This window comes from Neisseria bergeri, assembly GCA_003044455.1.
Classification (GTDB): domain Bacteria; phylum Pseudomonadota; class Gammaproteobacteria; order Burkholderiales; family Neisseriaceae; genus Neisseria; species Neisseria bergeri.
The window spans coordinates 1-56,757 of sequence record POWY01000005.1 but is presented as its reverse complement, the minus strand read 5'-3'; the positions used below and the strand labels follow the sequence as shown (position 1 = coordinate 56,757).

Genomic DNA, 56,757 nt, shown 5'->3' with positions numbered 1-56,757 from the left:
GCCTGCGCGGGGATGACGATTCATCAGTTTCCCGAAATTCCGACATAACCGAAACCGAACGCCCTGGATTCCCGCCTGCGCGGAAATGACGATTCATCAGTTTCCCGAAATGCCGACATAACCGAAACCGAACGCCCTGGATTCCCGCCAGTGCGGGAATGACGGGATTTTAAGTTACGGTAAGTTATTAGAAAAACAGAAATTTCTCCGCCGTCATTCCCACGAAAGCGGGAATCTAGACACCCGAAACCGCAGGAATTTATCCGAAACAACAGCAACCTCCGCCGTTATTCCCGCGAAAGTGGGAATCTAGAACCTCTGAATTTTCAGACAACCTTTGGATATTGCTGTTGTTCTAAGGTCTGGATTCCCGCCTGCGCGGGAATGACGATTCATCAGTTTCCCGAAACGTCCGAAAAACCGAAATCCGACAGGCAGGATTTTTGCTTTCGTGGGGATGACGGGATTTTAGGTTTTTGTTTTTCTGTTTTTGCGGGAGGATGGGTTTTAGGTTGCGGTCATTTATCGGAAAAGCAGAAACCGCTCCGCCGTCATTCCCACGAAAGTGGGAATCTAGAACCTCTGAATTTTCAGACAACCTTTGAATATTGCCGCCGCCCCGCGTTCTGGATTCCCGCCTGCGCGGGAATGACGGGATTTTAGGGTGAAGATGGTGGGAGTTGGTGGGCTTCAGCCTGCCAATCGACAACCGAAAATGAAGAAAAACGGCGGGCTGAAGCCCGCCTTACGCTGCTGTAAACCAAGCAGGGTTTGCCTTTATTTAGGTTTTTTAGGTGGCTTGGTGTTTTCGCTTTCTATCGCCTTGCGGTACAGCTCGAACAGGAAGGCGGTGCGTTCGGCTTCGTCGTCGGTGTTTTTGCCTGTTTTGTAGCCGTAGGCTTTATCGACGGCTTTGTCGAGGGCGGCGTGGGCTTTGTCTAGGGCGGTATAGCCTGCGTCGGGCGCATAGAGTTCGGCGAGGGTCGGCTCGGGCAAACCGGCTTCCCGCGCTTCTCGGCAGTATTGTCCGCGCGCGTCGAGGACGGCTTGGGCGGCGGTTTCGACGGCGGCGCGGAGCGGGTCGGGGCGGTCGTTTTCAGACGGCATCCGGCAGCTTTCGGGGAAGGGGAAGTTGTTGTACACGACGGTATTGGAATAGCGGTAACGGCTTTCCAGACGGCCGGCAACGGTACGCATAAAGGCGTTGTGCATGGTGGAGCTGAGGATGCCGAAGTGGTAGAGGGTGGCGTTTGGAAGGATAAATGCCAGATTGCTGACAACTGTTTCAAACGACAGATAACCGATGGGGATGAAACGGCGGCTTTCGGATGAGACGCGTGGAATAATTAGATAATTGCCCTCTGAAGGTTGACGGATTTCGTCGAAGAGCCACGGGGTCGCTGCTTTTTTTTGCGTGGCGGCTTTGCTGCTGGCTTCGCGCATGGCTTTGACCGCCTGAATACGGGCTTGAACTTGGGGCATTTGTTTCAGGTCGTGGTTGCGTTTGACATCGGATACGCCGTGAAACCACAGGCACCAACGGGTTTTGCCGTTGATAAATTCCTCTGCGCCGACAAAGGGGCGGGTGTATTGTTCCGCCAAGGGTTCGGCGGCAATCAGGGCGTCTTTTTCGGCGGTTGAGAGGATAAGGTTGCCGCCGTCGGTTGGCTTATTACCATAAAGCATTTCAATTTCCCCGCTGATTTGGGTTCTGCGCTTGGCGATAATCAAATCGGGCGCGTCAATCAGATACGGATTGATGTTGGCCGCGGCGTGTTTTTGGGGTTCGCCTTTGATATCGGGATAGTCGTAGAGGGTTTTTTCAGACGGCATTTGCGGCTTTTGGCGGAAGCCGACGATGATGCAGTGGACGGCGGCTTTGCCTGCGGCTTGGCTCGTCCATTGGAAGGTGCGGTGGGCAAAGTGGATTTCGATGCCTTGCTTCAAAAGGCTGCCCCAAAGGATTTCGACCTGCTGGCCTTGGCAGATGGAATTGGTGGAAACAAATGCCGTCTGAACTTGGGGATGCTGCGCCATGATGCCGGCGGCTTTGACATACCAGTTGCAGACGTAATCCATCAGACCGTAGCCTTTGATATGGCCGCAGATGCTTTCGAGGTCGTTTTTCTGTTCTTTGGTTTGGTAGGTCGAGCCGATAAAGGGCGGATTGCCGAAGATGTAGTCCGCCGCCTGCCAAGGTGTGCGGAGGCTGTTGGCGTAGATGATTTCGGCGGCGTCTTCGAGCGGCAGCGTATGGCAGGCGACTTCGCCCTCGAAGCGGATTTGTGTGCGGATGTTGCATTGGTGGTTTTTGAGCCACATGGCGGTACGGGCGATGAGGACGGCAAATTCGTCTATTTCGATGCCGTGAAACTGTTTCAGACGGCATTGGACGGACGGGCTGTCGAACAGGCTGCCTGCTTTGTCTTTGAGGGCTTCGGCGATGATGTCGTCTTCAAGGGCGCGGATGCGGTCGTAGGCGACGATAAGGAAGTTGCCGCAGCCGCAGGCAGGGTCGAGGAATTGCAGGTTTTGGATTTTTTGGTAGAAGGCGGCGAGCTTTTTGGCTTTGTCGCGTTTGAGGGCTTTGACGGCTTCAAATTCGGCGCGCAGGTTTTCTAAAAAGAGGCCGTTGATGACTTTGTCGATGTTGGCGGCTTCGGTGTAGTGTGCGCCCGCTTCGCGCCGCTCTTGCGCGTCCATGACGGATTGGAAGAGCGTGCCGAAGATTTCGGGGCTGATGTTGCGCCAGTCGAAATTGCCGCAGTCGATTAAGGCGCGGTGCTGCTTGGCGGTGAAGTCGAAGGTGCGCAGGCGTTCTTTGAACAGGCCGCCGTTGACGTATTCGAAACCTTTAAATTTTTCGCTTTGGGTCTTGCTGCGCTTTTGGTCGGGTGTGTTGAGAAATTCAAAGAGTTGGTTGAGCTTGTCGCCTAGCGTATCGGCTTCTTTGCAGCTTTCTAAAAAGTCTTGAAAGAGATAGTTGCGCTGGAAAACGGCGCTGTCGTCGGCAAAAAAGAGGAAAAGCAGGCGCGTGATGAAGAGGCGCAGCTCGTGTTCTTCGTAAATGCCTTCTTCTTTGAGCGCGTCGTGCAGCCTGCCGATGGCCGCCGCCGCTTGAATGTTGGCTTCTTCTTGAATTTGGCGGACTTTGGCTTCGATGCCGAACATGAAGTCGAAAACGCCGCGCGTGATGTATTCGGGCAATTCTTCCAAAGGGAACTGCCATTGGTTTTCCGCGCCTTCTTCAGGTACGCGGCGGTAAAGGTGGAAATGGGCAAAATCGCTGACGGCGTAATATTCGGGCAGCGCGGAGGGCTTGGTGCGCCCGATTTCCTGCAAATAACGCTCCGCCTGCTCTTTGGCCTTGGTTAGGTTTTTGTTGGCGGATTTGTGTTCGGCAAGGAAGATGCCCTCCCAAAATATATCGACGAATTGGGTGTTGTCGGCAGGGTCTTTGACGGGGTATTCGAAGTGGGCGACGTTTTTGCGGTCGATGCCGAAAATGGCGAAAAATTCGTTCCAGAAGGTGTCTTTCTCGCGGCGTTCGTCGGTTTGGTCTTTGTAGTAGGCGGCGAAGTTTTGTGCGGCGGTTTGGAGTTGGAGCAGGGTTTTCATCGGCTTGGGTTTCTATAACGGGGACGGGTGAATTGTATAGTAAATTCAAAGAAAAAACCCCTATATCCTTATCTTTGCCCTATTTGCGCTGTTATAGTGGATTAAATTTAAACCAGTACGGCGTTGCCTTGCCTTGCCGTACTATTTGTACTGTCTGCGGCTTCGTCGCCTTGTCCTGATTTTTGTTAATCCACTATATTTGTGCGAAAGTGGGAATCTGAACGCGTCCGTAGGGAAACCTGCATCCCGCCATTCCCACGAAAGTGGGAATCTAGAAATTTAATGTTGCAGCACTAGCCAAAAAAACCGAACCGAACGCCCTAGATTCCCGCCTGCGCGGGAATGACGGGATTTTAAGTTACGGTAAGTTATCAGAAAAACAGAAATTTCTCCGCCGTCATTCCTGCGAAAGCGGGAATCTAGAACCTCTGAATTTTCAGACAACCTTTGAATATTGCCGCCGTCCCGCGTTCTGGATTCCCGCCTATGCGGGAATGACGGGATTTTAAGTTACGGTAAGTTATTAGAAAAACAGAAATTTCTCCGCCGTCATTCCCGCGAAAGCGGGAATCTAGAACCTCTTAATTTTCAGACGGTCTTTGAATATTGCCGCCGCCCCGCATCCTAGATTCCCGCCTGCGCGGGGATGACGATTCATCAGTTTCCCGAAATTCCGACATAACCGAAACCGAACGTCCTAGATTCCCGCCTGCGCGGGAATGACGGGATTTTAGGTTTTTGTTTTTCTGTTTTCGTGGGAAAGATGGGTTTTAGGTTGCGGTCATTTATCGGAAAAGCAGAAACTTCTCCGCCGTCATTCCCGCGAAAGCGGGAATCTAGAACCTCTGAATTTTCAGACAACCTTTGAATATTGCCACCGTCCCGCGTTCTGGATTCCCACCTGCGCGGGAATGACGATTTATAAGTTTCCCGAAACGTCCGAAAAAACCGAAATCCGACAGGCAGGATTTTTGCTTTCGTGGGAATGACGATTCATAGGGCGATGCTTTATGTGCCGTCTTGTGTGTTGAAACATATGTCGGTATGGCTGCGTGCGGAAAAATGCCGTCTGAAGGCTTGGGCGTTCAGACGGCATTTTGCTTGCGGCAGAGGGATTACGCGAGTTTGGCTTTTACCCATTCTTCCGCGCTTGCCAGCATTTCGGGCAATTTGTCGGCATCTGTACCGCCGGCTTGCGCCAAGTCGGGACGGCCGCCGCCTTTGCCGCCGACTTGTTCGGCTGCAAATTTAACCAGATCGCCTGCTTTGACTTTGCCGGTCAGGGCTTTGGATACGCCTGCGCACAGGGAAACTTTGCCGTCGTTTACTGCCGCTAAAAGAATCACGGCGTTGTCGGATTTGCCGGTCAGGTCGGTTACGATTTCGCGCAGGGCGGCTGCGTCGGCTTCGATTTGGGCGGCAACGAGTTTGGCTGCACCCAAGTCTTTTGCATCGTCCAAGAGTTTGGCGCCTGCGTGGATGGCGAGTTCGACTTTGGCGCGTGCCAATTCTTTTTCCAATGTTTTGGCGTGTGCCGCGCCTGCCTGGATTTTCGCCAGTACGTCTTTTTCGGTTTGGGCTTTGGTTTCGGCAATAATGTCTTTCACCAAACGCTCTTGCTCTTGCGCCCATTTGAGTGCGTTCAGGCCGGTGATGGCTTCGATACGGCGCACGCCTGCGGCAATACCGCCTTCGCTGATGATTTTGAAGAGGCCGATGTCGCCGGTGCGTGAAACGTGTGTGCCGCCGCACAATTCGGTAGAGAAACCGCCCATTTGCAGCACGCGCACTTCGTCGCCGTATTTTTCGCCGAAAAGCATCATCGCGCCGGTTTTTTGGGCATCTTCCATGCTCATAATGGCTGCGTTGACGGCAACGTTGGCCAAAACGGCTTCGTTGACGCGGCGTTCTACTTCGGCGATTTCTTCGGCAGTTACCGCTTGGGGATGGGAAATGTCGAAACGGGTGGATTCGGCGGTAACCAAAGAGCCTTTTTGTTCGACGTGTCCGCCCAATACATCGCGCAGGGCTTTGTGCATCAAGTGGGTCGCGCTGTGGTTGCGCATATTGGCATTGCGGATTTCGTCATCCACTTTGGCAGTAACGCTGTCGCCGACTTTCAGACGGCCTGAAGTTTGTACGCCGAATTGGCCGAATACGGCTGCTTTGATTTTTTGGGTATCGTGTACTTCAAAGCGGTTTTCGCCTGCGAAGATATAGCCGACATCGCCGACTTGACCGCCGGATTCTGCATAGAATGGGGTAAAGTCAATAACGATGGCACCTTCTTCGCCTTCGTTCAATTCATTGACTTGTTCGCCGTCTTTGTAGAGGGCGAGAACTTTGGATTCGGTTTGTCGTTCGCTATAACCTTTAAACTCGGTGTCTTGACCTTCGTAAGGCAGTTGGGCGTTGGCTTTGAAGCTTTGTGCGGCGCGTGCGCGTGCGCGTTGGGCTTCCATCTCGCGCTCGAAGCCTGCTTCGTCCAGTTCGATATTGCGTTCGCGGCAGATGTCGGCAGTCAAATCGTATGGGAAGCCGTAGGTGTCGTAGAGTTTGAAGATGATTTCGCCGTCGAGTTTTTTGCTGTCTTTGGCCAGCGCGTTTTCCAACAAAGCCATACCGGTTTCCAAAGTTTGGGCAAAACGGCTTTCTTCGTTTTTCAATGCTTCCTCGATTTGAGCTTGTTTTTCTTTCAATTCAGGGTAGGCATTGCCCATCTCTTTAACCAAATCGGCCACCAGTTTGTGGAAGAACGGTTTGCTTTGACCCAGTTTGTAACCGTGGCGCACGGCGCGGCGGATAATGCGGCGCAATACGTAGCCGCGACCTTCGTTGGAAGGCAATACACCGTCTGCGATCAGGAATGAGCAGGAGCGGATGTGGTCGGCGATGACTTTCAGGCTTGGTTCTTCCATGCTGAAAGCTGAGCCGGTTTCGCGGGCAACGGCTTTGAGCAGATCTTGGAACAAGTCAATTTCGTAGTTGCTGTGAACATGCTGCATGACGGCGGCCATACGTTCCAAGCCCATGCCGGTATCGACGGAAGGCTTAGGCAGCGGATTCATATTGCCTTGTTCGTCACGGTTGAACTGCATGAATACGCAGTTCCAAATTTCGATCCAGCGATCGCCGTCTTCTTCAGGGCTGCCGGGAATGCCGCCCCAGATTTCTTCGCCGTGGTCGTAGAAAATTTCGGAGCAGGGTCCGCAGGGTCCGGTGTCGCCCATTTGCCAGAAGTTGTCAGACGCGTATTTCGCGCCTTTGTTGTCGCCGATGCGGACGATGCGTTTAGACGGCATGCCGATTTCGTTTAACCAGATGTTGTAGGCTTCGTCGTCTTCGGCGTATACGGTCGCCAAGAGTTTGTCTTTGGGGATATTGAGCCATTCGGGGGAAGTGAGGAACTCCCAAGCGAAGTGGATCGCGTCGCGCTTGAAGTAGTCGCCGAAGGAGAAGTTGCCCATCATTTCAAAGAAGGTGTGGTGGCGGGCGGTGTAGCCGACGTTTTCCAAGTCGTTGTGCTTGCCGCCTGCGCGTACGCATTTTTGCGCGGTGGTGGCGCGGCTGTACGGGCGTTTGTCGAAACCTAAAAATACGTCTTTAAACTGGTTCATGCCCGCGTTGGTAAACAGCAGGGTCGGGTCGTCGTGCGGCACGAGGCTGGAAGAGCGGACGACGGTGTGGCCTTTGGTTTCAAAAAATTTTAGGAATTTTTGGCGCAGTTCGGAGGTTTTCATAATTTTTTCAATGTCTCTCAAATGTCTTGTCATGGTAAAAGCAGGGAAAACGAACGGCGGTATCTTACCGCAAATCCCTGTTTCTAGCTATGGAAGCGGCGGTTTTCGGAAGAGTGTGGCGGGATTTTGAATGCCGTCTGAAGCCCTGTTGCCAATATCGGCTATAATGGCCGCTTTCTCCAACCCGATATGCAAGGAATGATAATGACCAAACATCTGCCACTCGCCGTCCTGACTGCTTTGCTGCTTGCAGCGTGCGGCGGTTCGGACAAACCGCCTGCCGAAAAACCGGCACCGGCGGAAAACCAAAACGTATTGAAAATTTACAACTGGTCGGAATACGTCGATCCGGAAACCGTTGCCGATTTTGAAAAGAAAAACGGCATCAAGGTTACTTATGATGTGTACGACAGCGATGAAACGCTGGAAAGCAAGGTGCTGACCGGAAAATCCGGTTACGACATTGTTGCGCCGTCCAATGCGTTTGTGGGCAGGCAGATTAAGGCAGGTGCGTATCAGAAAATCGATAAGTCGCTGATTCCCAATTATAAACACCTCAACCCCGAAATGATGAGGCTGATGGACGGGGTCGATCCCGGCCACGAATACGCCGTGCCGTTTTATTGGGGGACAAATACCTTCGCCATCAATACCGAACGCGTGAAAAAGGCTTTGGGTACGGACAAGCTGCCGGACAACCAGTGGGATTTGGTGTTCGACCCCGAATACACGTCCAAACTCAAGCAATGCGGCATCAGCTATTTGGACAGCGCGGCGGAAATCTATCCTATGGTGTTGAACTATTTGGGTAAAAACCCGAACAGCAGCAATACGGAAGACATCAGGGAGGCAACCGCCCTACTCAAGAAAAACCGCCCCAATATCAAACGCTTTACTTCGTCCGGCTTTATCGATGATTTGGCGCGCGGCGATACCTGCGTAACAATCGGTTTCGGCGGCGATTTGAACATCGCCAAACGCCGTGCCGAAGAAGCGGGCGGCAAGGAAAAAATCCGCGTGATGATGCCGAAAGAAGGCGTAGGGATTTGGGTGGATTCTTTCGTGATTCCGAAAGATGCGAAAAATGTCGCCAACGCGCACAAATATATCAACGACTTCCTCGATCCGGAAGTGTCGGCGAAAAACGGCAATTTCGTTACTTATGCGCCTTCGAGCAAGCCGGCGCACGATTTGATGGAGGACGAATTTAAAAACGACAATACGATTTTCCCGAGTGGGGAAGATTTGAAAAACAGCTTTATTATGGTTCCCATCCGGCCGGCGGCATTGAAGTTTATGGTGCGCCAGTGGCAGGACGTGAAGGCGGGGAAATAAAGCCCGATATGCCGTCTGAAGGATGTTCGGACGGCATTTTTTATCTTTGGCGGAACAGGGATTGCAGCCGCTGTTTGAAGGCAATGGGGCGGATGCTGCTCAAAATGCCGCTGAGGATGATGATGCACATACCGAGTATTTCCTGCCAGAAAAGCTGTTCGCCCAGAAAAAATGCGGCAGACAGGGCGGAAAAGACGACGGTCATATAGGAGAGCGAGGCAACCGTGAATTTGTCGCCGACTTTGTAGGCGCGCGTCATCGACAGTTGGGCAATCAGCGCGGACACGCCGATGCCCGACAGATAAACCGCCGACTGCCAAGACAGCATATGCCAGCCGGTCAGCGTCGCCCAAACCGACGACATCGCCACACCTGTCGCGGAAAGGTAAAATACAATGCGCCAGCCGGGTTCTCCCGCCAGGGACAATTCGCGCACTTTTAGATACGCCCAGCCGGACATCGCGCCGCCTGCAAGACCGGCGAGTGCCGCCAGTTCCTGACCGCTGCGGAACGATGGATTAAGCAGCAATACCACGCCGGCAAAACCAAGGAGCAGCACCGCCTGCGTGTAAACGGAAATCCGTTCTTTCAAAATCAGGAAGGAAAATACCGCCAAAAAAATCGACGAGGTGTAACTCAGGGTAACGCCGGTTGCCAAAGGCAGGTGCGTTACCGCGTAAAACAGCAGCAGCATCGCCCCCGATCCGACCATACTGCGGTTCAGGTGGTTTTTCCAATGGGGCGTGCGGAAGGTGTCGCGCCGCAATACGGCGGCACAACCGAGCGCAACGGTTGAAAACAGCATACGCCAAAAGACCAATTCGCCGCTGCCGAGGGCAAATTTTGCCGATGCCCCTTTAATCAATACATTCATAATGGTGAAGCAGGCCGCCGCCACCAGCATCCAGCCGGAACCCAAAACGTCTTTTTTTGCGGTATCCATATAATATTTGTCGCGATAAAAAGGTCAAATTGTAAACCTTGCGGCAGGGTTTGCGGCGGCGGATTCGGGCGCGCGCAATCCCGACGAACCCGCGTTTTTTCGGAACAATTTGTTTTTTCAGGGCAAACCTGCTTATAATGGCGGGTATGAAAAAATATCTTGCCCTTATCCCCATCGCGGCCGCCCTGTCCGGCTGCGGAACTGTTTATGTGCCCACCCTGACCGAAATCCCCGTCAGACCGATTAATACCGTTCCGGCGGAAGCGTCTGCAAAAGGTTTCCGTCTCGCCCCTTCGCATTGGACGGACGTTTCCAAAATCCGCGACGAGGCGACGCGCCTGGGTTATCAGGTGAACATCGGCAAAATGACCAAGGTTCAGGCGGCGCAATATCTGAACAACTTTAGAAAACGTCTGGTCGGGCGCAATGCCGTCGATGACAGTATGTATGAAATCTACCTGCGTTCGGCGGTGGACAGCCAGCGCGGAGAAATCAATACCGAACAGTCCAAACTGTATATCCAAAATGCCCTGCGCGGCTGGCAGCAGCGTTGGAAAAATATGGATGCCAAACCCGATAATCCCGCATTTACCAACTTTTTGATGGAAGTGATGGAGATGCAGCCCTTGAAATGACGCGGTACGCAAATGCCGTCTGAAAGCCTTTTCAGACGGCATTTGCGTTTGAGTCCCCGATTTATTTTTGCCCGCCTTCTTTGCGGTATTGCCCCGGCGAAACAAGGTATTGCCGTTTGAACGCCTTGCCGAAATGCGTTTCCGACTGGAAACCCACCGACAGCGCGACCGACAAAACCGAATCCGGGGTTTTCTTCAGCAGCAATGCGCCTTTTTGCAGGCGGATATGGTTCACAAAGGCGTGCGGGCTGAGTCCGACCTGGCTTTTGAAACGGCGCATCAGTTGCGCACGCGACATATTGGCGGCCGCCACCATTTTGTCAATATTCCATTCGTCTTCCGGTTTGTCTATCACCTTTTGGATCAAATGTCCCAAACGTTTGTCCTGCCAACCTTTCAACACGCCCGAGAGTTCGACATCATTATCCTGTTCGAGATAGGCGCGCAGGATAAGTACCAGTAGGACGGACGACAATGCGTTGACCACGGAAACCGTCCCCGTCAAAGGTTTTTCGCTTTCCAGTTGCAGCATTGAAACCACATACTGCAAACTCGGATGGGCAATGTTCAGAAAAACGGTTTCCGGCAGCCCGTTCATCAAATCGGCGTGGGTGTCGTAGCGGAAACGGGCGCAAAACAGGCTCATATCCTGTCCGTTGCCGCACTGTTTGACCGTGAATGCGCCGTTTTGTCGTATATCCGGTTGTAAACTTTCTCCGTATTTTCCGTCGTGGCTCAACAGGTGTCCCAAGCCGCGCGGGAAAAATACAATATCGCCCGTGCCGACCGGATGCGGGGAAGTTTCGCCGTCTATGCAGATGTAGCCGCTGCCCGCCGTAACAATATGCACCAGTCCTTCGCGTTGCAAGGTTTCATGCCGTACCGACCATTGTCCGCCCAAAAGGCACTGCACATCCACACTGCCCGTCAATTGGGCGAGATCGACCAGTTTGTCCAGAATGTCCATAAATCTTTTTGAACCATAAAATGAGATGATTAAACGAGAAACACAACTGAATAATTGCAATAATACGCACATCAAAAACAGATACGCAAGCGCGTATCAGGGTTAAACGCAAGAGAAAGGAAAAGAAAATGTTTAAAGATTGGAAAGAACATACCGCACTGGTTAAAAAATCATTCGGCGAGCTGGGCAAATCCCATCCGAAAATGCTGCAAGCCTACGGCGCACTGGAACAGGCCGCCGCTGCCGAAGCACTCGATGCCAAAACGCGCGAGCTGATTGCCATCGCCGTTGCCATTACCACGCGTTGCGAAAGCTGCATCAGCGTTCATGCCGCCGCCGCCGCCAAAGCCGGTGCGACCGACAGCGAAATCGCAGGCGCATTGGCAACCGCCATCGCCCTGAATGCCGGTGCTGCCTACACTTACGCCCTGCGCGCACTGGAAGCGGTTGAAACGCAAAAATAATCCGAATCGGATTGAAATGCCGTCTGAAAATATTTCAGACGGCATTTTGTCTGATATGCTTCCCGATATTTTGCAGACAACATATGCAGCCGTTTTTTCAGACGGCATTTGAGAAACAGGGAACAAGTATGAAATATCACCGCTTGGCATTGTTTGCCGCCATAAGCTGCCTGCTGTTGTCTGCCGTTTTTATTGCACCTTACCGGACGGCATTTCACGAACAAGAAAAAATATTCGAATATGCGGATTTGACCGTTACCGCACCCAACCGCAGCGGACGGGCAATCAAACTGGAGGCGGACGGGCGGCAGTACCGGCTTTCCTGCTACGGGTTCGACAGTTTGTGCACAAGCGGCAATATCGGCAGAGCCATCAGGGCGCGGCAGGTTAAGATTGTTTTAAGCGACACCGTCGGAAAAGGTTTTTTAAACGGCGTTCTGTTGGAATACCGCAACAGTGGCAGTGTCTATAGCAATAAAGATTTTTCCCGCACGGAAGACCGCCTTGTCGAAGTGTTGGCGCAACCTGCCGTTTTCAGCCTGAAACTGGGTATTTTGCTTTTATTGCCCGCCATTTTCCTGCGTTTGAAAAGAATGTGAAAACAGATTGGCGGGGCGGGGGAATGACTATGCGGAAATTTTACGTTTTGGGTTATGAGGATAACCGTTATAATCATAATTTTACAGTCCGCACAGAGAAAACCGATGCCTTGGAACATCCCCATCTTCCTCACATGGTTGAGGGTCTTGCTTATTCCCGTCTTGATTTCCCTGTTCTACCTGCCTTTTTCATGGTTTGAAGAGGAAACGATCAATCTTGCCGCCGCCGTCATTTTTGCCGTTGCCGCCTTGACCGACTGGTTTGACGGATTTTTGGCAAGGTTGTGGAAACAGACTTCCGATTTCGGCGCATTCCTCGACCCCGTCGCCGACAAGCTGATGGTTGCCGTATCGCTGCTTTTGCTGGTCAAACTCGATCGGACCTATGTCTTGTTCGCGATGATCATTATCGGCAGGGAAATTACCATTTCCGCATTGCGCGAATGGATGGCGCAAATGGGAAAAAGGAGCAGCGTTGCCGTCGCCACCATCGGCAAGTTCAAAACCGCCGCGCAAATGCTGGCGATTTTCTTTTTGCTGCTGAATTTTCCCGATTTTTACGGATTTAATCTTGTTGTTATCGGCAACGTATTGATGTTTATCGCATCTTTGCTGACGGTTTGGTCGATGCTGTATTATCTGAAAATGGCATGGAAAGAAATTGCCTGAAAAAAACATAAAAATAGCTTGACGGTAAAAACAGAATCCATAATAATTGCGTCTTCTTCGATATCGGAGAGTGAAATCGGGCGGGAATAGCTCAGTTGGTAGAGCGCAACCTTGCCAAGGTTGAGGTCGCGAGTTCGAGACTCGTTTCCCGCTCCAAAAATTTCATTCTTCCGTAATCATTGCGGGAATAGCTCAGTTGGTAGAGCGCAACCTTGCCAAGGTTGAGGTCGCGAGTTCGAGACTCGTTTCCCGCTCCAAGTTTTATTTCAAACGTATCAACGCGGGAATAGCTCAGTTGGTAGAGCGCAACCTTGCCAAGGTTGAGGTCGCGAGTTCGAGACTCGTTTCCCGCTCCAAAAGCCGATATGTTTGAACGCGCGGGAATAGCTCAGTTGGTAGAGCGCAACCTTGCCAAGGTTGAGGTCGCGAGTTCGAGACTCGTTTCCCGCTCCAAGTTTTTAGATAAGCCAGTTTTAGGCGAGATAGCAAAGTGGTTATGCAGCGGATTGCAAATCCGTCTACGCCGGTTCGATTCCGACTCTCGCCTCCATATATATTACGGCGGGGTGGCAGAGTGTTTATGCTATGAGGAGTGCAATCTTCATACAGGCCGGTTAAAATCCGCGCCCCCGCCTCCACCTTTCACAAATGCCCGGGTGGTGAAATAGGTAGACACAACGGACTTAAAATCCGTCGGGACTAAACATCCCGTGCCGGTTCGATTCCGGCTCCGGGCACCAAGCTGAAAATAACAATACCGCTCCAAGCGGTTATTTTTTTATCTGTCGGACGGGGATGGACAATATTGATATGTTCATGCCTGAACAAGAGGAAATCCAATCAATGTGGAAAGAAATTTTACTGAATTACGGTATTTTCCTGCTCGAACTGCTTACCGTGTTCGGCGCAATTGCGCTGATTGTGTTGGCTATCGTACAGAGTAAGAAACAGTCGGAAAGCGGCAGTGTCGTACTGACGGATTTTTCGGAAAATTATAAAAAACAGCGGCAATCGTTTGAAGCATTCTTTTTAAGCGGGGAAGAGGCAAAACATCAGGAAAAAGAAGAAAAGAAAAAGGAAAAGGCGGAAGCCAAAGCAGAGAAAAAGCGTTTGAAGGAGGGTGGGGAGAAATCTGCCGAAACGCAAAAATCCCGCCTTTTTGTGTTGGATTTTGACGGCGATTTGTATGCACACGCCGTAGAATCCTTGCGTCATGAGATTACGGCGGTGCTTTCGATTGCCAAGCCTGAAGATGAGGTTCTGCTCAGATTGGAAAGTCCGGGCGGTGTCGTTCACGGTTACGGTTTGGCGGCTTCGCAGCTTAGGCGTTTGCGCGAACGCAATATTCCGCTGACCGTCGCCGTCGATAAGGTCGCGGCAAGCGGCGGCTATATGATGGCGTGTGTGGCGGATAAAATTGTTTCCGCTCCGTTTGCGATTGTCGGTTCGGTGGGTGTGGTAGCGGAAGTGCCGAATATCCACCGCCTGTTGAAAAAACATGATATCGATGTGGATGTGATGACGGCAGGTGAGTTTAAGCGTACGGTTACCTTTATGGGTGAAAATACGGAAAAGGGCAAACAGAAATTCCGGCAGGAACTGGAGGAAACGCATCAGTTGTTCAAGCAGTTTGTCAGCGAGAACCGCCCTCAAGTGGATATTGAGAAAGTGGCAACGGGCGAGCATTGGTTCGGTCGGCAGGCGTTGGAGCTGAATCTGGTTGACAGTATTTCGACTAGTGATGATTTGCTGTTGAAAGAGGTTGATAACAAGCAGATTATAGAAGTGAAATATCAGGAGAAGCAAAGCCTGATCCAGCGCATCGGTTTGCAGGCGGAAGCTTCTGTTGAAAAGTTGTTTGCCAAACTTGTCAACCGGCGGGCGGATGTGATGTAGTTTGCCGAACGGATGGAAATGCCGTCTGAAGCGTGTTCAGACGGCATTTTTCAAGTTCCGGCTTTGATGTTCCGTTCCGACCACTCTATCCGTTGTCCGATGTCTTTCAAATTGGAATATTGTTCGACCAATCGCGGCACGTCGTCCAAACTCATGGCAAACATCCACAGATAAGTGCCGACCGAATAAATATGCCCCGCGCTGCCGTAGCCTTTGAGCGTCATCATCACAAAAGCAAAGCTGAATAAAATACCCATCGCCGCGCCGACGCAGAGATAGCCGAAGGCTTCGCGGTTGGAAATCAGCACACGCAGGCGCGCAACCAGTCCGTAATGGCGGTACAGCTGCCGCTCGTCGCCTTTTCGGATAAAGTGGTTGTCGCGTTCCAAGCTGTTGTTCAGGCGGAAATACAGGTTTTCGCTAATGGTGGCAAAACGTGGCAAAAGCCATAAAAACAACGCAAGTATGCCCACCGCTGACACACCGACCCAAAATTCCAGCACCAGCAGCATGATGCACGCGCCGAATATGGATACGACGGATGTTGCGGCAATCGGCAGGTGTTCTTCAAAAAAGCTGACAAACTCACGCGACAGGGCAACCTGCGCAGTTACCGTCGAATGCGGGACTTGCCGCTGCCGCTGTTCCAACACGACCGGCACGGCGATTTCGGTATAAATCCGCGTAAACGTGCGCGTATCGGCAATCCGCCGCGCCGCACCGACCAGCCACATCAAAAATACAACCAAAGCGTACAGCAACGCCTGCCACACCTTCCCCGCAATTACGGCATTGATCGCCCAGCCGCCAAACACCGGATACACCAGCATCAAAAGGTTTTCCAGTCCGACCAGAGAAAACGTGCCGAGCAGACGCTTGCGGTGGGTTTTGGCTATGTGTTTCAACATTTTCCACATATTTGTCCCCCTATTTTTTATTTTCCGAGATTGTTCTTTCCATCACTTCCGCCAGTGCATCCAAATCGGCAAACAGCCGGGTTGTGTGCTTGTCGCCGAATGTGGCAAATACTTTGTCGCTGAATTTTTGCGCACTTTCTGTTAAAGGTGCGGCATGGGCTTTGCCTTTTTCGGTCAGCGACAGCAACCGTTCGCGCCGGTCCTGTTCGCCTTCCTGCCATTCGATCAACCCTTGTCCGGCAAGGGTTTTGCATACGCCTGAAACGGTCTGTTTGGGCAGACTCCACTCTTCACCGATATGCTTTTGCGTGCGGCTGCCTTCGGTTGCCAAGGTATAAAGTACGGCAAAGAGGTTGTAATTCAAATCCTGCTGCCCGATCCATTTGTCGAAGACATTGCAAATCAGGTTGATACGGGTTCCAAGTTGGTCGAGTCGGTTCATAATTGGTCTCGATATTGACTAAATTTGTGCGGATTATAGTGGATTAACAAAAACCAGTACGGCGTTGCCTCGTCTTAGCTCAAAGAGAACGATTCTCTAAGGTGCTGAAGCACCAAGTGAATCGGTTCCGTACTATTTGTACTGTCTGCGGCTTCGTCGCCTTGTCCTGATTTTTGTTAATCCACTATATAGTCATAATCGGGACTGATTTCAAGCGTGGGGCAATAAAAATGCCGTCTGAAACGCTTTTGGGCTTCAGACGGCATTGTGTTTGGAAAAGGCAATCAGCGTTCTGCCAATTTCAGGTAAACGCCGGAAACGTCCTGTTCGCCGTAGCCGGCTTCGACTGCTTTGCGGTAGCTGGCAGCAACGGTTTCGACGGCGGGCAGGGTGTTGCCTGCCTGTTCAAGCTCTTTGACGGCGAGGTTGAGGTCTTTGGAGGCGTGTTTGAGGGCGAAGGCAGGCGGAAATTCGCGGTTTGCCCACAGGGATTTTTTGGTTTGGAACATGGGCGAGTCCATTGCCGAGCTGCCGATGGCTTCGACGATGTCGTCGGTATCGATGCCGAACTGCCTCGCCATCAGCATCGCTTCGCTGTACGCTTCGCCGAAAATGCCCAAGAGCGAGTTCAAGACGAGTTTCGCGCCCGAGCCTTTGCCCACTTCGCCGAAGTGGAAGGTTTTTTTGCCGACGAGGGAAAATATTTTTTGCAGCGGGTTTAAAATGGCTTCGCTGCCGCCGAAGAGAATCAGCAGCGTGCCGTTGGTGGCGGGCATGACCGAACCGGAAACTGGGGCTTCGGCAAACTGTCCGCCTGCGGCTTCGACAAGTGCTTTGACGGCGAGGTTTTCGGTCGGGGAGATGGTGCTCATATTGATGATGATTTTGCCGGACAATCCGTCGCGGACTCCGTTCAGGATGTCGCACACGGCGGCATAGTCGGAAACCATCAGGAAAATGACGGGATAGTCGCGGACGAGTTCGGCGGTGCTGCCGTAAACTTTTGCGCCTTTTTCAACTAAGGTGGCGGCTTTGCCGGGCGAGCGGTTGTATACGCCGACTCCGATGCCGCCGTCCAAGAGCCGCGTTACCATAGGCAGGCCCATTTGCCCTAAGCCTATCCAGCCGATTTGTGTGTATGTTTCTGCGGACATAGTGTTTCTCCTTTGTTGCGGGTGCTTTGATGCCGTCTGAAGGCTTCCTGCGCTTCAGACGGCCTGTTTTTGGGTGTTATGCGGTCAGCGTGCCTTTGGTCGAGGGGGTTTGCCCTGCCATGCGCGGGTCGTGTTCGACTGCCATACGCAGGGCGCGCCCGAAGGCTTTGAATACGGTTTCCGCCTGATGGTGGGCGTTTTTGCCGCTGAGGTTGTCGATGTGCAGGGTCATCATACTGTGGTTGACGATGCCGTGGAAAAATTCTTCAAACAAATCGACATCGAAACGTCCAATCAGGGCGCGGGTAAATTCGATGTTGTACACGAGTCCGGGGCGGCCGGAAAGGTCGATGACGACGCGGCTGAGGGCTTCGTCGAGCGGGACGTAGGCGTGTCCGTAGCGGCGGATGCCTTTTTTGTCTCCGAGTGCCTGCCGGATTGCCTGTCCGAGTGTGATGCCGATGTCTTCGACGGTGTGGTGGTCATCGATGTGCAGGTCGCCTTTGCAGCTGATGTCGATGTCGATCATGCCGTGGCGGGCGATTTGGTCGATCATGTGTTCGAGGAAGGGAACGCCGGTATCCAGCCTGCTTTTGCCGCTGCCGTCGAGGTTGATGGAGACGGTAATTTGGGTTTCGCAGGTATGGCGGTTGACGGTAACGCTGCGGCAGCCGGCAGCGGATGCGGTTTCGGCAATTTGGGTTTCGGCAGTTCCGGTGTTTTCTGCGGCGGTTTCGGGGACAGTGCGTTCGCGGTGTTTTCTGTCGAGCCAGCCTTTGGGTTTGCCGGTGTGTTTTTCGAGTTTTGCCATCAGGCTGGGACGGATGCCGCGCGCGTCGGGGTCTTCTGCCTGCTTTTCAAGGCGTTGTTTGAGTTTGTAAAGTGAGACGGGGGTGCGGTAGCCGCAGAGTTTGGCGAGCTTGGACAGCGAACCTGCTTCTTGGGCGAGGGTCAGGAAGTTGTTCAGGTGGCGTTGTGTTTTAGTCAAATTCATAGGAAATCCGTTGGTTGGCAGTAAAGTTGGCGGATGATGTCGAGAACGGCATCGTTTTGTGCGGGGCTGCCTACGGTAATACGCAGGCAGTGTTCCAAAAGCGGGTGTGCGCCGTGCAGTTTTTTGACCAGGATGCGGTTTTGTTTGAACGTGTCAAACAACAAATCGGCATCGGGTACGCGTATGGTAATGAAGTTTGCCTGACTTGGAAAGGCGTTCAGACGGCATATTTTGCCCAATTCGGCGAACATCCGTTCGCGTTCGTTTTTCAGGCTGTCGATGTTGGCAGAGATGATGCCGTAGTGTTGCAGGGCGAGTTTGGCGGTGGTCAGGCTCAGTTGGTTCATATTGTAGGGCGGCAGGATTTTTTGCAATTCGCCGATGACTTCGGGACAGCTTGCCGCATAACCGATACGCAGTCCGGCAAAACCGATTTTGCTGAGGGTGCGTAAGACTATCAGGTTGGGAATCCTGCCTGCCTGAGGCAGGAAGCTGTCGCCGTTGAATGCGCCGTAGGCTTCGTCGACCACGACGATGCCGTCTGAGGCCTCGATGACGGCTTCGATTTCGGCACGCGCGAAACATACGCCGGTCGGGTTGTTCGGGTAGGCGATAAAGGTCAGGGCAGGGCGGTGCTTCCTGACGGCTTCGAGGACGGCGGGCAGGTTGAGGGTGAAATCTCCGTTCAATGGAATGCCGACATAATCCATACCGTAAAGGGCGGCATTGTGGCGGTACATGACGAAACCGGGTTCGGCTGCCAACATTGCCGCGCCCGGTTTGGCGGTCAGCATGGTGATGAACTGTATCAGCTCGTCCGAACCGTTGCCTAAGGCGACGGCGGCGCAGTCAGGGATGTCGAACGCCGAACGCAATGCTTCCTGCAAACCGCTCTTTGCGGGGTCGGGATAGAGGTGGATGGGGGCGGATGCCAGTTGCGCCCGCCATTCCCGCATCAGGGCTTCGTGCCCCTCGAAAGGATGGGCGGGGCTTTCCATCGCATCGAGTTTGGCAAAACTGGGCGGAACGTCGGCAATCTGATATGCCGACATAGCCCGTATGTCGTCGCGGATGAGGTGTCGGACGGATTTCATCGTGTTTCCTTAATGGTTGGAATATGCCTGTACGCCGTTTCGGCATTATTTCATACGGAACTCTGCTGCGCGGGCGTGGGCGGTCAGGCTTTCGCCGTGTGCCAGCACGCTGGCGGTTTCGCCTAATTTTTGCGCACCCTGTTCCGAAACCTGAATCAGGCTGGAGCGTTTTTGGAAATCATATGTCCCTAAAGGCGAGGAAAAGCGTGCGGTGCGGCTGGTGGGCAGGACGTGGTTGGGGCCGGCGCAGTAGTCGCCGAGGCTTTCGCTAGTGTAGCGTCCCATGAAAATCGCGCCGGCGTGGCGGATTTTTTTCGCCCATTCCTGCGGGTTTTCGACTGACAGTTCCAAGTGTTCGGGGGAAATGTAGTTGGCGATTTCGCAGGCTTCGTCCAAGTCTTTGGCGAGTATCATCGCGCCCCTGTTGCCGAGCGAGGCTTTGATGATGTCGCGGCGCGGCATGGTTTCGATCAGGCGGTTCATGGCGGCTTCTATTTCGTCGAGATACGTTTGCGACGTGCCGATTAAGATGGCTTGGGCAATTTCGTCGTGTTCGGCCTGGCTGAACAAATCCATCGCCACCCAATCGGCGGGTGTCATGCCGTCGGCGATGACCAGGATTTCAGACGGCCCAGCTACCATGTCGATGCCGACCACGCCGAACACGCGGCGTTTGGCGGCGGCGACGAAGGCGTTGCCCGGGCCGGTGATTTTATCGACTTGGGGGATGGTTTCCGTGCCGTAGGCGAGGGCGGCGATGGCTTGCGCGCCGCCGACGGTGAAGACTTTGGTTACACCGGCGACGTATGCGGCGGCAAGCACGATGTCGTTGCGTTCACCTTTGGGCGTGGGGACAACCATAATGATTTCTTTCACGCCTGCGACGTGGGCGGGCATCGCGTTCATGATGACGGAACTCGGATATGCCGCCTTGCCGCCGGGGACGTAAATACCGACGCGGTCAAGCGGGGTAATCTGTTGCCCCAACAGCGTGCCGTCTTCGTCGGTGTAGCTCCACGATTCCATTTTTTGGCGTTGGTGGTAGCTTTCGACACGGCGGGCGGCAATCCGCAATGCCGTCTGAACGTCGTTCGGAATGCGCTCGAACGCGGCTTTCAAATCGGCTTGCGTGAGTATTAAATCATTGATGCTTTGAGCGTTTGCCCGGTCGAATTTGTTGGTGTATTCAATCAAAGCCGCATCGCCGCGCTTTTGCACATCGGCGCAAATGTCGGCAACGATGCGTTCGGTTTCGGGGTTTTGCGCGGTTTCAAAAGCCAGCAGGGCTTTGAGTTTAGCTTGGAAATCGGGTGATTGGGTGTTGAGTTTTTTCATGATTTGGTTTTTTCCTTTTTTATTTTTGGATTGGGGGTCGTCTGAATATTCTCTTGTTCAGTTTCTGTCTCTGTTTTGGGTCTGATATACGCTTTTTCTCCCCCACTACCAAACTTCAATTCGGGCAGGCATTTTTGTTGCAGACCGAGTTTGGCTAATACCTCTTCGCTACGAGAGGTAGTACGGAAACGGTAACGGGTTTGTTTTCTGCCGTTTTTGGTTTCCTCAGTCATTGTTTCAAAACCGTCCACTTCGTACGCACTGACAACAGCGTTTTGCAGACCGGTGTGAACGCCGATAACGTATTTCACTTTTGAAGCAACATCTTTACCGATAACCCAGTTGCCCAACGTACGCGATTTGAGGTTGGCATCGTCTTGGTTGTCGAAAAGGTAGTCTAATTCTTCGTCAGTATCTAAATCGAAAGCATTGTGGATTTTGATGGCGAGAATCAGCCCGTCGGGGTTAATCTTATCAAGTGGGAGAGAAGAGAATCCAAAGCGGCGATCTAGTTCTTCTACGCTAATACCACCCGGACCATGCCCGGCAATTTTATTTTTGAGTTTTTTACCCAAGACAGATTTAACAAAATGAATTAAGGCAGATTCGGCGGCGAGCGCTTCGACCTCAGTCAGATGATAGCTGATGATATAGCGACCGAGTTTCTTGCATTTGGAGATGGCTTTGAGTTTCCGATCGATAATCTCGCCGGAGACTGGGTCTTGTGAACGACTAGCAACCCATTCATGCTCGAAGATACGATTACCGCAGCCTTTGCCGATGTAGAGGATTTTGTCTTTTTTCAGGTCGGTCAGACAATAGACATAAAATCGACGCTCGCCGTTATTCAAAACGGAAAGGGTTGAATCTGAGAATTTTTTTATTTTTGCAACCATTTTAACTTCTCCTATACAGTTTACTGCCGATGATATTTTCAGACGACCTGTCGGCGGGAACGGATAGGGTCGTCTGAAAACGCATCTTTATTCAAATGAATGCTCACTTCGCCTTCACTGCGCCGCCGAACGCCTGAATAATCGGCTCCAGCAGCGCGTATTTCGTTTTCAAAGCAGCCTTGTTGACCACCAGGTAGCTGGAAATGTCGACGATGTGTTCGACTGCCTCCAAGCCGTTTGCCTTCAAGGTGTTGCCCGTCGAAACCAAGTCCACAATCGCATCGCTCAAGCCGACCAGCGGCGCAAGTTCCATCGAGCCGTACAGTTTGATAATGTCCACGTGCACGCCTTTGCCCGCAAAATGCGATGCGGCAGTTTCGGGATACTTCGTGGCAATCTTCAGACGGCATCCGGGTTGCGAAGCTGCTTCGTAATCAAACCCTTTACGCACAGCAACCATCATGCGGCACTTGGCAATCTCCAAATTCAAAGGCCGGTAAAGCCCCGTGCCGCCGTGTTCGATCAGCACGTCTTTGCCCGCAATGCCGAAGTCCGCCGCACCGTAGCGGACATAAGTCGGAACATCGGTTGCGCGGACAATGACAAGGCGGATGTTTTCATGGTTCGTCCCGATAATCAGCTTGCGCGATTTTTCGGGCTCTTCAGTCGGAACAATGCCGGCAGCGGCAAGCAGCGGCAGCGTCTCCTCAAAAATGCGCCCTTTGGATAAGGCGATGGTCAAAGCATTATCCTGCATGGTTTGGATGTCCTTTGTCGGTTGAAACAATAATGCCGTCTGAACAGGCATCGGCGGTTCAGACGGCATACGGTTTTATCAGAGCAGGGTTCTCACATCGGCGGCAATCGTTTCCGGCTCGCTTCCGTAAGGCGAGAAAATGGCAACCTCACCGTTTTTGTCGATGAGATACGCACCGGAAGAGTGGTCGACCAAATAGTTTTCGCCGTCTTCTTTTTGATTGACTTTGGCAGAAACCACGCGGTATTGCTGTTTGACAACCGGCAGGCTTTGGCCGCCCGTTGCCGTCAGACCGATAAAGTCCGGATTGAACTGCTTGGCATATTTGCCGATGATTTCGGGCGTATCGCGCTCGGGGTCGATGCTGACGAACACCACTTTCACATCTTTAGCCCGATCGCCCAACTGCTTCAACGTGTCGCTATAAGTCAGCAGCTCGGTGGGGCAGACATCGGGACAGTGCGTATAGCCGAAAGACAGAATCACGACCTTGCCTTTCAAATCGCTCAGGCTGAAAGGCTTGCCTTCGCCGTCGGTCAGCGTGAAATCGCCGCCGATGTCTTCCTTACGCATATCCGTACCGCGTGTTTGCGGTTTTGCCGCATTTTCCGCAGCCGGCGCGGATGCACTTGAAGAAGCGGCTTGCGCCGCACTGTTGTCTTGAGGTTTGCAGGCGGCAAGCGAGGCAAGTGCGAAAACGCCCAGCAAAAAGGAACGCGGTACAGAAAACATGACAATCTCCCAAGAATAAATAGAAAAACCTGATTTGTACGGAATTTGAATATTTCCATCTTAACGCGTTTGGCAGATTTAATGTAGTATTTTTTACATTGTCCGTACGGCAGGAATTGCCGAATCATACAGAATGCTTTGAAGCGGAAAGCACAGCAAGATTAAAATAATAAAAATTTTATTTAAAATCAAAAAACAAAATAAAAACAGATAAAATAATTTCAAAAAAAGGTTTACAGAATCTCAAAAGCCATTATAATGGCGACTTCTTCACTGGCCCAGGTGGCGAAATTGGTAGACGCAGGGGACTCAAAATCCCCCGCCGCAAGGTGTGTCGGTTCGAGTCCGACCCTGGGCACCACAACCGCTTTATAGCGGTTATTTTTTTGTCTATTGCTATTTACTGAAATAGATAAGACTAAATACAATCAATATCTTAAGTCGTTGTTAGCCCTCTTGGTTCTGTCAATGCCGCCCAATACAGTCCGGTGCAATGAGCTATTTTCAGGAAGTATGGTTGGGAATATTTTTGATATATCAAAAATATATTGGATTAAATTTAAATCAGGACAAGGCGACGAAGCCGCAGACAGTACAAATAGTACGGCAAGGCGAGGCAACGCCGTACTGGTTTAAAGTTAATCCACTATAAAATCAAGTTCAATCAATATCCCGAGTCTTTAATTGGGATGAAACCCTGTAAATTTTAAAATTCTTGATACCGAAGAAGGGTTTTTTCACATCTGCCCTCATGCAAACTGTCAACAATTTTCATCTTTCAAAAAAGGCGCTCCTGATTTTATTCTTTTAAAATCAATCAATAATTTCTCCGTCTTCAAAAAATATTAAAAGATGAAAGATTTTTCTTGATTGAACTGTCGGTTTGCGTTATCGTTTCTACTCTTTTTCACAAACTCTGTGTTCCTTTCCAATTGATTGGATAATCCGTCTGTTGCCGTGTTCTTCCAATGCGCGTACCCTAAATCGCTGCTTGGTGGGATTGCATTACAGGTGCTGTGGCAAAGCGGTTTGTCCCTATTGGTTTGAAACCGTATAAAAGAGGTCGTTATGCAGTTATCAGGCGCACAAATCATAGTGCAGAGTCTCAAAGCCGAAGGCGTCGAGTACGTTTTCGGTTATCCCGGTGGTGCGGTTATCGAAATCTACGATGCCCTGTTCCAACTCAATAAATTCAAACACATTCTTACCCGCCATGAGCAGGCGGCAGTACACGCGGCAGATGCGTATGCGCGCGTCAGCGGTAAGGTGGGCGTGGCATTGGTTACATCCGGTCCGGGCGTTACCAATGCGCTGACCGGTATTGCTACTGCCTATACGGATTCGATTCCGATGGTGGTCATCAGCGGACAGGTAGGCAATTCCCTGATTGGTACGGATGCGTTCCAAGAAGTTGATACGGTGGGCATTACCCGTCCGTGCGTCAAACACAATTTCCTGGTTACGGACATCAATGAGTTGGCGGAAACCATTAAAAAGGCATTCCAAATTGCCGCAAGCGGCCGGTCGGGGCCCGTGGTGGTCGATGTCCCGAAAGATGTTACGCAGGCGATGGCGAAATTCAGCTATCCTCAGGAAGACATTTTTATCCGTTCGTATCAACCGGTTGTTCAAGGGCATATTGGTCAGATTAAAAAGGCCGTGCAGATGTTGGCATCTGCCAAACGTCCGGTCGTCTATTTTGGCGGCGGCGTGGTGTTGGGTAATGCTTCTGAAGAGCTGACCCGATTTGTCCGAATGACGGGTGCTCCGTGTACGGGTACGCTGATGGGCTTGGGTGCTTATCCTTCCAGCGACCGCCAATTCCTCGGTATGCTCGGTATGCACGGTACTTACGAGGCAAACCTTGCCATGCAGAATGCGGATGTCGTTCTGGCCGTAGGTGCGCGTTTTGACGACCGTGTGGTTTCCGTACCGTCCAAATTTTTCGAGAAGGCGAAGAAGGTTATCCATATTGATGTCGACCCTTCCAGCATCGCCAAACGCGTGAAGGTGGATATTCCGATTGTCGGCGACGTGAAAAACGTTTTGTCCGAGATGGTTGCGCTGTGGCAAAAACAAGAGTCCATGCCGTCTGAAGATGCTTTGGGCAAATGGTGGAAAACCATAGAGGAATGGCGTTCCCGAGATTGCTTGTGGTTTGACAACGGCAGCGAAATTATCAAACCCCAATATGTGATTCAGAAGCTTGCCGAGATTACCGGCAATTCGGCAATCATCACATCGGATGTAGGGCAGCATCAAATGTTTGCGGCTCAATATTATCCCTTCGAACGTCCGCGCCAATGGCTCAATTCCGGCGGTTTGGGTACGATGGGCGTAGGTCTGCCTTATGCGATTGGTGCGAAACTTGCTGCCCCGGATCAAGACGTATTCTGTATTACCGGCGACGGCTCGATCCAGATGAACATCCAAGAGTTGTCCACCTGTTTCCAATATCGGATTCCGGTTAACGTCATTACGCTGAACAACGGTTATCTCGGTATGGTACGCCAGTGGCAGGAAATATATTACGGCGGACGAGAGTCGGAAACCTATTTCGATTCTTTGCCCGATTTCGTCAAACTTGCCGAGGCATACGGCCATATCGGTATCCGCGTGGACAAGAAGTCTGATGTGGAAGGTGCGTTGTTGGAAGCATTGAACCAAAAAGACAGGCTGGTGTTTATCGACTTCCTGACCGACCAGAAACAGAATGTGATGCCCATGGTCGGCAACGGCAAAGGTTTGGACGAAATGGTACTTCCGCCGCATATGCGTGCGGACGGAAAGGCGTAAGGAGAGGCAAATGCGACATATCTTATCTGTTCTGATCGAAAACGAATCAGGTGCGATGAGCCGCGTGGTCGGTTTGTTCTCTGCACGCGATTACAATATCGATTCTTTGGCGGTTGCGCCGACCGAAGACAAAACCCTGTCCCGTATGACCATCGTTACCCACGGCGACGAGCAGGTTATCGAACAAATCACCAAGCAACTCAACAAATTGATTGAAGTGATTAAAGTGGTCGATTTGAATGAAAGTCGTTTTGTCGAACGCGAACTGATGTTGGTAAAAGTCCGTGCCGCCGGCAAAGACCGCGACGAATTTTTACGCTTGACTGAAATCTACCGGGGCAGCATCATCGACGTAACCGACCGCAGCTATACGATTGAAATTACTGGCTCGACAGACAAGCTGGATTCCTTTTTGGAAACGGTCGGACGCGCCCAAATTTTGGAAACCGTACGCACAGGCGCGGCCGGCATCGGTCGCGGTGAGCGTATTTTGAAAATTTAACGCCGTAACCTTTCAGACGGCACGGTATTTGAATGCCGTCTGAAAAACGAACGGCAGGAGAGATTTATGTCGAACATTAAAATTGTCGCACTGGTTACCGTCAAACCCGAATACACGGAAACGCTGAAACCCTTGTTCCAAAGCCTGGTCAAAGCCAGCCGCGCGGAAGAGGGCAACATCAGCTATGACCTCCATCAGGAAATCGGCAAACCGAACCGTTTTGTTTTCGTTGAAAACTGGAAATCTCAGGCTGCCATCGATGCGCACAATGCCAGCGAACATTTTCAAGGTTTCGTTAAAGCCATCGACGGCAAAACCGATGCGCTCGAAATTGTTTTGATGGAAGATATCCCCGTTTAACCCTTTACCCTCAATCCAACCGTCCGGCATTCTCAACACAAAGCCGGAACTCATTTTATTCAAAGGAAATCAAATGCAAGTCTATTACGATAAAGATGCCGACCTGTCCCTGATCAAAGGCAAAACCGTTGCCATCATCGGTTACGGTTCGCAAGGTCATGCCCATGCCGCCAACCTGAAAGATTCGGGTGTAAACGTGGTGATCGGTCTGCGCCAAGGCTCTTCTTGGAAGAAAGCCGAAGCAGCCGGTCATGTCGTTAAAACCGTTGCTGAAGCGACCAAAGAAGCCGATGTCGTTATGCTGCTGCTGCCTGACGAAACCATGCCTGCCGTCTATCACGCCGAAGTTGCAGCCAATCTGAAAGAAGGCGTAACGCTGGCATTTGCACACGGCTTCAACGTGCACTACAACCAAATCGTTCCGCGTGCCGACTTGGACGTGATTATGGTTGCCCCCAAAGGTCCGGGCCATACCGTACGCAGTGAATACAAACGCGGCGGCGGCGTGCCTTCTCTGATTGCCGTTTACCAAGACAATTCCGGCAAAGCCAAAGACATCGCCCTGTCTTATGCGGCTGCCAACGGCGGCACCAAAGGCGGTGTGATTGAAACCACTTTCCGCGAAGAAACCGAAACCGATCTGTTTGGCGAACAAGCCGTATTGTGCGGCGGCGTGGTCGAGTTGATCAAGGCGGGTTTTGAAACCCTGACCGAAGCCGGTTACGCGCCTGAAATGGCTTACTTCGAATGTCTGCACGAAATGAAGCTCATCGTTGATTTGATTTTCGAAGGCGGTATTGCCAATATGAACTACTCCATTTCCAACAATGCGGAGTACGGCGAATACGTTACCGGTCCTGAAGTGGTCAATGCTTCCAGCAAAGAAGCCATGCGCAATGCCCTGAAACGCATTCAAACCGGCGAATACGCGAAAATGTTTATCCAAGAGGGTAACGTCAACTACGCGTCTATGACTGCCCGCCGCCGTCTGAATGCCGACCACCAAGTTGAAAAAGTTGGCGCACAACTGCGTGCCATGATGCCTTGGATTACTGCCAACAAATTGGTTGATCAAGACAAAAACTGATTGTTTTCAAACGGGACTGCCTACACATCGTGTAGGCAGTTTTTTTATAGTGGATTAAATTTAAATCAGGACAAGGCGACGAAGCCGCAGACAGTACAAATAGTACGGCAAGGCGAGGCAACGCCGTACTGGTTTAAATTTAATCCACTATATATGGATACCGTCTGAACATCGTGTTCAGACGGTATCTGTGTTGCGGATGAATTTAAACAGGTACAGTTCTGTCAGTCGCCCAGAGCCGCGACCATTACCGCTTTAATCGTGTGCATACGGTTTTCCGCTTGGTCGAACACGATGCTGGCAGGGCTTTCGAATACTTCTTCTGTAACTTCCACACCGTTCATCCCGAAGGTTTCGTAAATCCATTCGCCGACTTTGGTTTCTCGGTTGTGGAAGGCGGGCAGGCAGTGCATGAATTTGACCTGCGGATTGCCCGATGCCGCCATCAGTTCGGGCGTAACGCGGTAATCTTTCAGCAAATCGATGCGTTCCTGCCAGACTTCTTTCGGCTCGCCCATGCTGACCCATACGTCAGTATGAATGAAACCGACACCTTTGACGGCTTCATGCGCGTTTTCGGTCAGGGTAATTTTTGCGCCGGTTTCTTTGGCGGCGGCGTGTGCGGCGGCAATAATGCCTTCAGACGGCCACAGGCTTTGCGGTGCGCCGATACGCACGTCCATGCCGAGTTTCGCACCCAAAATCAGCAGGGAATTGCCCATGTTGTAACGCGCGTCGCCGACGTAGGCAAACGCGGTTTGGTTCAAAGGTTTGCTGCTATGTTCGCGCATAGTCAGTGCATCGGCAAGCATTTGTGTGGGGTGGAACTCGTTGGTCAGTCCGTTAAATACGGGTACGCCTGCATATTTCGCCAATTCTTCAACAACTTCCTGACCGAAGCCGCGATATTCGATGGCATCGTACATCCTGCCCAAGACGCGCGCCGTGTCTTTGATGCTTTCTTTGTGCCCGATTTGGCTGGCGGACGGTTCCAGATAGGTTGCGCCCGCGCCTTGGTCGCGTGCGGCGACTTCAAACGCACAGCGTGTCCGAGTAGAGGTTTTTTCAAAAATCAGGGCGATGTTTTTCCCTTTCATCCGCTGCACTTCGCCCCCTGCCTTTTTGGCGGCTTTCAATTCGGCGGCAAGGTCGAGGTAGGCGGTGATTTCTTCCGGCGTGAAGTCTAAAAGTTTCAGAAAATGGCGGTTTTTCAGGTTCACTGTCGTTTCCTTTATGTGGGGGAGTGAACGCCGTATTTGCAGCGTTTGCGGAAAGAAGGGTTAGCGGAATGTTGCAATGCCGTCTGAAGGTTGTTCAGACGGCATTGCGGTCAATCCCTTACTTCATACGGATGACGGGAATCAAACATTCACGGTCTCGGCTACTTCGTTGTAGCTGTCGATTTCGTTGAAGTTCATATAGCGGTAGATTTTATCGCCCTGTTCGTTGATGATGCCGATATTGGCTTGATATTCTTCAACGGTCGGGATTTTACCCAGTTTGGAGCAAATCGCCGCCAATTCCGCCGAACCGAGGTAAACAAAGGTGTTTTTGCCCAAGCGGTTCGGGAAGTTGCGGGTGGAGGTGGACATAACGGTCGCACCTTCGCGTACTTGCGCCTGATTACCCATACATAAGGAGCAACCCGGCATTTCCATACGCGCGCCGGCACGTCCGAGTACGCCGTAGTGTCCTTCGTCGGACAATTGCTTCGCGTCCATTTTGGTCGGCGGCGCAATCCACAGGCGGACGGGGGTGTCTGCCTTGCCTTCCAGAAGTTTGGAGGCGGCGCGGAAGTGGCCGATATTGGTCATGCACGAACCGATGAACACTTCGTCGATTTTGGTGCCGGAGCGTTCGGACATAAAGCATACGTCATCCGGGTCGTTCGGGCAGGCGATAATCGGCTCTTTGATGTCGTCCATATTGATTTCGATCACGGCAGCGTATTCGGCATCTTTATCCGCTTCGAGCAACTCGGGATTTGCCAGCCATTTTTCCATGGCTTTGATGCGGCGTTCCAAAGTGCGCGGGTCTTGATAGCCGTTGGCAATCATGTTTTTCATCAACACGACGTTGGATTTCATGTACTCGATAATTGGCTCTTTGTTGAGCTTCACGGTACAGCCGGCGGCGGAGCGTTCGGCGGATGCGTCGGTCAATTCAAAGGCTTGTTCCACTTTCAAATCAGGCAGGCCTTCGATTTCGAGGATGCGGCCGGAGAAGATGTTTTTCTTACCGGCTTTGGCAACGGTCAGCAAGCCTTGTTTAATCGCGTAAAGCGGAATGGCGTTCACCAAATCGCGCAGGGTTACGCCCGGTTGCAGTTTGCCGCTGAAGCGTACCAGTACGGACTCAGGCATATCGAGCGGCATGACACCGGTGGCTGCGGCAAAAGCGACCAAGCCGGAACCGGCTGGGAAGGAAATACCGATGGGGAATCGGGTGTGGCTGTCGCCGCCGGTGCCGACAGTATCGGGCAGCAGCAGGCGGTTGAGCCACGAGTGAATCACGCCGTCGCCCGGACGCAGGGACACGCCGCCACGGGTGGAAATAAAGGCGGGCAGTTCTTTATGGGTTTTCACATCGACAGGTTTCGGATAGGCGGCGGTGTGGCAGAAAGACTGCATCACCATATCGGCGGAGAAGCCCAAACAAGCCAAGTCTTTCAACTCGTCGCGGGTCATCGGGCCGGTAGTGTCTTGCGAGCCGACTGTCGTCATGCGCGGTTCGCAGTAAGTACCCGGACGCACGCCTTTACCTTCCGGCAAACCGCAGGCGCGACCAACCATTTTTTGAGCCAACGTGAAACCGGCTTTGCTTTCAGCAGGTGCTTGAGGCAGACGGAATGCAGTAGAGGCAGGCAGTTTCAGGGCTTCGCGCGCTTTGGCAGTCAAACCGCGACCGATAATCAGGTTAATACGGCCACCGGCTTGCACTTCGTCCAGCAATACTTGCGATTTCAGGCTGAACTCGGCAACGGTTTCGCCGTTTTTCACGATTTTGCCTTCATAAGGCAGAATATCGACGATATCGCCCATTTTCAGCGCGGAAACATCGACTTCAATCGGCAGTGCGCCGGAGTCTTCTTGAGTATTGAAGAAAATCGGCGCAATTTTGCCACCCAGGCATACGCCGCCGAAACGTTTGTTCGGTACGAACGGAATATCTTCGCCTGTATGCCAAATGACGGAGTTGGTCGCGGATTTGCGTGAAGAACCGGTACCGACCACGTCGCCGACGTAGGCAACAGGATGACCTTTGGCTTTGAGTTCTTCCAACAGTTTAATCGGACCGACTTCGCCCGGTTTGTCGGGGTTGATGCCGTCGCGCGGGTTTTTCAGCATCGCCAGCGCGTGCAGCGGAATATCGGGACGACTCCACGCGTCGGGCGCGGGAGAGAGGTCGTCCGTATTGGTTTCGCCGTCGACTTTAAAGACGGTAACGGTGATTTTTTCGGGAACTTTGGCGCGAGAAGTGAACCATTCGGCATCTGCCCAAGATTGCAAAACTTCCTGCGCGTATTTGTTGCCTTTTTCGGCTTTTTCCTGAACATCGTGGAAGGAATCGAACATCAGAAGCGTATGTTTCAAGCCTTTGGCGGCAATGGGCGCGAGTTTGTCGTCGTCCAAGAGTTCGATTAAGGCGTGAATATTGTAACCGCCGAGCATCGTGCCCAACAGTTCGGTCGCATATTCGGGGGAAATCAAGGGGCTGGATGCGCTGCCTTCGGCAACGGCAGCCAGGAATGAGGCTTTGACTTTGGCGGCATCGTCCACGCCGGGCGGTACGCGGTGGGCAAGCAGTTCGACCAAGGATTCGCCTTCGCCTGCGGGCGGATTTTTCAGCAGCTCGACCAAATCGGCGGTTTGCTGCGCGTTCAAAGGGAGGGCGGGAATGCCGAGGGCGGCGCGCTCGGCGGCGGCTTTACGATAGGCTTCTAACATCTCTTTGTTCCTTTTTCTGTTTTTCTTTTGTCCGGTTGCAAATGATTTGCGTTAAATATTGTAAACAATATTTGCACTGCTATCATAGACTAGTTTTAACAAAAATGGAACTGTTATGACAGGTAATGCAATAGGGAACGGCTATCTGTCTGAGGGAATGTGTCAATGAAAACAAATGCCGTCTGAAGAGAGGTTCAGACGGCATTTGTTCAACGTTTTTCCTGTTTGCGTATCAGCCAAACGGCGAGCAGGGCGAAGGCTATGGTAGGCAGTGCGCCGGCGAGGAAGGGTGGGATGCCGTAGAGCTGGGCGGTAAACCCGAAGAGCCTGCCGGCAAAGTGGAACAGTAAGCCGAGGCAGATGCCGCCGAAGAGCTTCAAACCCATATTGCCGTGGCGGGTGGTTTGCGGGGTGAAGGCGAAGGCGACGAGTGCCATGACCCAGGCGGCGACGGGGTAAACCAATTTGCGCCACCATGCGATGGCATAGACTTGGGTATTTTGGTTGTTTTTTTCCAGATGGTCGATGTAGGTGGTCAATTCGCCGACAGACATTTGGTCGGGCTTGACGAGCAATACATCCATCAGGTTGCGTTTGACGGAAATCGGCCAATTTTCTTCGGCGGCAGTGGAGACCTCGACTTTATCTTCGCCCAATATGCTGCGGCGGATGTTTTTCAGCTGCCAGCTTCCGTCGGGATTTAAAACGGCGGATTCGGCTTCTGCCGCTTGGGACAGTTCGTTTTTATCGTTGCGCTGCCAAATTTTGATGCCCAAAAGCGTATGGTCGGGCAACATTTCGCGCACGTTGATAATGCTGTTTTTTTCTTTCAGCCAAAGGCCGGTATTGCCGGTACTGATTTTGCCGTTGATGGCGGCGGCTTTGATGTTTTCGGCTTTTTGGCTGAGGACGGGGGTGATCCATTCGCCGAGTGTGGCGGTAGCAAGGGCAAAAATCAGTCCGAACTGCGACAGAACCAATAATAGCTTTTTGGTGCTCATGCCGCTGGCTTTGATAACGGTCAGTTCGCTGCCGGCGGCAAGTTGGCTGAGGGAAATCAGGCCGCCGATCAAAACGGCTAGCGGCATCAGTTCATATGCGCGCGCAGGCATCTGCATGAAAACATACTGCCCCAATTTTGCGCCGTTATAGCTGCCTTTGCCCAAGTCGCCGACTTCGTTGATGATCTCGAAAAAGCTGTACAGGGCAAGGAAGGCCAGGAGGGCGTAAACCGCCATAACCGCCATTTGGCGGATGATGTAACGTGAAATCAGGTTCATTTTCCGCCTTTCAATGTCAGACTTTTGCCAACCGCCCGCCAGAAGGGCTGGCTGGGCATACTGCGTACGCGCAGGAGTACGACGGCGATGGCGAACATGATGATGTGCATGGGCAGCAGTCCGAGCCAGAAATGGATTTTGCCGTCTTCCACGGCATTGCGCAGGAAGGTCAGCCCGTTTTGGTAAACCAAAAACAAGCCGATGGCAATCAAGATATTATAGGTGTGGCCGCTGCGCGGATTGAAATAGGAAAGCGGCACGGCAAGCAGGCACAGCAACAAAACGCTGACGGTCAAGGAAATACGCCACATCAATTCTGCCTGATGTTGCGGGTTGCTGCTGCCGATGAGCTGGGATGTCGGGATGGTGCGGCGGTGGGAAACGGGGTCGATAAGTTTGGGTGTGGTGCTGATAATCAGGCTGAGGTGTTGGAAAGAAACGCGGTTGTAATCGGCTTTACCTGGCGTACCGCTGTAACGGTAGCCGTCGCGCAATTCAAGCGTGCGTTTGTTGTCGGTCAGCGAAAAATTGCCCTCTTTGGCAAAAACGATGTTGTCGTTGCCGTTTTTATCCTGCTCGCGCAGGAACAGGTTTTTCATAATGCCCGATTCGGTGTCGAAGGTTTCGACGAAGTAAACCCTGCCGTTGCGCTTGCCCAAGTTATTGAACTCGCCGGCTTCCACCAAAGACAATTCCTGCTTCTGCTTCAAAATTTCGGCATATTCACGGCTGCGCAACTCTGCCCACGGCATCACCCAAAGCTGCATGACGGCAATCAAAATGGCAAACGGCACGGCAAACTGCATGACCGGGCGTATCCATTGTTTCAATGCCAATCCGCAGGAGAGCCAGACCGACATTTCGCTGTCGCGCCAATAGCGGGTCAATACGGTCAGCGTACTGATAAATGCGGTCAACACCAGCAAAAGCGGTGTCATGCCGATTACCCAGAAGCCGACCAATGCCAGCACGGCATCGATGGCGACACGCCCGTCGGCTGCGCGGCCAAGCAGGTTGATTGCCTGAGTGGAGACCAACACTGCCAAGAGGACGACGAAAATGCCGACGGCGGTAAAAGAGAGTTCTTTGATGAAGTTTCTTTGATAAATCATAGAATCGCGGCTAGGAGCGGTAAGCGGTTCGGCGCAGGCGGATTGTCTGCGCAAGGTTTCAGACGACCTCTCAAATGGAGTACAATCTTTCCAACCGTTTTCAGACGGCCTCTTGATGCAAAGGGTTGTCTGAAACTACCCGAAACCATCTCAATCAGGAGGATAAACGTGAAATTTAGCACAAAAGCCGAAACTTTGCAGGCTCAACAGGCAGGTGCGCAATTATTTGTCTGCGCCGAAGAGGCGCAATTAAACCACCCGACCGCCCTTGCCCTTTTGTCTTCGCTTGAAGAAGGTCAAACTTTTGTCGACACCAAAATCCCGACGGATAACGGTTTGCAGGCTGTTGCCGTATGCCGTCTGAAAAGCACCGACCGCGCCGCATTGAACAAAGCCGCAGCCGAAGCCGCGAAATGGGCGCAAAATCAGGAAACGGTCAATGCGGACATCCATGCCTTCGATGAAGCTCAAGCCGCCGCCGTAGCCGAAGCGTTTGCGATTGCGTTCGGCAATGCTGCCTATCGTTTCGACCGCTACAAAAAAGAAGCCAAGCCTGCCAAATTCGCACAAGCCGTGTTTCACACCGCATACGAAGCCGCCGTCAAAGAAGCCCTGCGCGTTGCCGAAGCGCAAGTTTACGGACAAAGCCTCTGCCGCGACTTGGGCAATGCCGCGCCCAACGAATGTACGCCTGAATTCCTCGCGCGTACCGCCAAAGCCGAAGCCGAAAAACTGGGCGCACACGCCAAAATCATCGAAAAAGACTACATCAAAGAAAACATGGGTTCGTTCTGGTCGGTCGCCAAAGGCAGCGTCGAAGACCCTTATTTGGTCGAGCTGAGCTATTTCGGTGCGGCTGACAAAGAAGCCGCGCCCGTCGTCTTGGTCGGCAAAGGCATTACCTTCGACACCGGCGGCATTTCCCTAAAACCCGGCCTGAACATGGACGAAATGAAGTTCGACATGTGCGGCGCGGCAACCGTCATCAGCACCTTCTGCGCCGCCGTCAAACTGCAACTGCCGATCAACCTGATTGCCGTCGTCGCCACTTGTGAAAATATGCCTTCCGGCGCGGCAAATAAACCGGGCGACGTGGTGAAAAGCATGAAAGGCTTGACCATCGAAGTGTTGAACACCGATGCCGAAGGCCGTCTGATTTTGTGCGACGCGCTCACTTACGCCGAACAATTCAAACCCAAAGCCGTTATCGACGTCGCCACCCTGACCGGCGCGTGCATCATCGCCTTGGGTCATGACGTCAGCGGCGTGATGGGCAACAATCAAGATTTGGTCGACAGCCTGCTGGCCGCCTCCCGCAACGTGGACGACAAAGCGTGGCAACTGCCGCTCTTTGAAACCTATAAAGACCAGCTCAAATCCAATTTTGCCGACATCCCTAATATTGGCACACCCGGCGCAGGCACGATTACCGCCGCCACCTTCTTGTCTTACTTCACCGAAGACTACCCGTGGGCGCATCTCGACATTGCGGGTACGGCGTGGAAATCCGGCGGTGAAAAAGGCGCGACCGGTCGCCCCGTTCCCCTGCTGCTGAACTATCTGCGGAATCTTTAATTTTGCCAAAATGCCGTCTGAAGCCTTTCAGACGGCATCATCCTGTCAAATGCTCAAACAATATGCCGAAAGTTACCTTTTATACCCATGTTGACCAAATCCCCCTTTTTACCTGTCGGTTGATTGCGCGCGCCATCCGAGACGGGGGTAGGATACTGGTGTGGTCCGACTCGTTCGGGCAGCTTCAGGAATTGGACAAAATGCTTTGGCAATACGAAGCCGAGAGTTTCATTCCGCACGAAATTTGGGAGGCGGGGTGTCCGATGCCGGAGGATACGCCGGTTTTGCTGGCGGCAGGCGGCAGCATTCCCGAAATTGCGGAAGATATGACGGTTCTTAATTTATCGGATGATTTTTGGGACACCGCGCCCGTATTGACGGAACGCATCCTTGAAATCGTCGGCAACAGCTTGGAAGATCTCGCCGACGCGCGCGAACGCTTTACCGCCTACCGCCGAAGCGGTTTTGCCATCGAACATCACGGCATGGAGGGCAAGGCATAAAATGCCGTCTGAAATGCCGCATTTACAAAATTTAAACAGGCTTGATTCTATTTGATTAAAATTTCCTTATCGGTTGAACCCCGCCACTTGGACATCTGTCCCTCGGGGCGGTAGAATCAGACCTTATTTTGGAAGGTTCAATCCCTTCCAAAACAGGGCAACACACGATTGACGCTTTATGTGTCATCCTGTGTGTTGAAACATTCAAACTCGGCTATAATCCCGTTTTTCCGACCTTATCGACAGCGAAGATCCATCATGAACACAATTTTCAAAATCAGCGCACTGACCCTTTCCGCCGCTTTGGCACTTTCCGCCTGCGGCAAAAAAGAAGCCGCATCCGCATCCGCATCCGCATCCGAACCTGCCGCCGCTTCTGCCGCGCAGGGCGACACCTCTTCAATCGGCAGCACGATGCAGCAGGCAAGCTATGCGATGGGCGTGGACATCGGACGCTCCCTGAAACAAATGAAGGAACAGGGCGCGGAAATCGATTTGAAAGTCTTTACCGAAGCCATGCAGGCAGTGTATGACGGCAAAGAAATCAAAATGACTGAAGAGCAGGCTCAGGAAGTCATGATGAAATTCCTTCAGGAACAACAGGCAAAAGCTGTAGAAAAACACAAGGCGGACGCGAAGGCCAATAAAGAAAAAGGCGAAGCCTTCCTGAAAGAAAATGCCGGCAAAGAAGGTGTGAAAACCACCGCTTCCGGACTGCAATACAAAATCACCAAACAGGGCGAAGGCAAACAGCCGACCAAAGACGACATTGTTACCGTGGAATACGAAGGCCGCCTGATTGACGGTACGGTATTCGACAGCAGCAAAGCCAACGGCGGCCCGGCCACCTTCCCATTAAGCCAAGTGATTCCGGGTTGGACCGAAGGCGTACAGCTTCTGAAAGAAGGCGGCGAAGCCACGTTCTACATCCCGTCCAACCTTGCCTACCGCGAACAGGGTGCGGGCGAAAAAATCGGTCCGAACTCTACTTTGGTATTTGATGTGAAACTGGTTAAGGTTGGTGCACCCGAAAATGCGTCTGCCCAACAGCCGGCACAAGTCGACATCAAAAAAGTAAATTAAGTCCGAACCCTTGCCCGAAACAGGTTTTCGGGCATTTTTACGGCAAATGCCGTCTGAAGCCACCAAACAGCGGTTCAGACGGCATCCCTTTCAAAAGCGCACCATTATGAAAAACATCGTCATCCTGATTTCCGGACGCGGCAGCAACATGCAGGCAATCGTCAATGCCGCCGTTCCAAATGTCCATATCGCTGCCGTGTTAAGCAACAGCGAAACGGCGGAAGGACTGAAATGGGCGGCCGGTCAGGGTATTCCGACCGACAGCCTGAATCATAAAAACTTTGCGTCCCGGCTTGCCTTCGATACCGCCATGATGGAAAAAATCGACGCATATCAACCTGACTTGGTGGTTTTGGCAGGTTTTATGCGGATTCTAACCCCCGAGTTCTGCGCCCATTACGAAGGCAGGCTGATGAACATTCACCCGTCCATCCTTCCCTCGTTTACCGGACTTCATACGCACGAACGCGCTTTGGAGGCGGGTTGCCGCGTTGCCGGCTGCACCATCCATTTCGTTACTGCCGAACTGGATTGCGGTCCGATTGTGTCGCAAGGGGTTGTGCCGATACTCGACGGCGATACGGCAGACGATGTTGCCGCCCGGGTTTTGGCTGTCGAACACAAACTCTATCCGAAAGCCGTTGCCGATTTTGCCGCCGGCCGCCTGATTATCGAGGGAAACCGCGTCAGAAATTCGGAAAGCGCCGATGCCGCCCGTTTCCTGACGGCGTAAACCGGGCGGGAGCAAATGATGCAGACTTTTAAAAATATATTTTCCGCCGCCATTTTGTCCGCCGCCCTGCCGTGCGCGTATGCGGCAGGGCTGCCCCAATCCGCCGTGCTGCATTATTCGGGCAGCTACGGCATTCCCGCCACGATGACATTTGAACGCAGCGGCAATGCTTACAAAATTGTTTCCACGATTAAAGTGCCGCTGTACAACATCCGTTTTGAGTCCGGCGGTACGGTTGCCGGCAATACCCTGCACCCCGCCTACTATAAAGACATACGCAGGGGCAAACTGTATGCGGAAGCCAAATTCGGCAACGGCAGCGTAACTTACGGCAAAGCGGGCGAGAGCAAAACCGAGCAAAGCCCCAAGGCTATGGATTTGTTCACGCTTGCCTGGCAGTTGGCGGCAAACGACGCGAAACTCCCTCAGGGGCTGAAAATTACCAACGGCAAAAAACTTTATTCCGTCGGCGGTTTGAATAAGGCGGGTACGGGAAAATACAGCATAGGCGGCGCGGAAACCGAGGTTGTCAAATATCAGGTGCGGCGCGGCGACGATACAGTAACGTATTTCTTCGCACCGTCCCTGAACAATATTCCGGCACAAATCGGCTATACCGACGACGGCAAAACCTATACGCTGAAGCTCAAATCGGTGCAGATCAACGGCCAGGCCGCCAAACTGTAAACCGGTTTTCGGGCGGTTTTTTGCCGTTTTGTCCATATTTCTGTATAAGCCGCTTGAAATTGTTTGCAACAACGCCATATGCAGGGCGGTTTTAACGCTATTTTCAGGAATGACACTATGCAGGTTACATCAAAATGGATAGACGGGATGTGTTTTGTCGGTACGACTGAAGGCGGGCACAGCGTCGTTATGGAGGGTTCGGCGGTGGAAGGTGCGGTCAGGCGCGGACCCAGCCCTTTGGAAATGCTGCTGTTGGGCGTGGCGGGCTGTTCGAGCATCGATGTGGTGATGATTGCCGAAAGACAGCGTCAGAAAGTGACTGACTGCCGTGCGACGGTAACGGCGAAACGGGCGGACGATGCACCGCGCGTGTTTACTGAAATCCACATCCATTTCAAGGTAATCGGGCACGATTTGAAAGAACAGGCCATCGGGCGCGCCGTGCAGATGTCTGCCGAAAAATACTGTTCGGCCTCGATTATGCTGGGCAAGGCGGCAAAGATTACCCACAGTTTTGAAATTGCCGGGGCGGAGAAATAGGCATCGGGCGGCATTATGGGGAAACGGCCGATGCCGTCTGAAGGAGGGGGGCGGCAGGCAAGCCGGAGGTGCATAAAAAAGCAGATATATTCGGACTGCACCTCCCGAATATATCTGCCTGCTGTTTCCTCTTTATTCAGCCTTTATAATACTTGGACTTGTCGGGGTATTGTGCAGGCTTGATTCCGGATTGTCAACAATTTTCGGTCAAATTTTAAATGCCGCGTTTTAAAATGATGCCCGCCTGCTTCTGCAGTAGGACGGAAGGCGGGTATCCCGTTATTTTAAGCCATATATTAATTTATTGAATTATAGTGGATTAAATTTAAACCAGTACGGCGTTGCCTCGCCTTGCCGTACTATCTGTACTGTCTGCGGCTTCGTCGCCTTGTCCTGATTTAAATTTAATCCACTATAAAATAAATTTGTGTAATACTTTGATTTCCCCGACACGATTTGAAACATAGCCGTCTTAAAACATCTTAAAAAATTTGAAAGCGTAAAAATACGGAAAACATCATGAACTTTGAAAACGACGACATTATCCATGCGCCGACCACGTCTTCCCTGATTCTCGAAGAGCGGCACGATTCGGAACTGTTCCGTGTTTACGCCCTGATTTTGGACGGCATTACTGATCAGGTGCTGCTGCCCGGCAAAAAGCTGACCGAATCCGAACTTTGCCGTCAGATGGTGTGTTCGCGCAACACCGTCCGCGGCGCGCTGTCGCTTTTGGCGCACGACAAGATTGTCGATTTGCAACCCAACAGGGGCGCGTTCGTCCACGTTCCCGATTTGAAAGAAATGCAGGATGTGTTCAATGCGCGCATCGAAATGGAGACGATGATTTTGAACATCCTCGCAGACCTGCCGGATTTGGAAACGCGCCTCAAGCCGCTTTATGCGATGATACGGCGCGAAGAAGAGGCTTCCGGCAGGGGCGACCGCGTCGGCTGGAACCGCCTGTCCAATGCCTTCCACGTCGAACTGGCGCGCCTGGTGGGCAACGATGTGCTGTTCGACATTATGAACACGCTGTGCGCGCGGTCATCCCTGATTGTCGCCGTGGCGGGCGTGCATCGCGAGGAAAAACACGCCATCAATACGCACACGCATTCCGAACACCGCGAAATCCTCGACCTGCTGCTGGCAGGCAGGCGCAACCGCGTGGTCAAAATCCTGCGCCGCCATTTGGGCAACTGTATGGAACGCTTGGAAAAGACTTTGGAAGATTGAATGCCTGATGGAGAGAAAACCGTCTGAATCAGATGTTCAGGCGGTTTTTTAATGGCGAACCTGATGCCGTCTGAAGCCGAAATGCGGTCCCGCAGTGGTCAGACGGCATCGACCCGCATTTTGCCGCAATCGGGGTATGGCTTCCCGAATGGGGCAAGGCATCGGATATGGCGTGCAGATGTTGCGGGCAGCCAGGCGTAAGGGCAGGGGAATATGGCATTTGATGCCGATGCGTTCCAATACGCGGGGCGCACATCGGGAACAACCCGCGTGCCGCACCAATCGTCGGTTTTCCGAACTAAGCCGTATCCCGCCATCCGAAAGGCGGGGTTCGACAGGTAAGGAAATATCAATTTATATTAATTTATCTGATGACATAAAAAGCTTTTTCGCCCGGTTGTTAAAAAGGTAGTTAAGAAAAGCAGTGAGCCTTTGATGGGGCGAGATAAGCGATCCCTTATTAGCGGGTGCGGGGGATATCCGTATCCCTGCAAACGGCAATGTTGCGAAGGGGGACAGGATTCCGGATACGGTGTTGGCGTCGAAGAATCATCAGAAGAATTATCAAAAGAATGATTTTGGTACGTCTAAAGGACAGGGAGTAGAGTCTTCTATACCTGTTCCTCAAGCTATCTCAATAAAAATTAAAAATCCAGATAAAACAGTTAGTGAAACTACTTATAAATCTAATCCTAAACATACTCCTGGTCAGTTAGGGTTTAAGTTTGATGCTGGTATTGAGCCAAAGAATTCAGTTCAATTAATTGAAAGCTCAGTACAAATTGGTAAACAGCGATTTGCAATTGATGATAAAGGACATATTCATCGTTATATGGGGGGGCGATAGGAAAAATGAACCTTGGCATTGGGTGGGTTCTACATCCGATAAGAAAAATCCCTTGTCCTTAACAAGTCAACAAAAAGCAGGAATTAAAAAAGCATACCCCGATCAATCAAAGAACAAGTTATTAAAATAAGGATTTATATGAATATTATTATGGACTCAACAAGAAAATTTGGGGTTTTATGGGAAGAAAACTCTGAATGTAATGGTTTTATTTATGGAAAAATTCAGATAATAATAGGAGAGAATATATATCCTAAGATATGCCCATATGGGTATTTTACATTAAATACAGTTTTTAACAGTTTTAAATCATCCTTTGAAGAGAAGTATTATGCAGGTGGAAACAATGGTTTGGATTTTGGAGAGCAACTGTTTGATATAGATAAATATAATTCTCTGGAATTATGTAATATATTTTCTATTGATACTGCATATATGAGTGGAGGGAGTAATTGTGAAATAGATTGTTTAGTATTAGAGATGGGATATTCTGGTGAGGAAGAGAGACTTTTTTATAGTTTTGACAATGGGAAAAACTTTAAAGAAATCAGGTATAAGAAAGGTACAGTTGAATCTGTTATTTTTCAATTGAATCTATAATATATTTTGAGACTGTACTAGATTAGCAGATATGTTACCCTCGAAACATGAAGATAATGTACTGAAGATTAAAGAAAAAATACAGAAAGAACTACTCCGCTTTTTTTGTGCTGGAAGTTACCGCCCGATATAAGGCTTCAATAACTGCGCCATTTACCAAAAATCAGAAAAAAGCTTTTCCTGAAATTGAAAGAACGGGAGCAACAGTGGTCGGTAAGGGAAAACCGGGCTATCCAAAGGAGACCAAAATTAAACCTACTAAAGTTACCACTGAAAGGAAAAGATAATGTCTATTTTGGAAGAGAACGTAATTGATTCAGCCTCTATTGAAAACGGAATACTCATATTAACTATTTCTGATCATTTAAAATGGGATAACGAGCATTTGTTTTTGTTGCAAGAAAAAATAAATTCATATATTCAATATATTGAATCAGGTCAAATTTTTGAAGATTTTGGAGAAAGTAGCTATGAGACTATTGAAATACAGCTTATATATAAATATAAACCAAATGAAAATTATAGAAAATTTTTATATCGCCTAGAAGGTGCTTTATTAAAACTTAAATTACGGTTTTCCCATGGAACTATCTCATATTTTTATAGTTGAAAAGTAAATACTCTCTTTATCACTTCGAGCCCAGGCAAGCCATAACTTATATAAATCCTAAAATTAAAAAGAAGCAAATCGTAACACGCGGCGCCATATCCCTTAAGTCATACTTATACTAAAATATATAAGTCTGAGGAATTTATGCTATGGTTAAGAAAGTAAATATTAGGATGTCAAAAAGCAGCTCGGTTTAAAACAAGGGCAAGCCCGCAAGGATTTGCAGAAAGGTTGAAGAATGTACCGCCCCGCAAAATTTACGCCCGCAGGAAAAGGCGGTTTTGCGGTTGCCTTGTGCGATATTCTCGAAGCCCTTGAAATGGCGGAAGGTATATTGATTTCGCCTGCGGATTTCTATTTTGAAGACCTGCGTCCGGCGTCTTTTTCCTTCGCGCTTGAAGAGGGGAGGACTCTTGGACGCGCTGCCTTTGAAGGAGTCGTAATGAAAATGAACAGTCCTTTTGCCCGCCGGTCAAACGGGTCGGTCAAAGAAGTGGCTCGTTCCGACGATGGGGCGCGATATATTGGAGGCAGTAGATGAACAGCTTAATTACATTGCTTTCGGTATTGGTACCGATGTTTGCCGGATTTTTTATCCGTGTTCCCAAGCCTTACCTGCCTGCTTTGGACAAGGTGCTGTCGATTTTGGTGTATGCCGTGCTGCTGCTGATCGGCGTATCGTTGTCGCGCGTGGAGGATTTGGGTTCGCGGTTGGGCGATATGGCGTTGACGGTTCTGTGGCTGTTTGTTTGTACGGTCGGGGCGAACCTGCTTGCCTTGGCAGTGTCGGGGAAGTTGTCCCCGTGGCGGATAAGGGGGAAAGGGAAGGGCGTTTCGGTCGGGGTGTCGGGCAGTGTGAGGCAGCTCGGATGCGTGCTGCTCGGATTCGCATTCGGAAAACTGATGCGCGATATTTGGATGCCGTCTGAAAACGCGGGTATGTACTGCCTGATGCTGCTGGTGTTCCTCATCGGCGTGCAGCTCAAAAGCGGCGGCGTGCCGTTGCGGCAGGTTTTGCTTAACCGGCGAGGCATTCGGCTTTCGGTCTGGTTTATGCTTTCATCCCTTTCGGGCGGATTGCTGTTTGCCGTTTCGACAGACGGCGTGTCGTGGGCGAAGGGTTTGGCGATGGCTTCCGGCTTCGGCTGGTATTCCCTCTCGGGTTTGGTAATGACCGAGGCTTACGGCGCGGTGTGGAGCAGCATCGCGCTGTTGAACGACTTGGCGCGCGAGTTGTTCGCGCTGGCATTTATCCCGCTGCTGATGAAGCGTTTTCCGGATGCGGCGGTGGGAATCGGAGGCGCGACCAGTATGGATTTCACATTGCCCGTGATTCAGGGTGCGGGCGGTTTGGAAGTCGTGCCGGTAGCGGTTAGCTTCGGCGTGGTGGTCAACATTGCCGCGCCGTTTTTGATGGTGTCGTTTTCCGCTTTGGGTTGAACGCGGTAAAATCGGCATCCCGATGCAAGGAGGCAGAAAACGATGAAACCGAAAATCCAAAGGCACGGAGAGGTTTTAAGCCTTGTCCGCCGGCATCAGTTTATGTCGGTGGACGAGCTTGCCGCCGCATTGGACGTTACCCCGCAGACGATACGCCGCGACATCCGCGAGTTGGAGGATGCCGGCAGTCTGAAACGCCATCACGGCGGTGCATCTTCGGGCGGAAACTTGCCGGAGGGGCTGCCTGCCAGCCGCCAAATTCAATGTCAAAACGAAAAAAACGCCATTGCCCGGCTGATTGCGGAACATATTCCCGACGAGTCATCGCTGTTTGTCAGTATCGGCACGACGATGGAAGCCGTGGCATCGGAGCTGGTGAGACGGCGCGGCAGCCTGCGGATTATTACCAACAATATCCACGTCGCCTCCATCGTTTCGGCGCGGACGGATTACACGGTCATCATCACTTCCGGAGTCGTCCGCCCTTTGGACGGCGGCATTACCGGCGTGGCAACCGTCGATTTTATCAACCAGTTCAAAGTCGATTATGCCGTGATGAGTACGCACGGCGTGGAGAGCGACGGTTCGCTTTTGGATTACGATTACAAGGAAGTCAGCGTCATGCAGGCGATGATAGCCAACGCGCGCGTCCGCTTCCTCGGCGTGGATCACAGCAAATTCCGCAGCAACGCGCTGGTCAGGCTCGGCGACATTACGGCATTTGACAAAGTATTTACCGACCGGCTGCCCGATACCGCGATGCAGAAGATGCTGAAAGAGGCGGGGGTGGAATGCCTGATTGCCGATGCCGTCTGAACGCTATGTCAAAGCGCGCAAGTCGGGTACAATAAACACATTCTCAAACCGCTTCAGACGGCATACGGAATCATGCCAATGCCGTCTGAAGCCATCCGTTCAAAGAAAACTATGCTCAATAAAGACCAATTCGCGGACAACCATTTCATCCGCACCATCATCGAAGAAGACCTCAAAAGCGGCAAACATACAGCCGTCCAAACCCGTTTCCCGCCCGAACCCAACGGCTACCTGCACATCGGACACGCCAAATCCATCTGCCTGAACTTTGGTTTGGCGTATATTTACGACGGCTTGTGCAATCTGCGTTTCGACGACACCAACCCCGAAAAAGAAAACGACGAATACGTCAACGCCATTAAAGAAGACGTCGAGTGGTTGGGCTTCCATTGGGCAGGCGAGTCGCGTTTCGCTTCCAACTATTTCGACCGGCTCTATGATTACGCCGTCGGTTTAATCCAAGACGGCAAAGCGTATGTCGATGATTTGACACCCGAAGAAATGCGCGAATACCGCGGCACGCTGACCGAAGCGGGCAAAAACAGCCCTTATCGCGACCGCAGTATCGAAGAAAACCTCGACCTGTTCACACGCATGAAAAACGGCGAATTTCCCGACGGCAGTAAAACCCTGCGCCTGAAAATCGACATGGCATCCGGCAACATCAATATGCGCGACCCCGTCATCTACCGCATCCGCCGCGCCCATCACCACAACACCGGCGACAAATGGTGCATCTACCCGATGTACGACTACACGCATTGCATTTCCGATGCCATCGAAGGCATCACGCATTCCTTGTGTACGCTCGAATTTGAAGCCCACCGCCCGCTTTACGATTGGGTGTTGGACAACATTCCTGCGCCGCACGCCACCCGTCCGCGCCAATACGAGTTTTCCCGTTTGGAGCTTTTGTACACCATTACCTCCAAACGGAAATTGAATCAGTTGGTTGTGGAAAAACACGTTTCCGGCTGGGACGATCCGCGTATGCCGACCATTTCCGGTATGCGCCGCCGCGGCTACACGCCCGAAGGGCTGCGCCTGTTTGCCAAACGCGCCGGTATTTCCAAATCTGAAAACATCGTCGATATGAGCGTGTTGGAAGGCGCGATTCGCGAAGAGCTGGAAAACTCCGCCCCGCGCCTGATGGCGGTGTTGAACCCGCTCAAAGTTACCCTGACCAACTTTGAAGCCGGTAAAACCCAAAGCCGCCATGCCGCGTTCCATCCGAACCACGAGGAAATGGGCGATCGCGAAGTACCTGTTTCACAAACCATTTACATCGAAGCCGACGACTTTGCCGAAAATCCGCCCAAAGGATTCAAACGCCTGACTCCGGGCGGCGAAGTGCGCTTGCGCCACGGCTATGTCATCAAGTGCGATGAAGTCGTCAAAGACGCGGCAGGCAAGGTGCTTGAACTCAAGTGCAGCATCGACCACGACACTTTGGGCAAAAATCCTGAAGGCAGAAAAGTCAAAGGCGTGATTCACTGGGTTTCCGCCGAACATGCCGCCGAAATCAAAGTCCGCCTGTACGACCGCCTCTTTACCGTCGAGCGTCCCGATGCCGTGCGCGGCGAAGACGGCGAATACCTGCCGTTTACCGATTTCCTTAATCCTGAATCCATCAAGGAAATCACTGCCTACGCCGAACCTGCCGCAAAAGATTTGCCGGCAGAAAGCCGCTGGCAGTTCGAGCGCATCGGCTATTTTGTTACCGACCGCAAAGACCACAGCAAAGACACGCCGGTGTTTAACCGCACGGTAACGCTGAAAGATTCTTGGCAGCCTAAGTAAAACCTCATCCTTGCCGTCTGAATATTGTTCGGACGGCATTTCTCCTTTATCCGCGAAACGCGGCACATTCGGCACACCGGAAAGGAAATATGATGAAAGTCCTCTTTATCGCCGACCCGATGGCAAGTTTCAAAACCTATAAAGACACCACCTACGCGATGATGCGCGAAATGGCAAAACGCGGCTGGCGGCTGTTTCATACATTGAGCGGGGAATTGTCTGTAAACGGCGGTTTGGTAACGGCGCAGGCATCGGCATTTGAATTTTTGGGTGCAAAAAACGATGATGATCATGCGTGGTTCAAATCCGCAGACAAAGTTCAGACGGCATTGAAAGCATTTGATGCCGTGATTATGCGTACCGATCCGCCGTTCGATATGCAATACCTCTACGCCACCCAATTACTGACGCTGGCGGAGCAGCAGGGCGCGAAAGTGTTCAACAGCGGACAGGCGATGCGCGACTTCAATGAAAAACTGGCGATTTTGAATTTCAGCCGGTTTACCGCGCCCACGCTGGTAACGACCCGTTCCGCCGATGTCCGCGCATTTTTGAAAGAACACGGCGACATCATCGTCAAACCGCTCGACGGTATGGGCGGTATGGGCATCTTCCGCCTGACCGAAAAAGACCCTAACATTGGCAGCATCCTCGAAACCCTGATGCGGCTTGATTCCCGCACCATTATGGCGCAACGCTACATTCCCGAAATCGTACACGGCGACAAACGCATCCTGATTATCGGTGGAGAAGTCGTCCCCTATGCTTTGGCGCGTATTCCTCAAAACGGCGAAACACGCGGCAATCTGGCGGCAGGCGGGCGCGGCGTGGCGCAGGAATTGGGCGGACGCGACCGCGAAATCGCCGAAACGCTCGCCCCCGAACTCAAACGGCGAGGCATCCTGCTGGCCGGTTTGGACGTTATCGGCAGCAACCTGACCGAAGTCAACGTGACCAGCCCGACCGGATTCCAAGAAATTATGAAACAAAAAGGTTTCGATGTGGCGGCAATGTTTGCCAATGCCGTTGCCGCGTGGTCGGTACGTTAAACCGATGCCGTCTGAAAGGCTTTTGCTTCACAACCGCCTGGTTTGATCGGGCAGGCAGGGTTTTCCCTCAGCCGGCAGGGATGCGCTTAATGCCGTACGGACACCCCGCCGCCCCGTTTTCAGACGGCATATATAGTGGATTAACAAAAATCAGGACAAGGCGACGAAGCCGCAGACAGTACAAATAGTACGGAACCGATTCACTTGGTGCTTCAGCACCTTAGAGAATCGTTCTCTTTGAGCTAAGGCGAGGCAACGCCGTACTGGTTTTTGTTAATCCACTATATTGAGGACATTTTGAAAGGATACCGATGGAACCTTCCTCCTACGCGGCAGAAAAAAAAGGCAAAGGCGGCATCAGGCGCGTCATTAACGCATTCGGCTATTCGATAGACGGCATCGCCGCCGCCTACCGTTACGAAGCGGCATTCCGTCAGGTTTTGTGGCTGAACGCGCTGCTGGTGTGTGCGGCATTTTTTTGGGTTTCTGAAACCGCCGTCCGCCTGCCGTTGATTATCGCGTCTTTTGTGTCGGTCATTGTCGAACTGTTCAACACCGCCGTCGAAGCCGCCGTCGATCATACTTCGACCGAAAAACACGAGCTGGCCAAACGCGCCAAAGATGCAGGTTCTGCCGCACAATTGTTCGCGATGCTGATGTTGGCGGCGGTTTGGCTGTCTGCCCTGTTCGGGTAAAACGCTTGCAGCAGGATTTGTAATCCTTTAGGATTAGTATGTAGTATTTATTATTCGCTTAATCTATATCAAATTTCCGAACGGTATTTGTTTGTAAGATGAGCGCATCCTCGTTTGACATTTAAGGAGTAGAAAGATGAAAAAATTATTGGCAGCCGTGATGATGGCAGGTTTTGCAGGCGCGGTTTCCGCCGCCGGAGTCCACGTCGAGGACGGCTGGGCGCGCACCACCGTCGAAGGTATGAAAATGGGCGGCGCGTTCATGAAAATCCACAACGACGAAGCCAAACAAGACTTTTTGCTCGGCGGAAGCAGTCCTGTTGCCGACCGCGTCGAAGTGCATACCCACATCAACGACAACGGCGTGATGCGTATGCGCGAAGTCGAAGGCGGCGTGCCTTTGGAGGCGAAATCCGTTACCGAACTCAAACCCGGCAGCTATCACGTGATGTTTATGGGTTTGAAAAAACAACTGAAAGAGGGCGACAAGATTCCCGTTACCCTGAAATTTAAAAACGCCAAAGCGCAAACCGTCCAACTGGAAGTCAAAACCGCGCCGATGCCGGCAATGGACCACGGTCATCACCACGGCGAAGCGCATCAGCACTAATCTGCTGAAAATATTTGAAATGCCGTCTGAAAAAGCCCGGGCTTTCAGACGGCATTTTTATGCCCGCCTTTAAAATGTGTTAAAATCCGCCTTTAAAAACCGCCGTTTCCAAGCCATCCTGCGTATGAGTACGACATCAAACCCCTCCAATATCATCGTCGGGCTTTCCGGCGGTGTCGATTCTTCCGTAACCGCCGCCCTGCTCAAGCAGCAGGGTTATCAAGTGCGCGGTGTGTTTATGCAGAACTGGGAAGACGACGACAACGACGAATATTGCAGCATCAAACAGGATTCGTTCGATGCCATCGCCGTTGCCGATATTGTCGGCATCGATATCGATATCGTTAATTTCGCCGCGCAATATAAAGACAAAGTTTTTGCTTATTTTCTAAAGGAATACAGTGCGGGGCGCACGCCGAATCCCGATGTGTTGTGCAACGCCGAAATCAAATTCAAATGCTTTTTGGACTACGCCGTAGGGCAGGGCGCGGATACCATTGCCACCGGACACTATGCGCGCAAAGAAGTCCGCAACGGCGTGCATTACCTGCTCAAAGGTTTGGATCGAAGCAAAGACCAAAGCTATTTCCTCTACCGCCTCAAGCCTTTCCAACTCGAACGCGCGATTTTTCCGTTGGGCGGTTTGGAAAAACCCGAAGTGCGCCGCCTTGCTGCCGAGTTCAAACTGCCGACCGCCGCCAAAAAAGACAGCACGGGCATCTGTTTCATCGGCGAGCGTCCGTTCCGCGAGTTCCTGCAAAAATACCTGCCGACCGACAACGGCAAAATGGTTACGCCCGAAGGGAAAACCGTCGGCGAACACGTTGGGCTGATGTTTTACACATTGGGCCAGCGCAAAGGATTGGGCATCGGCGGCGCGGGCGAACCGTGGTTTGTTGCGGCTAAAGATTTGACGAAAAACGAACTGATTGTCGTGCAAGGACACGACCATCCGCTGCTCTATACCCGCAGCCTTGTGATGAACGATTTGAGTTTCACGCTGCCCGAACGTCCGAAGGCAGGACGCTATACTTGCAAAACGCGTTACCGTATGGCGGACGCGCCTTGCGAATTGAGCTATTTGGATGATGAAACGGTCGAGCTGGTGTTTGACGAACCTCAATGGGCGGTTACGCCGGGCCAGTCCGCCGTGCTGTACGACGGCGACATCTGCTTGGGCGGCGGCATCATCCAATCAACCGACAAGCCTGTCATCATCACGCGATAAAGGTAATGCCGTCTGAAACGGTTTTCAGGCGGCATAGTTCCGCTCAATTCCACTTTGACGCTACTCCATCATTTCTGACTACCTCGGCACGCCCATAGAGGCGTATGACGAGGAAGGACGGCGTGTTTGGGCTCGAGAGCTAGACATCTAGGGGTTGGTTAAATATATTGTTTATCAAGCACCAGAACTCGATGCAACTGGGAATCCTACAGGAAAAATCTACACTGGTAGAACGAGTGGGGCTGATGAGATGTCAGTGCGTCAAATTTTATCTAAAAGGAAAAGAGGGCATCACCGAAAAAACAGAAGCATCATATTGAGAATTGGGAAACTCAAACAAGCGAAGAGATCGAAACGGGACTACTCGATGATAATTTATCAAATAAATCACATTAAAAATAATCAATATGGATAAGAGTGTAAAAAAATACGGAAAAATCTATGAAATCTCGCTCCCAAATGGGAAATTTGCTTACATATGTAGGGTGAGGCAATACGAGTTTGGTATTTTTGATTATCTCTCGGAAAAGACAGCCAATATGGATGAGCTTCTTTCTGTTGGGTTTAAGACTTATAAAGCCTGTATAGAAACAGCCATAAGAAAGAAGATTTGGAAACTGATAGGGCAAGTTGATTTAGAGAAAGAAAATATAATATATCCAGATTTAGCGATTTTCTTATCATACAATAAAGAACTTTTTATTAGACAATCAAGAGTAATAAGAAACGGAAATTCTTTGGTAGTTTCTCAAAAAGATTATATAGACTTACTAAAGCGAGGGTATATATATGGTTTCTTTGACGATTACAAAATCTTTGAACTCTGGCTGTCTAGTAATGTGGAAAATTATCCAGAAAGTGAAGGCATATTTCCTTTGCCATCTCAGTATTTATAGGGGCAACGGTCTATGTCGCTGGAAAATGAAACTATTGAAAGACCGATACCTATGGAAAAAATCTGGTTAGACAGTTATGAACAGGGCGTGAATGCCGAAATCGACATTACGCAATACAATTCCATCAGCGATGTATTCCGCCAAAGCGTGGAAAAATTTGCCAGGCTGCCCGCTTTTCAAAATATGGGCAAAACGCTCACTTATGCCGAAACCGGCAAACTGGCAACAGATTTCGCCTCTTATCTGCAAAACGTCCTCAAGCTGCCGCGCGGCGAACGTGTTGCCATTATGATGCCGAACGTATTGCAATATCCGATTGCCCTTTTCGGTATTTTGCAGGCAGGTTTGGTAGCGGTGAACACCAATCCGCTCTATACGCCGCGCGAGTTGGAGCATCAGTTGAAAGACAGCGGCGCGACCGCCATCATCGTTTTGGAAAATTTCGCCAACACGCTGGAGCTGGTGCTGCCGCGCACGCAGATCAAATACGTCATCGTCGCCTCCGTCGGCGAAATGTTCGGACTGCTTAAAGGTTCGCTGATGAATTTCGTCATCCGGAAAATCAAGAAAATGGTGCCCGAATACCGTATTCGGGAAACCGTTTCCTTTCAGACGGCATTGAAAGAGGGGGCGAAGCACGTTTTCCAAGCGGTCGCATTAAACCGCGAAGATACCGCGCTGTTGCAATACACGGGCGGCACGACAGGCGTTGCCAAAGGCGCGGTGTTGAGCCACGGCAACATCTGCGCCAATATGCTTCAGGCAAAAGAATGGATTAAAAACCAATTGCGAGAGGGCAAAGAAACCGTTATCGCCGCCTTGCCGCTGTACCATATTTTCGCCTTAACCGTGAATCTGATGATTTTTGCCAATGCCGGCTCGAAAATCATCCTGATTACCAACCCGCGCGATATGAAAGGCTTTATCGGCGAACTGAAAAAACAGCAGGTTAACGTATTTATCGGCGTGAACACGCTGTTTAACGCGATGGTCAACCGGCCTGATTTTGCCGAAGTCGATTTTTCAGGATTGCGGCTGACTTTGGGCGGCGGTATGGCGACCCAAAAAGCCGTTGCCGAAAAATGGAAAAAAATCACCGGTACGCCCATCGTCGAAGCCTACGGTTTGACCGAAGCCAGCCCTGGCGTGTGCTGCAACCCCTTAAACATCGAATCATACAGCGGCAGCATCGGTTTGCCCGTCTCGTCCACCGAAGTAGAATTGCGCGACGCAAACGGCAAAGAAGTTTCCGTCGGGCAGCCGGGCGAATTGTGGGTAAAAGGCCCTCAAGTGATGCAAGGCTACTGGAACCGCCCCGAAGAAACCGCTAAAGCCATAGACGCGCGCGGCTTTTTGGAAACCGGCGATATTGCCGTGATGGACGAAAAAGGCTGGTTGAAGCTGGTCGATCGCAAAAAAGACCTCGTCGTCGTTTCCGGATTCAATGTTTATCCGAACGAAATCGAGGAAGTCATCGCGCATCACGGCAAAGTGATGGAAGTCGCCTGTATCGGCGTTCCCGACGAAAAAACCGGCGAGGCACTCAAAGTATTCGTCGTCAAAAAAGACCCGTCATTGACCAAAGAAGAACTTATCGCCTTTTGCCGCACCGAATTAACCGCATATAAAGTACCGAAAAATATCGAATTCCGCGACGAGTTGCCCAAGTCCAACGTCGGCAAAATCCTGCGCCGCGAGTTGCGCCAAAGTACCGGGAAATAAAGAAAAGATGCCGTCTGAAAACAGCCGTCCACCGTTCAGACGGCATCCGTCCGTTTGCCAGAACCGCGCGCTTCAAGTTAAAATCGCACATTCCAATATGGGTATTCCATCATGACCAAATTCATTTTCGTAACCGGCGGCGTTGTCTCCTCACTGGGTAAAGGTATCGCCGCCGCTTCTATTGCCGCCATCCTCGAATCGCGCGGCTTGAACGTTACCATGCTCAAGCTCGATCCTTATATCAACGTCGATCCCGGCACGATGAGCCCGTTCCAACACGGCGAAGTGTTCGTAACCGACGACGGCGCGGAAACCGACCTCGACTTGGGACACTACGAACGTTTCATCGATTCCACGATGACCCGCCGCAACAGCTTCAGCACGGGGCAGGTGTACGAAAACGTCATCGCCAAAGAACGACGGGGCGACTACCTCGGCGGCACGGTTCAAGTCATCCCGCACATTACCGACGAAATCAAACGCCGCATCCACGAAGGCGCGGCAGGTTACGATGTCGCCATCGTCGAAATCGGCGGCACGGTCGGCGACATCGAATCGCTGCCGTTTTTGGAAGCCATCCGCCAGATGCGAAGCCAGTTGGGACGCAGCAACACCCTGTTCGCCCACTTGAGCTACGTCCCCTACATCGCCGCCGCAGGCGAAATCAAAACCAAGCCGACCCAGCACACCGTTAAAGAAATGTTGAGCATCGGTTTGCAACCCGACATCCTGATTTGCCGTATGGACAGGATAATGCCTGCGGACGAACGCCGCAAAATCGCCTTGTTCTGCAACGTGGAAGAACGCGCGATTGTCGGCAGCTACGATGTGGACAGCATCTACGAATGCCCCGAAATGCTGCACGACCAAGGCATCGACAACATCATTACCGAGCAATTGCAGCTTAACGTGCAACAGGCAGATTTGACCGCATGGAAAAAAATCGTCCACGCCATCCAAAACCCGAAACACACCGTCAAAATCGCCATGGTCGGCAAATACGTCGATTTGACCGAATCCTACAAATCATTGATTGAAGCCTTGAAACACGCAGGTATTCACACTGAAACCGACGTACAAATCACCTTTGTTGACAGCGAAAGCATCGAGAAAAACAACGGCGACGTTTCTATGCTCAAAGATATGGATGCCATCCTCGTTCCCGGCGGTTTCGGTTCGCGCGGTGTGGAAGGCAAAATCGCCGCCGTGCGCTACGCCCGTGAAAACAACGTGCCATATTTGGGTATCTGCCTCGGTATGCAGATTGCGCTGATTGAATACGCCCGCGACGTGGCAGGTTTGAAAGGTGCGAATTCTACCGAGTTCGACCTCAAATGCGCCGCCCCCGTCGTCGCCCTGATTGACGAATGGCAAACCGCCGACGGCAGCGTCGAAACCCGCGACGAATCCGCCGATTTGGGCGGCACCATGCGTTTGGGCGCGCAAGAAGTCGAATTGAAAGCAGGCAGCCTCGCCGCCAAAATCTACGGTAGCGGACATATCCGCGAACGCCACCGCCACCGCTACGAAGTCAACAACAACTATGTTCCTCAGTTGGAAAAAGCAGGCTTGGTCATCGGCGGTGTATCTGCCGGACGCGAACGCTTGGTCGAAACCATCGAGCTGCCGAACCACCCTTGGTTCTTCGCCTGTCAGTTCCATCCCGAATTCACTTCCAACCCGCGCAAAGGGCATCCTTTGTTCACCGCGTTTGTCAAAGCCGCGTTGAACAATAAAAAAGCCTGATAAAGCTTTACTTGATAATCAAAATGCCTGTGGGGGACTGTTAGTTTTTGCACAAGGAACAAATAGAGTAAAAAAACGCTGAAATCTTCGGAAGACGTGGATTTCGGCGTTTTTTTGTATCCAGAAAAGTTACGCCAGCTTTTTCACAAAACCGCGCTGGAATGCGCGGTTTTTTGTTGAAAGCTGACGGGATTGGGAATTTTTTAAAACTATTTTAAGAGGGTTTTAAAATCAGTTTACGGTACGACCGAACCATTCTACCCGGCCGATGATGGCTGTATCGGTGTTGTCGGCTGTGAGGTCGATTTCAAAAGGTTCGTAGAGGGGATTGGCGGATTTGACCAAGAGCCGTCCAGGCAGGCGTTGGATGTTTTTGACGAACAGGTCGTTTCCTATGCGTAGGACGTACAGGCCGTCGCGCGGCTCGGTTTCGGCGTGGTTGATTAGGATGTTGTCGCCGTGGTTCAGGATGCCTTCCATGCTGTCGCCTTTAACGGCGATTACAGAAAGCTTGTCTGTCTGCCGGGTAACGTAGTTTTCTATCCAGTATCTCCGGAAAGCCATGCAGAATAATGGTTTTTCATCATTCACTGCTTGTCCATGCCCTGCCGCCGCTTCAACGTTGTATCGCGGGATAAAGACAAACTCACGCAGATCAACCGGATTGCCCAAGGTATCCACCGCGCCTGAGCCGGTATTGGATACCGGGAAGGCTCCAACGTTTTCCGGTCTTGATTTGTCAGCAAACGGCAAACCTTTGCCGGTCAGTAACCAGTTTAAATCACAGCCGGTAACTTCTTGAATTTTTATAAGTGTTTCAGCTTTTGGCAAACCATCTTTAGCAAATACCTTATTCAGTCCCATGTAGGACATATCTATCTTGGAGGCTATATCCTCCAATGTCGAATCCGGCCATAAAAGCTGAAGTCTGCTTTTAAAAGTCATGTGTTTCTCTCTAACAAAAAGACTAACCAAAAAACCTTCCCTTTTGGTTAGAAATAATCTTAATCAAAAACAAAAGTTTATAAAATAATCGCCATTTGTCTGTAAATTGACTAACCAAAAGGGTTTACAACTATCCTTTTGGTTAGTATTATTCGTTTCGCTAAGTCAAATGACTTAGCAAACAAACCCAAAAGGAATGTGTATGGAAACCTTAAAAGAAAGATTAATGGTAAAAATTGAAGATGCGGAAAGACAAAAACAAGATTGGCATCGTGCGGAAATTGTGGCAGCAGTTCGTAAACGCGGGAAAACAATTACTGCACTATCAATCGAATCCGGGTTAAGCGCGAATACATTAAAAAGCGCGTTGCAATTTAAATATCCAAAAGGCGAACGGATTATTTCAGACTTTCTCGGCATTCCACCTCAAGAGATTTGGCCTAGCCGTTATCCCAAACAGGTTTAACTTACTCAAAAGAGTAAACAAAAGTTTATATCAGGAGCAGTAAATGAGCAACACCATATCCTTAGAGGAGCTGAAAAATTTAAGTTTGCCCTGTCTTCCCAAGAACCTAGAAAGCATTAGATATCGTGCCAAAACGCAGGACTGGCCGTACATCGAAGAAGCTGGCAAAGCGCGTGGAGGCCGTCTGAAAAAATACTTAATCGCTTCCCTCCCTGCCGAAATCCGAGCAGCCATCATGAAACGGCAGTCGGACGAGCTGGCGGAGAAGATGCCGAAAATGCTGCCCCAAGTCAGACCGGGGACGGCGATGTCGGCTCAAGCACTGGCTGAAGCGGCAAAGCTGTTGAACGAGAAACAACGGTCGGTGGCGGATGCGCGATGTGCGGTGGTGGCGGCGGTATTGGGGATTAAATATCAATACGGTTGCTCTTGTATATTGGAATCACCGTATCATAGCAACAAACCGCCCGGCCGCCACCCGCGCCCACCCAAGGCAGACAACCGTTGCGTAGCACAGGGAGGGCAGGGCAATCCATCGACACAACCGGACAGTTGCCAGACAATACAACCGAATGCAAGGCAGGTTTATGATGAGTACCCAATACAACTGTGCAGGTATCGACATCGCCAAACGAAACTTCGTCATCGCCGTTTCGTCT

At 51.4% G+C, this 56,757-nt stretch carries 52 protein-coding genes, 7 tRNA genes and 3 pseudogenes; 43 read left to right on the top strand and 19 right to left on the bottom strand.

The features are described 5' to 3' along the window. Window positions 1-777 precede the first annotated feature (777 nt). From DBY86_RS06710 to alaS, 3 genes are all read right to left on the bottom strand, one after another. Window positions 778-3,618, bottom strand: coding sequence for a class I SAM-dependent DNA methyltransferase (locus DBY86_RS06710; RefSeq protein ID WP_107819387.1), 2,841 nt, complete (start codon window positions 3,616-3,618; stop codon window positions 778-780). 1,008 nt (window positions 3,619-4,626) lie between these two features. Further along, a complete protein-coding gene (locus DBY86_RS13955; RefSeq protein WP_300905525.1) occupies window positions 4,627-4,758 on the bottom strand; it encodes a hypothetical protein in 132 nt (43 codons plus the stop codon). Further along, window positions 4,734-7,358, bottom strand: coding sequence for an alanine--tRNA ligase (gene alaS / locus DBY86_RS06690; protein WP_107819385.1), 2,625 nt, complete (start codon window positions 7,356-7,358; stop codon window positions 4,734-4,736). The genes DBY86_RS13955 and alaS overlap by 25 nt, the downstream gene beginning before the upstream one ends. Window positions 7,359-7,562: 204 nt before the next feature. Here alaS and DBY86_RS06685 point away from each other — a divergent pair, with 204 nt between their 5' ends. Next, window positions 7,563-8,693, top strand: a complete 1,131-nt coding sequence (locus tag DBY86_RS06685; protein ID WP_107819384.1) for a polyamine ABC transporter substrate-binding protein — start codon at window positions 7,563-7,565, stop codon at window positions 8,691-8,693. A 40-nt stretch (window positions 8,694-8,733) separates the two neighbouring features. On the opposite strand, the gene DBY86_RS06680 is transcribed toward DBY86_RS06685, so the two are convergent. Beyond that, window positions 8,734-9,636, bottom strand: a complete 903-nt coding sequence (locus DBY86_RS06680; RefSeq protein WP_107819383.1) for a DMT family transporter — start codon at window positions 9,634-9,636, stop codon at window positions 8,734-8,736. 146 nt (window positions 9,637-9,782) lie between these two features. On the opposite strand from DBY86_RS06680, the gene DBY86_RS06675 reads away from it, so the two are divergent. Next, on the top strand, window positions 9,783-10,271 hold the full coding sequence (locus DBY86_RS06675; RefSeq protein ID WP_107819453.1) for a prokaryotic membrane lipolipid attachment site family protein: 489 nt from the start codon (window positions 9,783-9,785) through the stop codon (window positions 10,269-10,271). A gap of 61 nt (window positions 10,272-10,332) precedes the next feature. Here the strand turns inward: DBY86_RS06675 and mtrA are convergent, their stop codons facing one another. Further along, on the bottom strand, window positions 10,333-11,238 hold the full coding sequence (gene mtrA, locus DBY86_RS06670; protein ID WP_107819382.1) for an efflux transporter MtrCDE transcriptional activator MtrA: 906 nt from the start codon (window positions 11,236-11,238) through the stop codon (window positions 10,333-10,335). 128 nt (window positions 11,239-11,366) lie between these two features. Here mtrA and DBY86_RS06665 point away from each other — a divergent pair, with 128 nt between their 5' ends. The 10 genes from DBY86_RS06665 to sohB all read left to right on the top strand — a co-directional run bounded on the left by DBY86_RS06665 (window position 11,367) and on the right by sohB (window position 14,866). Next, on the top strand, window positions 11,367-11,702 hold the full coding sequence (locus DBY86_RS06665) for a carboxymuconolactone decarboxylase family protein (RefSeq protein WP_002234131.1): 336 nt from the start codon (window positions 11,367-11,369) through the stop codon (window positions 11,700-11,702). Window positions 11,703-11,830: 128 nt separating this feature from the next. After that, a complete protein-coding gene (locus DBY86_RS06660; protein WP_234403405.1) occupies window positions 11,831-12,301 on the top strand; it encodes a hypothetical protein in 471 nt (156 codons plus the stop codon). A gap of 105 nt (window positions 12,302-12,406) precedes the next feature. After that, on the top strand, window positions 12,407-12,970 hold the full coding sequence (gene pgsA, locus DBY86_RS06655) for a CDP-diacylglycerol--glycerol-3-phosphate 3-phosphatidyltransferase (RefSeq protein WP_107819381.1): 564 nt from the start codon (window positions 12,407-12,409) through the stop codon (window positions 12,968-12,970). A gap of 80 nt (window positions 12,971-13,050) precedes the next feature. Next, window positions 13,051-13,126, top strand: a tRNA-Gly gene (locus tag DBY86_RS06650). 25 nt (window positions 13,127-13,151) lie between these two features. Then, window positions 13,152-13,227: transfer RNA gene (locus tag DBY86_RS06645), tRNA-Gly, on the top strand. Between the two features lie 23 nt (window positions 13,228-13,250). Beyond that, a tRNA-Gly gene (locus tag DBY86_RS06640) sits at window positions 13,251-13,326 on the top strand. A gap of 21 nt (window positions 13,327-13,347) precedes the next feature. After that, window positions 13,348-13,423: transfer RNA gene (locus DBY86_RS06635), tRNA-Gly, on the top strand. Window positions 13,424-13,446: 23 nt separating this feature from the next. Continuing rightward, window positions 13,447-13,520, top strand: a tRNA-Cys gene (locus DBY86_RS06630). Window positions 13,521-13,620: 100 nt separating this feature from the next. Next, window positions 13,621-13,710, top strand: a tRNA-Leu gene (locus DBY86_RS06625). A gap of 103 nt (window positions 13,711-13,813) precedes the next feature. After that, window positions 13,814-14,866 carry a protease SohB gene (gene sohB, locus DBY86_RS06620; RefSeq protein ID WP_107819451.1) on the top strand — a complete coding sequence of 351 codons (1,053 nt, stop codon included), beginning with the start codon at window positions 13,814-13,816 and terminating at the stop codon, window positions 14,864-14,866. 50 nt (window positions 14,867-14,916) lie between these two features. Here the strand turns inward: sohB and DBY86_RS06615 are convergent, their stop codons facing one another. The 9 genes from DBY86_RS06615 to DBY86_RS06575 form a co-directional block, all read right to left on the bottom strand. Then, window positions 14,917-15,783: an ABC transporter six-transmembrane domain-containing protein gene (locus DBY86_RS06615; RefSeq protein WP_107819380.1), complete on the bottom strand. Its 867-nt coding sequence runs from the start codon at window positions 15,781-15,783 to the stop codon at window positions 14,917-14,919. A gap of 10 nt (window positions 15,784-15,793) precedes the next feature. Then, a complete protein-coding gene (locus DBY86_RS06610) occupies window positions 15,794-16,225 on the bottom strand; it encodes a MarR family winged helix-turn-helix transcriptional regulator (RefSeq protein WP_107819379.1) in 432 nt (143 codons plus the stop codon). Between the two features lie 284 nt (window positions 16,226-16,509). Then, window positions 16,510-17,379 (bottom strand): NAD(P)-dependent oxidoreductase, encoded by an 870-nt coding sequence (locus DBY86_RS06605; protein ID WP_107819378.1) that lies wholly within the window; start codon window positions 17,377-17,379, stop codon window positions 16,510-16,512. 76 nt (window positions 17,380-17,455) lie between these two features. Further along, the gene (hisB, locus tag DBY86_RS06600) at window positions 17,456-18,373 is read right to left on the bottom strand and encodes an imidazoleglycerol-phosphate dehydratase HisB (protein WP_199901059.1); all 918 of its coding nucleotides are present in this window, start codon (window positions 18,371-18,373) and stop codon (window positions 17,456-17,458) included. After that, window positions 18,370-19,467 (bottom strand): histidinol-phosphate transaminase, encoded by a 1,098-nt coding sequence (gene hisC / locus DBY86_RS06595; protein ID WP_107819377.1) that lies wholly within the window; start codon window positions 19,465-19,467, stop codon window positions 18,370-18,372. The genes hisB and hisC overlap by 4 nt, the downstream gene beginning before the upstream one ends. Before the next feature lie 45 nt (window positions 19,468-19,512). After that, window positions 19,513-20,802 (bottom strand): histidinol dehydrogenase, encoded by a 1,290-nt coding sequence (gene hisD, locus DBY86_RS06590; protein WP_107819376.1) that lies wholly within the window; start codon window positions 20,800-20,802, stop codon window positions 19,513-19,515. After that, window positions 20,799-21,698, bottom strand: coding sequence for an LEM-3-like GIY-YIG domain-containing protein (locus DBY86_RS06585; RefSeq protein WP_107819375.1), 900 nt, complete (start codon window positions 21,696-21,698; stop codon window positions 20,799-20,801). Before DBY86_RS06585 ends, hisD begins: the two co-directional genes overlap by 4 nt. Before the next feature lie 103 nt (window positions 21,699-21,801). After that, on the bottom strand, window positions 21,802-22,455 hold the full coding sequence (gene hisG / locus DBY86_RS06580; protein ID WP_107819374.1) for an ATP phosphoribosyltransferase: 654 nt from the start codon (window positions 22,453-22,455) through the stop codon (window positions 21,802-21,804). A 78-nt stretch (window positions 22,456-22,533) separates the two neighbouring features. Then, window positions 22,534-23,187: an SCO family protein gene (locus DBY86_RS06575; protein WP_025457746.1), complete on the bottom strand. Its 654-nt coding sequence runs from the start codon at window positions 23,185-23,187 to the stop codon at window positions 22,534-22,536. Window positions 23,188-23,463: 276 nt separating this feature from the next. Here DBY86_RS06575 and DBY86_RS06570 point away from each other — a divergent pair. The 6 genes and pseudogenes from DBY86_RS06570 to DBY86_RS13010 all read left to right on the top strand — a co-directional run. Continuing rightward, window positions 23,464-23,548 (top strand) — tRNA-Leu (locus tag DBY86_RS06570). A 707-nt stretch (window positions 23,549-24,255) separates the two neighbouring features. Continuing rightward, window positions 24,256-25,983 carry a biosynthetic-type acetolactate synthase large subunit gene (ilvB, locus tag DBY86_RS06565; protein WP_107819373.1) on the top strand — a complete coding sequence of 576 codons (1,728 nt, stop codon included), beginning with the start codon at window positions 24,256-24,258 and terminating at the stop codon, window positions 25,981-25,983. Window positions 25,984-25,993: 10 nt separating this feature from the next. Then, window positions 25,994-26,485, top strand: coding sequence for an acetolactate synthase small subunit (gene ilvN / locus DBY86_RS06560; RefSeq protein ID WP_002212817.1), 492 nt, complete (start codon window positions 25,994-25,996; stop codon window positions 26,483-26,485). Between the two features lie 66 nt (window positions 26,486-26,551). After that, window positions 26,552-26,845: a putative quinol monooxygenase gene (locus DBY86_RS06555; protein ID WP_107819372.1), complete on the top strand. Its 294-nt coding sequence runs from the start codon at window positions 26,552-26,554 to the stop codon at window positions 26,843-26,845. 73 nt (window positions 26,846-26,918) lie between these two features. Next, window positions 26,919-27,932 (top strand): ketol-acid reductoisomerase, encoded by a 1,014-nt coding sequence (ilvC, locus tag DBY86_RS06550; RefSeq protein ID WP_107819371.1) that lies wholly within the window; start codon window positions 26,919-26,921, stop codon window positions 27,930-27,932. Window positions 27,933-27,977: 45 nt separating this feature from the next. Further along, window positions 27,978-28,088: pseudogene (locus tag DBY86_RS13010) on the top strand (IS5/IS1182 family transposase); the annotation flags it as partial. Between the two features lie 68 nt (window positions 28,089-28,156). Here DBY86_RS13010 and DBY86_RS06545 read toward each other — a convergent pair. From DBY86_RS06545 to lptF, 4 genes are all read right to left on the bottom strand, one after another. Next, window positions 28,157-29,152, bottom strand: coding sequence for an ornithine carbamoyltransferase (locus tag DBY86_RS06545; protein ID WP_107819370.1), 996 nt, complete (start codon window positions 29,150-29,152; stop codon window positions 28,157-28,159). A 141-nt stretch (window positions 29,153-29,293) separates the two neighbouring features. Then, the gene (gene acnB / locus DBY86_RS06540) at window positions 29,294-31,879 is read right to left on the bottom strand and encodes a bifunctional aconitate hydratase 2/2-methylisocitrate dehydratase (RefSeq protein ID WP_107819369.1); all 2,586 of its coding nucleotides are present in this window, start codon (window positions 31,877-31,879) and stop codon (window positions 29,294-29,296) included. A gap of 209 nt (window positions 31,880-32,088) precedes the next feature. Next, complete coding sequence (lptG, locus tag DBY86_RS06535) at window positions 32,089-33,159, bottom strand: LPS export ABC transporter permease LptG (protein WP_107819368.1); 1,071 nt, start codon at window positions 33,157-33,159, stop codon at window positions 32,089-32,091. Continuing rightward, window positions 33,156-34,271 carry an LPS export ABC transporter permease LptF gene (gene lptF, locus DBY86_RS06530; protein WP_107819367.1) on the bottom strand — a complete coding sequence of 372 codons (1,116 nt, stop codon included), beginning with the start codon at window positions 34,269-34,271 and terminating at the stop codon, window positions 33,156-33,158. The genes lptG and lptF overlap by 4 nt, the downstream gene beginning before the upstream one ends. Window positions 34,272-34,439: 168 nt before the next feature. Here lptF and DBY86_RS06525 point away from each other — a divergent pair, with 168 nt between their 5' ends. The 23 genes and pseudogenes from DBY86_RS06525 (at window position 34,440) to DBY86_RS06410 (ending at window position 54,687) form a co-directional block, all read left to right on the top strand. Further along, entirely contained in the window at window positions 34,440-35,846 is a 1,407-nt protein-coding gene (locus tag DBY86_RS06525) for a leucyl aminopeptidase (protein ID WP_107819366.1), read from the top strand. A 62-nt stretch (window positions 35,847-35,908) separates the two neighbouring features. Further along, window positions 35,909-36,349, top strand: a complete 441-nt coding sequence (locus DBY86_RS06520; protein ID WP_107819365.1) for a DNA polymerase III subunit chi — start codon at window positions 35,909-35,911, stop codon at window positions 36,347-36,349. Between the two features lie 258 nt (window positions 36,350-36,607). Then, window positions 36,608-37,432 carry an FKBP-type peptidyl-prolyl cis-trans isomerase gene (locus DBY86_RS06515; RefSeq protein WP_107819449.1) on the top strand — a complete coding sequence of 275 codons (825 nt, stop codon included), beginning with the start codon at window positions 36,608-36,610 and terminating at the stop codon, window positions 37,430-37,432. Window positions 37,433-37,538: 106 nt separating this feature from the next. Further along, window positions 37,539-38,165, top strand: coding sequence for a phosphoribosylglycinamide formyltransferase (purN, locus tag DBY86_RS06510; protein ID WP_107819448.1), 627 nt, complete (start codon window positions 37,539-37,541; stop codon window positions 38,163-38,165). 15 nt (window positions 38,166-38,180) lie between these two features. Beyond that, window positions 38,181-38,852: a DUF3108 domain-containing protein gene (locus DBY86_RS06505; protein WP_107819364.1), complete on the top strand. Its 672-nt coding sequence runs from the start codon at window positions 38,181-38,183 to the stop codon at window positions 38,850-38,852. A 117-nt stretch (window positions 38,853-38,969) separates the two neighbouring features. Further along, window positions 38,970-39,392, top strand: coding sequence for an OsmC family protein (locus DBY86_RS06500; protein WP_107819363.1), 423 nt, complete (start codon window positions 38,970-38,972; stop codon window positions 39,390-39,392). A gap of 519 nt (window positions 39,393-39,911) precedes the next feature. Next, window positions 39,912-40,628, top strand: a complete 717-nt coding sequence (locus DBY86_RS06490) for a GntR family transcriptional regulator (RefSeq protein ID WP_002212831.1) — start codon at window positions 39,912-39,914, stop codon at window positions 40,626-40,628. A 63-nt stretch (window positions 40,629-40,691) separates the two neighbouring features. After that, the gene (locus DBY86_RS13000) at window positions 40,692-40,829 is read left to right on the top strand and encodes a hypothetical protein (RefSeq protein ID WP_159068557.1); all 138 of its coding nucleotides are present in this window, start codon (window positions 40,692-40,694) and stop codon (window positions 40,827-40,829) included. A gap of 12 nt (window positions 40,830-40,841) precedes the next feature. Next, on the top strand, window positions 40,842-40,970 hold the full coding sequence (locus DBY86_RS13950; RefSeq protein ID WP_300905527.1) for a hypothetical protein: 129 nt from the start codon (window positions 40,842-40,844) through the stop codon (window positions 40,968-40,970). A 106-nt stretch (window positions 40,971-41,076) separates the two neighbouring features. Then, window positions 41,077-41,605: pseudogene (locus tag DBY86_RS14120) on the top strand (hypothetical protein); the annotation flags it as partial. A gap of 8 nt (window positions 41,606-41,613) precedes the next feature. Continuing rightward, entirely contained in the window at window positions 41,614-42,075 is a 462-nt protein-coding gene (locus DBY86_RS06480) for a hypothetical protein (protein WP_107819362.1), read from the top strand. A 286-nt stretch (window positions 42,076-42,361) separates the two neighbouring features. Further along, window positions 42,362-42,685: a DUF6572 domain-containing protein gene (locus DBY86_RS06470; protein ID WP_002222093.1), complete on the top strand. Its 324-nt coding sequence runs from the start codon at window positions 42,362-42,364 to the stop codon at window positions 42,683-42,685. Between the two features lie 238 nt (window positions 42,686-42,923). Continuing rightward, window positions 42,924-43,226, top strand: a complete 303-nt coding sequence (locus DBY86_RS06465) for a hypothetical protein (RefSeq protein ID WP_107819361.1) — start codon at window positions 42,924-42,926, stop codon at window positions 43,224-43,226. Beyond that, window positions 43,223-44,125 carry a LysO family transporter gene (locus DBY86_RS06460; protein ID WP_107819360.1) on the top strand — a complete coding sequence of 301 codons (903 nt, stop codon included), beginning with the start codon at window positions 43,223-43,225 and terminating at the stop codon, window positions 44,123-44,125. Before DBY86_RS06465 ends, DBY86_RS06460 begins: the two co-directional genes overlap by 4 nt. Before the next feature lie 42 nt (window positions 44,126-44,167). Next, complete coding sequence (locus DBY86_RS06455; protein ID WP_107819359.1) at window positions 44,168-44,941, top strand: DeoR/GlpR family DNA-binding transcription regulator; 774 nt, start codon at window positions 44,168-44,170, stop codon at window positions 44,939-44,941. A gap of 111 nt (window positions 44,942-45,052) precedes the next feature. After that, a complete protein-coding gene (locus DBY86_RS06450) occupies window positions 45,053-46,741 on the top strand; it encodes a glutamine--tRNA ligase/YqeY domain fusion protein (protein ID WP_199901063.1) in 1,689 nt (562 codons plus the stop codon). A 92-nt stretch (window positions 46,742-46,833) separates the two neighbouring features. Then, complete coding sequence (gene gshB / locus DBY86_RS06445) at window positions 46,834-47,790, top strand: glutathione synthase (protein ID WP_199901062.1); 957 nt, start codon at window positions 46,834-46,836, stop codon at window positions 47,788-47,790. 311 nt (window positions 47,791-48,101) lie between these two features. Next, window positions 48,102-48,485 carry a diacylglycerol kinase gene (locus tag DBY86_RS06435; RefSeq protein ID WP_002235063.1) on the top strand — a complete coding sequence of 128 codons (384 nt, stop codon included), beginning with the start codon at window positions 48,102-48,104 and terminating at the stop codon, window positions 48,483-48,485. A 136-nt stretch (window positions 48,486-48,621) separates the two neighbouring features. Next, a complete protein-coding gene (locus tag DBY86_RS06430; protein ID WP_107819355.1) occupies window positions 48,622-49,095 on the top strand; it encodes a copper chaperone PCu(A)C in 474 nt (157 codons plus the stop codon). Window positions 49,096-49,219: 124 nt separating this feature from the next. After that, complete coding sequence (gene mnmA, locus DBY86_RS06425) at window positions 49,220-50,323, top strand: tRNA 2-thiouridine(34) synthase MnmA (protein ID WP_107819447.1); 1,104 nt, start codon at window positions 49,220-49,222, stop codon at window positions 50,321-50,323. Window positions 50,324-50,730: 407 nt separating this feature from the next. Beyond that, a complete protein-coding gene (locus DBY86_RS06420; protein WP_107819354.1) occupies window positions 50,731-51,219 on the top strand; it encodes an Imm26 family immunity protein in 489 nt (162 codons plus the stop codon). 51 nt (window positions 51,220-51,270) lie between these two features. Continuing rightward, window positions 51,271-52,941 carry an AMP-binding protein gene (locus DBY86_RS06415; protein WP_107819353.1) on the top strand — a complete coding sequence of 557 codons (1,671 nt, stop codon included), beginning with the start codon at window positions 51,271-51,273 and terminating at the stop codon, window positions 52,939-52,941. 111 nt (window positions 52,942-53,052) lie between these two features. Continuing rightward, a complete protein-coding gene (locus DBY86_RS06410; RefSeq protein WP_107819352.1) occupies window positions 53,053-54,687 on the top strand; it encodes a CTP synthase in 1,635 nt (544 codons plus the stop codon). A 231-nt stretch (window positions 54,688-54,918) separates the two neighbouring features. On the opposite strand, the gene DBY86_RS06405 is transcribed toward DBY86_RS06410, so the two are convergent. Continuing rightward, the gene (locus DBY86_RS06405; protein ID WP_107819351.1) at window positions 54,919-55,632 is read right to left on the bottom strand and encodes a S24 family peptidase; all 714 of its coding nucleotides are present in this window, start codon (window positions 55,630-55,632) and stop codon (window positions 54,919-54,921) included. A gap of 202 nt (window positions 55,633-55,834) precedes the next feature. Here DBY86_RS06405 and DBY86_RS06400 point away from each other — a divergent pair, with 202 nt between their 5' ends. Both DBY86_RS06400 and DBY86_RS14115 read left to right on the top strand, forming a co-directional pair. After that, window positions 55,835-56,098 carry a helix-turn-helix domain-containing protein gene (locus tag DBY86_RS06400; protein ID WP_079453753.1) on the top strand — a complete coding sequence of 88 codons (264 nt, stop codon included), beginning with the start codon at window positions 55,835-55,837 and terminating at the stop codon, window positions 56,096-56,098. Window positions 56,099-56,141: 43 nt separating this feature from the next. Beyond that, a pseudogene (locus tag DBY86_RS14115) lies at window positions 56,142-56,528 on the top strand (DNA-binding protein); the annotation flags it as partial. Window positions 56,529-56,757: the final 229 nt, after the last annotated feature.

Excerpts from the sequence above, each read along its gene's own strand:
- DBY86_RS06710 (WP_107819387.1), bottom strand. The coding sequence starts at position 3,618 with ATGAAAACCCTGCTCCAACTCCAAACCGCCGCACAAAACTTCGCCGCC.
- DBY86_RS13955 (WP_300905525.1), bottom strand. The coding sequence starts at position 4,758 with ATGGGTAAAAGCCAAACTCGCGTAATCCCTCTGCCGCAAGCAAAATGC.
- alaS (WP_107819385.1), bottom strand. The coding sequence starts at position 7,358 with ATGAAAACCTCCGAACTGCGCCAAAAATTCCTAAAATTTTTTGAAACC.
- DBY86_RS06685 (WP_107819384.1), top strand. The coding sequence starts at position 7,563 with ATGACCAAACATCTGCCACTCGCCGTCCTGACTGCTTTGCTGCTTGCA.
- DBY86_RS06680 (WP_107819383.1), bottom strand. The coding sequence starts at position 9,636 with ATGGATACCGCAAAAAAAGACGTTTTGGGTTCCGGCTGGATGCTGGTG.
- DBY86_RS06675 (WP_107819453.1), top strand. The coding sequence starts at position 9,783 with ATGAAAAAATATCTTGCCCTTATCCCCATCGCGGCCGCCCTGTCCGGC.
- mtrA (WP_107819382.1), bottom strand. The coding sequence starts at position 11,238 with ATGGACATTCTGGACAAACTGGTCGATCTCGCCCAATTGACGGGCAGT.
- DBY86_RS06665 (WP_002234131.1), top strand. The coding sequence starts at position 11,367 with ATGTTTAAAGATTGGAAAGAACATACCGCACTGGTTAAAAAATCATTC.
- DBY86_RS06660 (WP_234403405.1), top strand. The coding sequence starts at position 11,831 with ATGAAATATCACCGCTTGGCATTGTTTGCCGCCATAAGCTGCCTGCTG.
- pgsA (WP_107819381.1), top strand. The coding sequence starts at position 12,407 with ATGCCTTGGAACATCCCCATCTTCCTCACATGGTTGAGGGTCTTGCTT.
- sohB (WP_107819451.1), top strand. The coding sequence starts at position 13,814 with ATGTGGAAAGAAATTTTACTGAATTACGGTATTTTCCTGCTCGAACTG.
- DBY86_RS06615 (WP_107819380.1), bottom strand. The coding sequence starts at position 15,783 with ATGTGGAAAATGTTGAAACACATAGCCAAAACCCACCGCAAGCGTCTG.
- DBY86_RS06610 (WP_107819379.1), bottom strand. The coding sequence starts at position 16,225 with ATGAACCGACTCGACCAACTTGGAACCCGTATCAACCTGATTTGCAAT.
- DBY86_RS06605 (WP_107819378.1), bottom strand. The coding sequence starts at position 17,379 with ATGTCCGCAGAAACATACACACAAATCGGCTGGATAGGCTTAGGGCAA.
- hisB (WP_199901059.1), bottom strand. The coding sequence starts at position 18,373 with ATGAATTTGACTAAAACACAACGCCACCTGAACAACTTCCTGACCCTC.
- hisC (WP_107819377.1), bottom strand. The coding sequence starts at position 19,467 with ATGAAATCCGTCCGACACCTCATCCGCGACGACATACGGGCTATGTCG.
- hisD (WP_107819376.1), bottom strand. The coding sequence starts at position 20,802 with ATGAAAAAACTCAACACCCAATCACCCGATTTCCAAGCTAAACTCAAA.
- DBY86_RS06585 (WP_107819375.1), bottom strand. The coding sequence starts at position 21,698 with ATGGTTGCAAAAATAAAAAAATTCTCAGATTCAACCCTTTCCGTTTTG.
- hisG (WP_107819374.1), bottom strand. The coding sequence starts at position 22,455 with ATGCAGGATAATGCTTTGACCATCGCCTTATCCAAAGGGCGCATTTTT.
- DBY86_RS06575 (WP_025457746.1), bottom strand. The coding sequence starts at position 23,187 with ATGTTTTCTGTACCGCGTTCCTTTTTGCTGGGCGTTTTCGCACTTGCC.
- ilvB (WP_107819373.1), top strand. The coding sequence starts at position 24,256 with ATGCAGTTATCAGGCGCACAAATCATAGTGCAGAGTCTCAAAGCCGAA.
- ilvN (WP_002212817.1), top strand. The coding sequence starts at position 25,994 with ATGCGACATATCTTATCTGTTCTGATCGAAAACGAATCAGGTGCGATG.
- DBY86_RS06555 (WP_107819372.1), top strand. The coding sequence starts at position 26,552 with ATGTCGAACATTAAAATTGTCGCACTGGTTACCGTCAAACCCGAATAC.
- ilvC (WP_107819371.1), top strand. The coding sequence starts at position 26,919 with ATGCAAGTCTATTACGATAAAGATGCCGACCTGTCCCTGATCAAAGGC.
- acnB (WP_107819369.1), bottom strand. The coding sequence starts at position 31,879 with ATGTTAGAAGCCTATCGTAAAGCCGCCGCCGAGCGCGCCGCCCTCGGC.
- lptG (WP_107819368.1), bottom strand. The coding sequence starts at position 33,159 with ATGAACCTGATTTCACGTTACATCATCCGCCAAATGGCGGTTATGGCG.
- lptF (WP_107819367.1), bottom strand. The coding sequence starts at position 34,271 with ATGATTTATCAAAGAAACTTCATCAAAGAACTCTCTTTTACCGCCGTC.
- DBY86_RS06520 (WP_107819365.1), top strand. The coding sequence starts at position 35,909 with ATGCCGAAAGTTACCTTTTATACCCATGTTGACCAAATCCCCCTTTTT.
- DBY86_RS06515 (WP_107819449.1), top strand. The coding sequence starts at position 36,608 with ATGAACACAATTTTCAAAATCAGCGCACTGACCCTTTCCGCCGCTTTG.
- purN (WP_107819448.1), top strand. The coding sequence starts at position 37,539 with ATGAAAAACATCGTCATCCTGATTTCCGGACGCGGCAGCAACATGCAG.
- DBY86_RS06505 (WP_107819364.1), top strand. The coding sequence starts at position 38,181 with ATGATGCAGACTTTTAAAAATATATTTTCCGCCGCCATTTTGTCCGCC.
- DBY86_RS06500 (WP_107819363.1), top strand. The coding sequence starts at position 38,970 with ATGCAGGTTACATCAAAATGGATAGACGGGATGTGTTTTGTCGGTACG.
- DBY86_RS06490 (WP_002212831.1), top strand. The coding sequence starts at position 39,912 with ATGAACTTTGAAAACGACGACATTATCCATGCGCCGACCACGTCTTCC.
- DBY86_RS13000 (WP_159068557.1), top strand. The coding sequence starts at position 40,692 with ATGCCGTCTGAAGCCGAAATGCGGTCCCGCAGTGGTCAGACGGCATCG.
- DBY86_RS13950 (WP_300905527.1), top strand. The coding sequence starts at position 40,842 with ATGGCATTTGATGCCGATGCGTTCCAATACGCGGGGCGCACATCGGGA.
- DBY86_RS06480 (WP_107819362.1), top strand. The coding sequence starts at position 41,614 with ATGAATATTATTATGGACTCAACAAGAAAATTTGGGGTTTTATGGGAA.
- DBY86_RS06470 (WP_002222093.1), top strand. The coding sequence starts at position 42,362 with ATGTCTATTTTGGAAGAGAACGTAATTGATTCAGCCTCTATTGAAAAC.
- DBY86_RS06465 (WP_107819361.1), top strand. The coding sequence starts at position 42,924 with ATGTACCGCCCCGCAAAATTTACGCCCGCAGGAAAAGGCGGTTTTGCG.
- DBY86_RS06460 (WP_107819360.1), top strand. The coding sequence starts at position 43,223 with ATGAACAGCTTAATTACATTGCTTTCGGTATTGGTACCGATGTTTGCC.
- DBY86_RS06455 (WP_107819359.1), top strand. The coding sequence starts at position 44,168 with ATGAAACCGAAAATCCAAAGGCACGGAGAGGTTTTAAGCCTTGTCCGC.
- DBY86_RS06450 (WP_199901063.1), top strand. The coding sequence starts at position 45,053 with ATGCTCAATAAAGACCAATTCGCGGACAACCATTTCATCCGCACCATC.
- gshB (WP_199901062.1), top strand. The coding sequence starts at position 46,834 with ATGAAAGTCCTCTTTATCGCCGACCCGATGGCAAGTTTCAAAACCTAT.
- DBY86_RS06435 (WP_002235063.1), top strand. The coding sequence starts at position 48,102 with ATGGAACCTTCCTCCTACGCGGCAGAAAAAAAAGGCAAAGGCGGCATC.
- DBY86_RS06430 (WP_107819355.1), top strand. The coding sequence starts at position 48,622 with ATGAAAAAATTATTGGCAGCCGTGATGATGGCAGGTTTTGCAGGCGCG.
- mnmA (WP_107819447.1), top strand. The coding sequence starts at position 49,220 with ATGAGTACGACATCAAACCCCTCCAATATCATCGTCGGGCTTTCCGGC.
- DBY86_RS06420 (WP_107819354.1), top strand. The coding sequence starts at position 50,731 with ATGGATAAGAGTGTAAAAAAATACGGAAAAATCTATGAAATCTCGCTC.
- DBY86_RS06415 (WP_107819353.1), top strand. The coding sequence starts at position 51,271 with ATGGAAAAAATCTGGTTAGACAGTTATGAACAGGGCGTGAATGCCGAA.
- DBY86_RS06410 (WP_107819352.1), top strand. The coding sequence starts at position 53,053 with ATGACCAAATTCATTTTCGTAACCGGCGGCGTTGTCTCCTCACTGGGT.
- DBY86_RS06405 (WP_107819351.1), bottom strand. The coding sequence starts at position 55,632 with ATGACTTTTAAAAGCAGACTTCAGCTTTTATGGCCGGATTCGACATTG.
- DBY86_RS06400 (WP_079453753.1), top strand. The coding sequence starts at position 55,835 with ATGGAAACCTTAAAAGAAAGATTAATGGTAAAAATTGAAGATGCGGAA.